At 73.0% G+C, this 53,448-nt stretch carries 54 protein-coding genes and 1 tRNA gene (2 of these 55 running past the window's edge); 30 read left to right on the forward strand and 25 right to left on the reverse strand.

The window, feature by feature from the left end; translation table 11 throughout:
- The 3 genes in view from AC07F3_RS03175 to AC07F3_RS03185 are tightly spaced (each overlapping or abutting the next) and all read left to right on the forward strand, a layout consistent with a single transcriptional unit that may run on beyond the window.
- Nucleotides 1–584 carry the end of an MFS transporter gene (locus tag AC07F3_RS03175; RefSeq protein WP_479109904.1) on the forward strand. It extends 1,018 nt beyond the left edge of the window, so the window shows 584 of its 1,602 coding nt (coding positions 1,019–1,602); the start codon falls outside the window, past its left edge; the stop codon is at nucleotides 582–584.
- On the forward strand, nucleotides 581–2,815 hold the full coding sequence (locus tag AC07F3_RS03180; RefSeq protein ID WP_479109906.1) for an MmgE/PrpD family protein: 2,235 nt from the start codon (nucleotides 581–583) through the stop codon (nucleotides 2,813–2,815). The genes AC07F3_RS03175 and AC07F3_RS03180 overlap by 4 nt, the downstream gene beginning before the upstream one ends.
- A complete protein-coding gene (locus AC07F3_RS03185) occupies nucleotides 2,812–3,579 on the forward strand; it encodes an SGNH/GDSL hydrolase family protein (protein ID WP_479109908.1) in 768 nt (255 codons plus the stop codon). Before AC07F3_RS03180 ends, AC07F3_RS03185 begins: the two co-directional genes overlap by 4 nt.
- A 101-nt stretch (nucleotides 3,580–3,680) precedes the next feature.
- On the opposite strand, the gene AC07F3_RS03190 is transcribed toward AC07F3_RS03185, so the two are convergent.
- Genes AC07F3_RS03190 through AC07F3_RS03220 form a run of 7 tightly spaced genes read right to left on the reverse strand, consistent with a single transcriptional unit; the run spans nucleotide 3,681 to nucleotide 10,341 of the window.
- Nucleotides 3,681–4,685, reverse strand: a complete 1,005-nt coding sequence (locus AC07F3_RS03190) for a VlmB-like protein (protein WP_479109909.1) — start codon at nucleotides 4,683–4,685, stop codon at nucleotides 3,681–3,683.
- Nucleotides 4,686–4,690: 5 nt separating this feature from the next.
- Nucleotides 4,691–5,221: a flavin reductase family protein gene (locus AC07F3_RS03195; protein WP_479109911.1), complete on the reverse strand. Its 531-nt coding sequence runs from the start codon at nucleotides 5,219–5,221 to the stop codon at nucleotides 4,691–4,693.
- Nucleotides 5,218–5,709 (reverse strand): hypothetical protein, encoded by a 492-nt coding sequence (locus AC07F3_RS03200; protein ID WP_479109913.1) that lies wholly within the window; start codon nucleotides 5,707–5,709, stop codon nucleotides 5,218–5,220. Before AC07F3_RS03200 ends, AC07F3_RS03195 begins: the two co-directional genes overlap by 4 nt.
- Entirely contained in the window at nucleotides 5,709–6,227 is a 519-nt protein-coding gene (locus tag AC07F3_RS03205; protein ID WP_479109915.1) for a type II toxin-antitoxin system RatA family toxin, read from the reverse strand. Before AC07F3_RS03205 ends, AC07F3_RS03200 begins: the two co-directional genes overlap by 1 nt.
- Nucleotides 6,228–6,234: 7 nt before the next feature.
- Nucleotides 6,235–7,521 carry an aspartate aminotransferase family protein gene (locus tag AC07F3_RS03210; RefSeq protein WP_479109917.1) on the reverse strand — a complete coding sequence of 429 codons (1,287 nt, stop codon included), beginning with the start codon at nucleotides 7,519–7,521 and terminating at the stop codon, nucleotides 6,235–6,237.
- Nucleotides 7,522–7,535: 14 nt separating this feature from the next.
- Nucleotides 7,536–8,669: an acyl-CoA dehydrogenase family protein gene (locus AC07F3_RS03215; RefSeq protein WP_479109919.1), complete on the reverse strand. Its 1,134-nt coding sequence runs from the start codon at nucleotides 8,667–8,669 to the stop codon at nucleotides 7,536–7,538.
- 10 nt (nucleotides 8,670–8,679) lie between these two features.
- A complete protein-coding gene (locus AC07F3_RS03220) occupies nucleotides 8,680–10,341 on the reverse strand; it encodes an aldehyde dehydrogenase family protein (protein WP_479110594.1) in 1,662 nt (553 codons plus the stop codon).
- A gap of 203 nt (nucleotides 10,342–10,544) precedes the next feature.
- On the opposite strand from AC07F3_RS03220, the gene AC07F3_RS03225 reads away from it, so the two are divergent.
- On the forward strand, nucleotides 10,545–11,516 hold the full coding sequence (locus AC07F3_RS03225; protein WP_479110596.1) for a phosphatidylglycerol lysyltransferase domain-containing protein: 972 nt from the start codon (nucleotides 10,545–10,547) through the stop codon (nucleotides 11,514–11,516).
- Between the two features lie 29 nt (nucleotides 11,517–11,545).
- Here AC07F3_RS03225 and AC07F3_RS03230 read toward each other — a convergent pair whose 3' ends face one another.
- The gene (locus tag AC07F3_RS03230; RefSeq protein WP_479109921.1) at nucleotides 11,546–12,313 is read right to left on the reverse strand and encodes an AfsR/SARP family transcriptional regulator; all 768 of its coding nucleotides are present in this window, start codon (nucleotides 12,311–12,313) and stop codon (nucleotides 11,546–11,548) included.
- 921 nt (nucleotides 12,314–13,234) lie between these two features.
- On the opposite strand from AC07F3_RS03230, the gene AC07F3_RS03235 reads away from it, so the two are divergent.
- From AC07F3_RS03235 to acuI, 3 genes are all read left to right on the forward strand, one after another.
- Complete coding sequence (locus tag AC07F3_RS03235; RefSeq protein ID WP_107090748.1) at nucleotides 13,235–13,486, forward strand: hypothetical protein; 252 nt, start codon at nucleotides 13,235–13,237, stop codon at nucleotides 13,484–13,486.
- 783 nt (nucleotides 13,487–14,269) lie between these two features.
- Nucleotides 14,270–16,462 (forward strand): glycoside hydrolase family 31 protein, encoded by a 2,193-nt coding sequence (locus tag AC07F3_RS03240; RefSeq protein ID WP_479110597.1) that lies wholly within the window; start codon nucleotides 14,270–14,272, stop codon nucleotides 16,460–16,462.
- A gap of 133 nt (nucleotides 16,463–16,595) precedes the next feature.
- Nucleotides 16,596–17,582, forward strand: a complete 987-nt coding sequence (gene acuI / locus AC07F3_RS03245) for an acrylyl-CoA reductase (NADPH) (protein ID WP_479109923.1) — start codon at nucleotides 16,596–16,598, stop codon at nucleotides 17,580–17,582.
- A gap of 158 nt (nucleotides 17,583–17,740) precedes the next feature.
- Here acuI and AC07F3_RS03250 read toward each other — a convergent pair whose 3' ends face one another.
- Together AC07F3_RS03250 and AC07F3_RS03255 are read right to left on the reverse strand one after the other, a co-directional pair.
- Complete coding sequence (locus tag AC07F3_RS03250; RefSeq protein ID WP_479109925.1) at nucleotides 17,741–18,643, reverse strand: DMT family transporter; 903 nt, start codon at nucleotides 18,641–18,643, stop codon at nucleotides 17,741–17,743.
- Nucleotides 18,640–19,518, reverse strand: a complete 879-nt coding sequence (locus tag AC07F3_RS03255; RefSeq protein ID WP_479109926.1) for a phosphatase PAP2 family protein — start codon at nucleotides 19,516–19,518, stop codon at nucleotides 18,640–18,642. Before AC07F3_RS03255 ends, AC07F3_RS03250 begins: the two co-directional genes overlap by 4 nt.
- 170 nt (nucleotides 19,519–19,688) lie before the next feature.
- Here AC07F3_RS03255 and AC07F3_RS03260 point away from each other — a divergent pair, with 170 nt between their 5' ends.
- Nucleotides 19,689–20,288: a TetR/AcrR family transcriptional regulator gene (locus AC07F3_RS03260; RefSeq protein ID WP_479109927.1), complete on the forward strand. Its 600-nt coding sequence runs from the start codon at nucleotides 19,689–19,691 to the stop codon at nucleotides 20,286–20,288.
- Nucleotides 20,289–20,348: 60 nt separating this feature from the next.
- Here the strand turns inward: AC07F3_RS03260 and AC07F3_RS03265 are convergent, their stop codons facing one another.
- Nucleotides 20,349–21,128, reverse strand: coding sequence for a DeoR/GlpR family DNA-binding transcription regulator (locus AC07F3_RS03265; protein ID WP_479109928.1), 780 nt, complete (start codon nucleotides 21,126–21,128; stop codon nucleotides 20,349–20,351).
- 153 nt (nucleotides 21,129–21,281) lie between these two features.
- Between AC07F3_RS03265 and AC07F3_RS03270 the strand changes: the two genes are divergently transcribed.
- The 6 genes from AC07F3_RS03270 to AC07F3_RS03295 all read left to right on the forward strand — a co-directional run bounded on the left by AC07F3_RS03270 (nucleotide 21,282) and on the right by AC07F3_RS03295 (nucleotide 27,352).
- A complete protein-coding gene (locus AC07F3_RS03270) occupies nucleotides 21,282–22,166 on the forward strand; it encodes an SIS domain-containing protein (protein ID WP_479109929.1) in 885 nt (294 codons plus the stop codon).
- Nucleotides 22,167–22,220: 54 nt separating this feature from the next.
- Nucleotides 22,221–23,078 (forward strand): class II fructose-bisphosphate aldolase, encoded by an 858-nt coding sequence (locus AC07F3_RS03275; protein WP_479109930.1) that lies wholly within the window; start codon nucleotides 22,221–22,223, stop codon nucleotides 23,076–23,078.
- Between the two features lie 109 nt (nucleotides 23,079–23,187).
- Nucleotides 23,188–24,417 (forward strand): cytochrome P450, encoded by a 1,230-nt coding sequence (locus AC07F3_RS03280; RefSeq protein WP_479109931.1) that lies wholly within the window; start codon nucleotides 23,188–23,190, stop codon nucleotides 24,415–24,417.
- A 138-nt stretch (nucleotides 24,418–24,555) separates the two neighbouring features.
- Nucleotides 24,556–25,311 (forward strand): (Fe-S)-binding protein, encoded by a 756-nt coding sequence (locus AC07F3_RS03285; RefSeq protein WP_479109932.1) that lies wholly within the window; start codon nucleotides 24,556–24,558, stop codon nucleotides 25,309–25,311.
- Complete coding sequence (locus tag AC07F3_RS03290) at nucleotides 25,308–26,726, forward strand: LutB/LldF family L-lactate oxidation iron-sulfur protein (RefSeq protein WP_479109933.1); 1,419 nt, start codon at nucleotides 25,308–25,310, stop codon at nucleotides 26,724–26,726. The genes AC07F3_RS03285 and AC07F3_RS03290 overlap by 4 nt, the downstream gene beginning before the upstream one ends.
- On the forward strand, nucleotides 26,723–27,352 hold the full coding sequence (locus tag AC07F3_RS03295) for a LutC/YkgG family protein (RefSeq protein WP_479109934.1): 630 nt from the start codon (nucleotides 26,723–26,725) through the stop codon (nucleotides 27,350–27,352). The genes AC07F3_RS03290 and AC07F3_RS03295 overlap by 4 nt, the downstream gene beginning before the upstream one ends.
- Here the strand turns inward: AC07F3_RS03295 and AC07F3_RS03300 are convergent.
- Nucleotides 27,342–27,827: a DUF309 domain-containing protein gene (locus tag AC07F3_RS03300; protein ID WP_479109935.1), complete on the reverse strand. Its 486-nt coding sequence runs from the start codon at nucleotides 27,825–27,827 to the stop codon at nucleotides 27,342–27,344. The genes AC07F3_RS03295 and AC07F3_RS03300 overlap by 11 nt on opposite strands.
- 93 nt (nucleotides 27,828–27,920) lie before the next feature.
- On the opposite strand from AC07F3_RS03300, the gene AC07F3_RS03305 reads away from it, so the two are divergent.
- From AC07F3_RS03305 to AC07F3_RS03320, 4 genes are all read left to right on the forward strand, one after another.
- Nucleotides 27,921–27,994 (forward strand) — tRNA-Pro (locus tag AC07F3_RS03305).
- A gap of 361 nt (nucleotides 27,995–28,355) precedes the next feature.
- Nucleotides 28,356–29,420, forward strand: coding sequence for a PucR family transcriptional regulator ligand-binding domain-containing protein (locus AC07F3_RS03310; RefSeq protein ID WP_479109936.1), 1,065 nt, complete (start codon nucleotides 28,356–28,358; stop codon nucleotides 29,418–29,420).
- Between the two features lie 3 nt (nucleotides 29,421–29,423).
- A complete protein-coding gene (locus AC07F3_RS03315) occupies nucleotides 29,424–29,879 on the forward strand; it encodes a PucR family transcriptional regulator (RefSeq protein ID WP_479109937.1) in 456 nt (151 codons plus the stop codon).
- Between the two features lie 111 nt (nucleotides 29,880–29,990).
- Complete coding sequence (locus tag AC07F3_RS03320) at nucleotides 29,991–30,710, forward strand: MgtC/SapB family protein (protein WP_479109938.1); 720 nt, start codon at nucleotides 29,991–29,993, stop codon at nucleotides 30,708–30,710.
- Nucleotides 30,711–30,734: 24 nt separating this feature from the next.
- On the opposite strand, the gene AC07F3_RS03325 is transcribed toward AC07F3_RS03320, so the two are convergent.
- Nucleotides 30,735–31,580 carry a hypothetical protein gene (locus tag AC07F3_RS03325; RefSeq protein WP_479109939.1) on the reverse strand — a complete coding sequence of 282 codons (846 nt, stop codon included), beginning with the start codon at nucleotides 31,578–31,580 and terminating at the stop codon, nucleotides 30,735–30,737.
- A 259-nt stretch (nucleotides 31,581–31,839) separates the two neighbouring features.
- Between AC07F3_RS03325 and AC07F3_RS03330 the strand changes: the two genes are divergently transcribed.
- The gene (locus tag AC07F3_RS03330) at nucleotides 31,840–32,502 is read left to right on the forward strand and encodes a chaplin (RefSeq protein WP_479109941.1); all 663 of its coding nucleotides are present in this window, start codon (nucleotides 31,840–31,842) and stop codon (nucleotides 32,500–32,502) included.
- A 63-nt stretch (nucleotides 32,503–32,565) separates the two neighbouring features.
- Here the strand turns inward: AC07F3_RS03330 and AC07F3_RS03335 are convergent, their stop codons facing one another.
- Complete coding sequence (locus AC07F3_RS03335) at nucleotides 32,566–33,081, reverse strand: hypothetical protein (RefSeq protein WP_479109943.1); 516 nt, start codon at nucleotides 33,079–33,081, stop codon at nucleotides 32,566–32,568.
- A 369-nt stretch (nucleotides 33,082–33,450) separates the two neighbouring features.
- Between AC07F3_RS03335 and AC07F3_RS03340 the strand changes: the two genes are divergently transcribed.
- Nucleotides 33,451–34,314: a TroA family protein gene (locus AC07F3_RS03340; protein ID WP_479109945.1), complete on the forward strand. Its 864-nt coding sequence runs from the start codon at nucleotides 33,451–33,453 to the stop codon at nucleotides 34,312–34,314.
- Between the two features lie 285 nt (nucleotides 34,315–34,599).
- Nucleotides 34,600–35,835: a cytochrome P450 family protein gene (locus tag AC07F3_RS03345; RefSeq protein WP_479109947.1), complete on the forward strand. Its 1,236-nt coding sequence runs from the start codon at nucleotides 34,600–34,602 to the stop codon at nucleotides 35,833–35,835.
- A 1-nt stretch (nucleotide 35,836) separates the two neighbouring features.
- Here AC07F3_RS03345 and AC07F3_RS03350 read toward each other — a convergent pair whose 3' ends face one another.
- Genes AC07F3_RS03350 through AC07F3_RS03360 form a run of 3 tightly spaced genes read right to left on the reverse strand, consistent with a single transcriptional unit; the run spans nucleotide 35,837 to nucleotide 39,428 of the window.
- On the reverse strand, nucleotides 35,837–36,817 hold the full coding sequence (locus AC07F3_RS03350) for a TolB family protein (protein ID WP_479109949.1): 981 nt from the start codon (nucleotides 36,815–36,817) through the stop codon (nucleotides 35,837–35,839).
- A complete protein-coding gene (locus AC07F3_RS03355; protein WP_479109951.1) occupies nucleotides 36,814–38,082 on the reverse strand; it encodes an MFS transporter in 1,269 nt (422 codons plus the stop codon). Before AC07F3_RS03355 ends, AC07F3_RS03350 begins: the two co-directional genes overlap by 4 nt.
- Nucleotides 38,082–39,428: a discoidin domain-containing protein gene (locus tag AC07F3_RS03360; RefSeq protein WP_479109953.1), complete on the reverse strand. Its 1,347-nt coding sequence runs from the start codon at nucleotides 39,426–39,428 to the stop codon at nucleotides 38,082–38,084. The genes AC07F3_RS03355 and AC07F3_RS03360 overlap by 1 nt, the downstream gene beginning before the upstream one ends.
- 368 nt (nucleotides 39,429–39,796) lie before the next feature.
- Here AC07F3_RS03360 and AC07F3_RS03365 point away from each other — a divergent pair, with 368 nt between their 5' ends.
- Entirely contained in the window at nucleotides 39,797–40,621 is an 825-nt protein-coding gene (locus AC07F3_RS03365; RefSeq protein WP_479109955.1) for an SAM-dependent methyltransferase, read from the forward strand.
- A gap of 24 nt (nucleotides 40,622–40,645) precedes the next feature.
- On the opposite strand, the gene AC07F3_RS03370 is transcribed toward AC07F3_RS03365, so the two are convergent.
- The 3 genes from AC07F3_RS03370 to AC07F3_RS03380 form a co-directional block, all read right to left on the reverse strand.
- On the reverse strand, nucleotides 40,646–40,903 hold the full coding sequence (locus tag AC07F3_RS03370) for a hypothetical protein (RefSeq protein ID WP_114039442.1): 258 nt from the start codon (nucleotides 40,901–40,903) through the stop codon (nucleotides 40,646–40,648).
- 98 nt (nucleotides 40,904–41,001) lie between these two features.
- Nucleotides 41,002–41,916 carry an NAD(+)/NADH kinase gene (locus tag AC07F3_RS03375; RefSeq protein WP_479109957.1) on the reverse strand — a complete coding sequence of 305 codons (915 nt, stop codon included), beginning with the start codon at nucleotides 41,914–41,916 and terminating at the stop codon, nucleotides 41,002–41,004.
- Complete coding sequence (locus AC07F3_RS03380) at nucleotides 41,913–42,917, reverse strand: SPFH domain-containing protein (RefSeq protein WP_479109959.1); 1,005 nt, start codon at nucleotides 42,915–42,917, stop codon at nucleotides 41,913–41,915. Before AC07F3_RS03380 ends, AC07F3_RS03375 begins: the two co-directional genes overlap by 4 nt.
- 307 nt (nucleotides 42,918–43,224) lie before the next feature.
- Between AC07F3_RS03380 and AC07F3_RS03385 the strand changes: the two genes are divergently transcribed.
- Entirely contained in the window at nucleotides 43,225–44,460 is a 1,236-nt protein-coding gene (locus tag AC07F3_RS03385) for a polysaccharide deacetylase family protein (RefSeq protein WP_479109961.1), read from the forward strand.
- Between the two features lie 165 nt (nucleotides 44,461–44,625).
- Here AC07F3_RS03385 and AC07F3_RS03390 read toward each other — a convergent pair whose 3' ends face one another.
- Genes AC07F3_RS03390 through AC07F3_RS03400 form a run of 3 tightly spaced genes read right to left on the reverse strand, consistent with a single transcriptional unit; the run spans nucleotide 44,626 to nucleotide 46,546 of the window.
- Nucleotides 44,626–45,294: a phosphatase PAP2 family protein gene (locus AC07F3_RS03390; RefSeq protein WP_479109963.1), complete on the reverse strand. Its 669-nt coding sequence runs from the start codon at nucleotides 45,292–45,294 to the stop codon at nucleotides 44,626–44,628.
- Complete coding sequence (locus tag AC07F3_RS03395; protein WP_479109965.1) at nucleotides 45,291–45,872, reverse strand: phosphatase PAP2 family protein; 582 nt, start codon at nucleotides 45,870–45,872, stop codon at nucleotides 45,291–45,293. Before AC07F3_RS03395 ends, AC07F3_RS03390 begins: the two co-directional genes overlap by 4 nt.
- Nucleotides 45,872–46,546, reverse strand: coding sequence for a DedA family protein (locus AC07F3_RS03400; protein ID WP_479109967.1), 675 nt, complete (start codon nucleotides 46,544–46,546; stop codon nucleotides 45,872–45,874). The genes AC07F3_RS03395 and AC07F3_RS03400 overlap by 1 nt, the downstream gene beginning before the upstream one ends.
- Before the next feature lie 123 nt (nucleotides 46,547–46,669).
- On the opposite strand from AC07F3_RS03400, the gene AC07F3_RS03405 reads away from it, so the two are divergent.
- The 3 genes from AC07F3_RS03405 to AC07F3_RS03415 all read left to right on the forward strand — a co-directional run bounded on the left by AC07F3_RS03405 (nucleotide 46,670) and on the right by AC07F3_RS03415 (nucleotide 48,750).
- A complete protein-coding gene (locus AC07F3_RS03405; RefSeq protein WP_479109969.1) occupies nucleotides 46,670–47,065 on the forward strand; it encodes a BlaI/MecI/CopY family transcriptional regulator in 396 nt (131 codons plus the stop codon).
- On the forward strand, nucleotides 47,062–48,003 hold the full coding sequence (locus tag AC07F3_RS03410; protein WP_479109971.1) for a M48 family metalloprotease: 942 nt from the start codon (nucleotides 47,062–47,064) through the stop codon (nucleotides 48,001–48,003). Before AC07F3_RS03405 ends, AC07F3_RS03410 begins: the two co-directional genes overlap by 4 nt.
- Before the next feature lie 216 nt (nucleotides 48,004–48,219).
- On the forward strand, nucleotides 48,220–48,750 hold the full coding sequence (locus tag AC07F3_RS03415; RefSeq protein WP_479109973.1) for a DoxX family protein: 531 nt from the start codon (nucleotides 48,220–48,222) through the stop codon (nucleotides 48,748–48,750).
- Nucleotides 48,751–48,870: 120 nt separating this feature from the next.
- On the opposite strand, the gene AC07F3_RS03420 is transcribed toward AC07F3_RS03415, so the two are convergent.
- Nucleotides 48,871–49,038: a hypothetical protein gene (locus tag AC07F3_RS03420; protein WP_479109975.1), complete on the reverse strand. Its 168-nt coding sequence runs from the start codon at nucleotides 49,036–49,038 to the stop codon at nucleotides 48,871–48,873.
- A 444-nt stretch (nucleotides 49,039–49,482) separates the two neighbouring features.
- Here AC07F3_RS03420 and panD point away from each other — a divergent pair, with 444 nt between their 5' ends.
- Genes panD through AC07F3_RS03435 form a run of 3 tightly spaced genes read left to right on the forward strand, consistent with a single transcriptional unit; the run spans nucleotide 49,483 to nucleotide 50,951 of the window.
- Nucleotides 49,483–49,911 carry an aspartate 1-decarboxylase gene (gene panD, locus AC07F3_RS03425; RefSeq protein ID WP_479109977.1) on the forward strand — a complete coding sequence of 143 codons (429 nt, stop codon included), beginning with the start codon at nucleotides 49,483–49,485 and terminating at the stop codon, nucleotides 49,909–49,911.
- A 30-nt stretch (nucleotides 49,912–49,941) separates the two neighbouring features.
- On the forward strand, nucleotides 49,942–50,280 hold the full coding sequence (locus AC07F3_RS03430; RefSeq protein WP_479109979.1) for a GNAT family N-acetyltransferase: 339 nt from the start codon (nucleotides 49,942–49,944) through the stop codon (nucleotides 50,278–50,280).
- A 2-nt stretch (nucleotides 50,281–50,282) separates the two neighbouring features.
- On the forward strand, nucleotides 50,283–50,951 hold the full coding sequence (locus AC07F3_RS03435; RefSeq protein WP_479110599.1) for an aspartate/glutamate racemase family protein: 669 nt from the start codon (nucleotides 50,283–50,285) through the stop codon (nucleotides 50,949–50,951).
- A gap of 396 nt (nucleotides 50,952–51,347) precedes the next feature.
- Here the strand turns inward: AC07F3_RS03435 and gndA are convergent, their stop codons facing one another.
- Complete coding sequence (gene gndA, locus AC07F3_RS03440; protein WP_479109981.1) at nucleotides 51,348–52,790, reverse strand: NADP-dependent phosphogluconate dehydrogenase; 1,443 nt, start codon at nucleotides 52,788–52,790, stop codon at nucleotides 51,348–51,350.
- Between the two features lie 230 nt (nucleotides 52,791–53,020).
- On the opposite strand from gndA, the gene AC07F3_RS03445 reads away from it, so the two are divergent.
- Nucleotides 53,021–53,448, forward strand: partial view of a transglycosylase family protein gene (locus AC07F3_RS03445; protein WP_479109983.1) — the 5' portion only. Its footprint extends 742 nt past the window's final position; only the first 428 of its 1,170 coding nucleotides appear in the window; it begins with the start codon at nucleotides 53,021–53,023; its stop codon lies beyond the right edge, outside the window.

Below are 53,448 nucleotides of genomic sequence, written 5' to 3' on the forward strand. Positions count from 1 at the left end.
TCGCCGGATCCGTTCTGTCCGCCGCGGGCCTGTACGGGCTGACCGCGCTGGACGTGGACACCGGCTTCGGCGGCTACTGGTGGGCCCTGGCGCTCCTCGGCATTGGCGTCTCCTTCACCGGCGCGCCCGCCACGGTCGCGCTGCTCGGCTCCGTGCCGTCCGAGCAGGCGGGTACGGCCTCCGGCGTCTCCAACACCTTCCGGCAGGTGGGCGCGGTGTTCGGCGTGGCACTCGCCGGGGCGCTGCTCCTGCGCCATCTGCGGGACGCGCTGCCGGGAGCGCTCTCAGCGGCTCCCCTCCCGCAGCAGGTCCGCGCCCGCGCCTACGAACAGCTCAGCGGCGGCGACCTGTCCCAGGCCGGAACGCTGCCGCCCTCGGTCCGCCGTCCCGTCCTGGACGCCGTGGGTCCCGTGTTCATCGACGGCATGCACCTGGTGACGGAGGTAGCCGCGGCGGGCACGCTCGTCGGCGGCCTGTGCGCCCTGGTCCTCCTGCGCGGCCGAGGCGCCGGCGCCACCCCCGCGTCCGACGCGCAGGCCCGCCAAGAGGCCGCCGAGGCCGCCATCGGCCGGAGTCACCCATGACCGAGCCGTCCCTCCTGACCGAACTGGCCCAGTGGGCAAGCGCGTTGGACGTCACGGACGCCCCGGACCGGGTCGTCGCCCATCTCAGGAGCCAACTGCTCAGCCAGCTGGCCGCCGCCCGCGCCGGGTACGGGCACCCGCTGGGCGCCAGGATCACCCAGGCGCACGGGAGCGCTCTCCAGGACGACCCCGAGCGCGCCGCGCACTCCCTGGCCATGGCCACCATCTGCCTGGACTTCGACGACACCGCCTACGCCGGGCACCTTTCCCACTCGTGCGTCAACGTCCCCCTCGTGTACGCGCGACCGCTCGGCCTCGACGGGCGGCGGCTCGCGACCGCGATCCTGGCGGCCAACGAATGCGCGGCACGCATCACCGCCGCCGCCACGCTGGGACCCTTCCGGGGCCAGACCGCCGGGCACACCCACCTCGCCGGTGCGGTGGCGGGCCGGCTGCGCGCCGAGAGCGCTCTCACGCACACCTGGGTGAACGCGTTCGGCCTCGCCCTCACCACCCCCACCTGGACGCTGCCGCACGGCTTCTTCACCACCGACGCCAAGCTGTACACAGCGGCCGTCCCGGTGCGCATCGGCCTCGGCGCGTGTGACGGCGCCCACGCCGGGCTCGACGGCCCGGCCGACGCCCTGGAACACCCGCAGGGCTTCCTGCGACGGTTCGCGGCGCTGCCCCTGCCGGAGGAAGCGGTCGCTGGTCTCGGCACGCTCTGGTACACGGAAACGCTCTCGTACAAGGTCCATCCCGGCAGTGCCTACCTCAGCGCCGCCATCGACTGCGCGGCCGAACTCCACGCGGATCTGGCTCAGTTGGGGGTAGGGGAAAGCGGCGGGGTCGATGAGGTCGCCGAGGTCGTGGTCGAGGGGTCCCTCTTCACCAGTGGTCTCGACCGGGTCTTCCAGGGCGCGTCGGCGGGTCCTCGCTCCAGCGTCGCCGCCCTGAACTTCTCCGTCCCGTACAACGTGGCGACCGCACTGCTGACCGGGGCCCTGGAACCCGCCGACCTGGCGCCGCCCGAGGTCGACCGGCCCGAGCGCTGGACCCTCGCCGCGAAGGTGCGCACCGCACACGACCCGGCGCTGAGCCGGGCCGCGCTGCTCGCCACGGCGCCCCTGGGCCAGGCCCTGCGGCGTGCCGGGCGGCGAGCCGCGGGGTGGGCCGGGGCGGCGGGGCCGGAAGCCGTCGACGCGTTGCCGCCGCCCTGGCTGGACCCGGCGCCCGATTTCCGCTGGGCGACGAAGGATCTGGGCGCCCGGGTCACCGTGCGGCTGCGCGACGGACGCGAGCTGTGCGCCGAGCGGCGCAGCGCCGTCGGCGCGGCGGGCGGCACGGACGGCCCGGGCCACCAGGAGTTGGCCCGACGCAAGTTCCTGCGCTGCGGCGGAAAGCCGGAGGTCCTCGAACTCGTCGAGAACCTCCTGGAGTTGGGCGCGCGTGACGTGGAGCGCCTCGTCGAGCTGGCGCTGGGGGACCTGGCCGGGGCCGTGCCGAGCCCTGGCGCTCGGGCCGTGCCCCCGACACCACCTGACCGTGAGGGGAGCGCGCGCGGGGAGTCCGGGGCGGGGATGCGAGGGCGTGCCGAGCCGGGGGCCGGAGCGGCCACGCGTTCCGGACCCGGGCCAAAGGGGTCGGGGGTGGGGCGGGAACAGTCCTCGGCGCCGTTCACCGAGACGCTGTGGGACACCGTGCGGCTGGAGTCGGCGTACGACGGGCTGTTCCGTGCGATGGCCTACCGGCTCGACGCCGACAGCCACCACGGCGCTGATGTCGGCGCGGCAGCAGGGGCCGGTGAGAGCAGGGAGGCCTGCGAGGCCGAGGAGCACGGGCGCGAGATCGACCGAACGCTCGCTCATCTCGCGCTCAGCGACCGTCTTTTGGCGACTGTCGCGCGGCAGGTGCTCGACGGGGCCGCGTCGCCCGTGCTGGACAATGCGGCCGCCACGGATCCCGTGGCGCTCGACGCGCTCGTCGCGGCGGCCGACCGTGCCGTCCTGGTCGAGCTGGTGCGCCGCAACGCGGCCGAGCTCGTCGGCCTCCTCGCGCGCACACCGGCCCGGTGCCGGACCGCCGACGTACGGGTGCGGCTCGTGAACGGAGCAGGAAAGGAGCTGTTCAGCGGCTCGGTCCCCTGGGGCGAGGTCGTCCGCCTGCGGGCCGAGGAGCAGCTGCCGGGGCACGCGGCACGGATCAACTCGCCAAGTCAGTACGCGAGGTGAGCGAGGAGCGAGAAGCGGCCACGGAGGGCGACGGCGATGCGCCGGACCTCGATCCGGAAGACCGCGACCCGTACGGCCATGAACCACGCCGTCCCGGTCCGCGCGGCCTGCGACCGGGCGAGGCCGAGGGGCCGCTGTCGGCGCTGCCCTGGCGGCGGGCCGTGGTGTTCGGTGGCTGCGAAGCGGGACCGGTGGCGCATGCCGGGGCCCGTGACCACCGCGTCGAGCCGTGGCCCGATCGGGTCGCCTGTGCTCTTCGGCAGGCGGGGCGCGGTGAACTCGCCTGTCTGTCCCTGCGGGCCCGGCGCGACCTCGTTCTGTCCGAAGTGAGGTCCCGGCAACTGGCCCAGGCCCTGGCCTTCGAGGCGGACCTCGCGGTACTCGCCTGCGGCGGTCCAGAGCTACGGGCCCGGATCTTCGACCCGGACGTGGTCGAGTCGGAACTCAGCCGGATCCTGGCCTCGTTGAAGGGGGCCACCTGTCGTGACGCCGTCGTGGTCAGCCCCTTCGACTGGTCGAGCTCCGGCCAGGTGGCACAGGCTCAGCGCGACCGGATCCGCACACGGCAGCTCCTGCTCGTGGAACGCGTAGCGGTGGTGGCGCTCCGGCATGGCGCTCTGCACGTCGACCTGATGGCCCAGCAGAGGGGCATCGACGGTGCGCGCCTGTGGAGTTCAGAACCCGGCCGTCTCAACGGCCGGGGGCACGCCTTCGCCGCCGCGGCGGTCGTACGGGCCCTGGCCGAGCAGGCGCGGTCACGCTGAAGGCCGGTCCGCCCGCGGTGTGGCGGAGGCCGCCGTCCCCTCCGGTACGGCGGCCTCCGCACCGGTGCCGTCCAGACGCGCCGGGAGCGACCGGTCGGTGCTCACAGGGCGTCCGCGAGGCCCATGTACTCCAGACGGCGGCGCTGCATGGCGTCCGCCCAGCCGAGCGCGGTCGTCATCCGCTCCTCGACATCGGTGTCCACCAGGCGGCGGCCCGGCCAGATCTCGTAGTCGCCGACCAGCTCCGCGTGCTTGCGCAGTCCCTCTTGGAACAGCGACTCACGCCGGGCGATCATGTCCGTGGCGGGCAGTGAGCCCCACAACTCGCGTCCCGCGGCGATCAGTTCGAGCAGGCGCGGTGTGTCCTGCGGGTGGTTCAGGAGATGCTCGCGGGCGATCGAGCTGCCCACCGTGAGGTGGCGGATCTCGTCGATGGCGGCGCCCCGCTCGATGTCGGCGGCCGCCGGGTCGAAGATCCGCCACTTGCGCTCGCTGAGCTCCGCCGCGGGCGCGAGCACCCCCTCGACCAGGATGGTCAGGACGACCACGCCCCCGATGAAGTCGCCCTCGTCGCGCAGCACGCGCAGTCCGAGCTCCTCCAGCGGGGTGAGCACGGCATCGCGGTCCGGTCCGGCCAGCCTCTCCACGGTTGGCCCCAGGTCGTGCTCGGCCACCCCCAGCGAGGTCAGATGGGTCCGGAAGACCATTGAATGCCGTGCCTCGTCCAGGAGTTGGGTGGCGTAGAACTCCATGCTGTCGACATCGGGCGCCAGGGCCACCAGCTGGGAGATCGCGCGGGTCGCCTTCTCCTCGGCGATCGAGCGGAACGCCAGCTCCTGGGTCAGCGCGTCGTTGAGCGGCCCCGGCTCACTGGTCACCGCCAGCGGGCGTACGTCGGCCGCGTGCCCCAGCTCCTGGCCGCGCAGGGTGCCCTGCGGGACGGCACGCAGCCAGTACCGCAGGTTGCAGTCCGCGGCGCTCAGTTCCAGACGCGTCGCCCCGTCCACCAGGGACGGGGCGCGTTCCCAGTCGGCCTCGGCGGGAAACGCGGCGAGAGCGCTCTCAGCGGCCGCGGTCGGGGTCTCGTCCGCCCTGGTCTCGGTCATGGGCCTCAGCTCCTGGTCTCGGTCATCGGGCCAACTCCTGGTGTCGGACATCGCGTTCGGCCTCCGTCGGTGGTGAGCAGGGGAGTGCCGCTGCCCGAGTACGAGGCGAGCACCCGGGCGATGAGCAGTTCGTGGTCGCCGACCGGTACGCTCCGCTCGATCCGGCACTCCAGGCGCCCCACCGTGCCCGCGAGCAGCGGCACGCCGTCGGCCGTGTACGGCTCCCACGCCGCCGCGACCTCGGGGCCGAACAGGGCCGGCCCCTCACCGCGGTCGCGCCGGGCGAAGTACCGCGCCAGCGGCTCCTGTTGGGCCGCGAGGCCGTTGACGACGAACCGGCCCGCGGCGATGAGGGCGCCCAGACCCCGGCTGCCCCGGCGCAGTGCCACCGAGACCATCGGGGGCCGGACCGAGGCCACGGACAGCGTGCTGACCGTGACCCCGTGCGCCCGTTCCGCCACCCCGCACGTCAGCACCGACACCCCCGAAACGAAACGCCAGCCCGCGCGGGCGGACACGGCCCCCGGCGCCGTCATGACGACCTCGCGTCGAGCCGTCGGGCGAGCCGCTCCCGGTCCGCGGTTCTGGCCGCGTATTCGCCGCTGAAGCGCTGGTACGCGGGGTGTGCCACGGGCTCGAAGCTCACGCCGAACGGCTTCAGGAAGTTCCCGAAGATCGCGCGGTCGCCGAACAGGTGGAGGGGCAGGGCGAGCAGCGCCCACTCGGCGCCGAACAGCCACATCCACGCCAGGGCCACCAGTGTCTGCGTGGCCAGGCTGTGCATCACGTTGTACAGCACGTAATACACGTGCGGGATACGGCCGTTCGGGCTGCGGCGGTGGGCGAGCGCGCCGGGGAGGTAGCCCACCAGGTCGATGTACACGAACAGGCCGGCCGCCACCGTCCACCGCACCTCGCCGAGGTGGGCGAAGAAGAACCCGGCGGCGACGCCGAGCCCGACCGCGTACTCCAGGCGGGCGAGCCGGTAGGTCACCGGAGTCTCGAAGAGGTTCCGGGCGTCCATCAGGCGGCCGCCCCCGGCAGGTCCCGAGGGGGCGCGCCGGCGGTGGCCCGGGCGACCGCGTGCGCCACCGGTTCGTCGCCGACCACATGGGCCCGCGCGAAGAGGCTGGTGACGACCACGCCGATGGTCTCCTTGAGCACCCGGGCCGCGACCGGGTCGAGGATTCCCGCGAGGCTCGGTATGCCGAAGTCGAACTCGGCGGCGAAGTGCACCAGGCAGTCCTCGCCGTCCTCGGTCACCGACCACGTACCGGCGAACTCGGCGAAGTCGCCTTCGAGTTGGCGGAAGACGATGCGCAGCCGAGCCTCGTCGAAGCGGTCGGTCTCGGTCCAGCGCAGAATGCCGTTGCGGAAGTACACCTCCCAGTCGCTGCGTTCCTCGGACTCGCCGACCTCATGGACCGTCACGGACCGTACGACGGGGGCGAGTTCGGGGTAGCGGGCGTAGTCCTTGATGCGTTGGTAGGCCGTGCCGGGGCAGACCGCCTCGACGCGGACGGTCAGTTGCGTACTGCGCATGGGTGTCTCAGCCACTTTCACGGGTCGGTGTGGAGCGAGCGGCCTGGGCCCGGCAGGCCCGGTCCACCGCCTCGTACAGGAAGTCCAGGTCGCCGCGGGTCAGGACCGCGGGCGGGGTGAGCCGCAGGACCAGATGGGAGTTGAGGGAGTGGTTGGCGATGACGCCGTGCTGGATCAGCTCGATCAGCAGCTCGCCCGCCGGGCCCGGTTCCGCGAACTCGATGCCCAGCAGCAGCCCGCGCCCGCGCACCTCCCGCACGGCCGGCCCGTAGTGGCCGCGCACGATGCGGCCCACCACCCGAAGGATCTCGTCGCCCAGCACCCGCGCCCGCCCGACCAGGTTGTCCTCGCGCAGGGCCGCGATCGCTCCGCGCGCGGCGGCCATCGCGAGCGGAGCGCCGGAGAACGTCGAGGTGTGCAGATACGGGTCGCGGTCGAAGGCCTCGAAGGCCTCCGGGGTCGCGAGCACCGCGGACACCGGCACCACGCCGCCGCTGAGGCCCTTGCCGACGAGCAGCAGATCGGGGCGCACGCCCTCGGGACCGCAGCCCCACCAGGTGCCGAGCCGTCCGAGACCGGTCTGGATCTCGTCGACGGCGAGCAGCGCGCCGTACTCCCGGCACAGGCTCTCCACCGTGCCCAGATAGCCGGGCGGCGGAATGACGACGCCCGCCTCGCCCTGCACCGGTTCGACGAAGACACACGCCTCGCCCGGGCACGCGGCGAGCTCCTTGCGCAGCGCCTCCGCATCGCCGTACGGCACATGGGTGGCCAGGGGCAGCAGCGGGCGGAACGGGTCCTGGAAGACGTCCTTGCCGGTGAGGCTGAGCGCTCCCATCGTCTTGCCGTGGTAGCCGTCCGCCATCGAGATCAGCCGGGTCCTGCCACGGGTGCGGGCCACCTTGATCGCGGCCTCCACCGCTTCGGCGCCCGAGCCCGCGAAGTGCACCCGCTCGAGGCCGGGCGGGGCCACCGCCACCAGGGCCTCGGCGGCGAGTGCCGCCTGGGGCTCCAGGAACAGGCGGGTCGCCACCGGGTGGTGCTCCAGCTGTTCGCGCACGTGGCGCAGCACCGTGGGGTGTTTCGCGCCGGTGAGGAAGACGCCGTAACCACCGCAGTTGAGGAACCTGCGTCCCTCGGCCGTGGTGACCCAGGCCCCCTCGGAGGCCACCTCCACGTGCCCGCCGAACATCTCGCCGAGCGTCGCCCGGCCCTTGCTGAGCCGGGCCCGGTACAGGTTCCCGAGTGCTTCGCGGCCGGGCAGTTCCCCGGCCGGTGGTGTCGTGACCGTCATGGTGTTCACCTCCTTCAGGACAGCCGCAGCGGGCGGCCGTCGACGTGGTCGAGGAAGGGCGCGGCGAAGCTCGCCCGGGACGGCGGGTGGAAGGAGAGCCCGTGCGAGACCGCCGCGAGATAGGCCACGTCGGAGGAGCCGGCGAACGCCATGCCGCCGAGCATCTCGACCGCGAGCCGCACGGCCCGGCCGAGGGCGTCCTGGGCCGCGTACCGGGCGACCAGCGTCTTGGCGAGCGCCTCGTTCGCGTGCCGGCGGTCCCCGAGCATCCGCGCCACGCCCTCCAGGAGCAGTGCGGCGCTCTCGTACGTCGTGAACAATTCGGCGCGGTCGGAGATGCTGCCCCGGCCACCGGCATGGGCCCGGTCGACCAGGGCGCCCGCCATGCCCAGGTACGAGGCCGAGATCAGCAGCTCGAACCAGATGAAGCCGACCGTCTGGAGCTCGTCCAGCTCGCCCGCTTCCCCCAACTCGGGCCGCACGACGAGCTGTTCGTCGACGAACGCGTCGGTCAGGCGCACCTCCTCGCTCTCGGCGCCCGCGAGGGCCCAGCTCTTCCAGAACGGGTGGACGGTGAGGCCCGGCGTGGCGCGCGGCACGAGGAGCACCGCCATCTCGGTGCCGGAGTCGGTGGGCAGGGCCACGGACGCGGTGAGCAGGTCCATGGAGTGCGCCAGGCTGCACGGCTTCTTGGAGCCGCTGACGAGATAGCCGCCGTCGGCCTTGGTCGCGGTCATCGTCGGCGACAGGATGCCCTGGCCCGGCCGTCCCTCGGCGAAGCCGGAGGAGACCAGGAGTCGCTGCTCGGCGATGCCTTCGAGCAGTGCCCACTCCATGCCGGTGCTCTGGATGCTGTCGGCGAGCGTGAACAGGGTGGCCACCGAGAAGTGGTGCATGGTGGTGCCCACGGCCAGCGACGGCGAGAGCGCCGCGATGGCCCGCACCACGGAGAGCGCTTCCATCGGCGTGGCACCGGCCCCCTGGTACGCCTCCGGGATCACCAGGGCCGGGCCGCCGCACGCCTTGAAGTGTGCGATGGCCGGGCTGCCCGGCGCCTCCAGTTCGGCCATCGGGACGTCGGCCAGCTTGCCGAGCAGTCCGGGCAGGAAGGCCTCGCAGACCTCGGCGGCTCGTTGGGTCGAACGCATCGGGCCCTCCTCAGGCCGCACTGCTGTCGGTGCCGAACACGGCGTCGCGCGGCCGGATGCCGCCGGGTGCCACGCTCACGCCCTGCACATGCGTGGTGCGCAGCATCGGGTAGTTGGCCTCGCCGAACACGCCCCCGGTCAGGCCGGTGCCGCCGTGCGAGGGCAGATAGGGCAGGAAGCCGATGTGCGAGTCGTTGACCTTGAGCAGGCCGCCCTCGGTGACCCGGGCCACGAACCGGTCGACGACCGCGCGGTCGCGGGCCCACAGCGAGTTGCGCAGGCCGTACCAGTTGGTGTTCACGAAGTCGATGAACGACGCCAACAGCGCCTCGTCCGGGGCGGGTTCGGCCACGATGACCGGGAGCAGCGGGAAGAGCGTCTCGTGCCGCACCGCCTGCACCCGCCGTGCCTGTGCGAGCCCGTCCACCCGGACCACCGTCGGCTCCAGGAAGATGCCGTTGGCGTCGCGGGCCCCGTCGAGCTGCATGGCGTGGCCGCCGCAGACCAGTTCGGCGCCGTGGGCCAGGGCGTCGTCGAGGCACGCGAAGAACTTCTCGTTGCGCAGCACCGGGGTCAGCAGCACCCCCTCGTCGGCGGCGCGGCCGGGCCTGATCCGCTGCGCCTGGCGGGCCAGTTCGGCCACCAGGGCGTCGGCGACCTCGGGGTGGGCGACCACCTGGTTGGGGATCATGCACAGCTGGCCCGAGCCGTAGAAGCCCTCGGTCAGCGCCTCGGCGGCGAGTTCGACATCGGCGTCCTTCCAGACCGTCACGATGTCGTTGCCGGCGAGTTCGAGGATCGGCTTCTTTCCGGCGGCGATGCACCGCTCCTGGAACCGCAGACCGCTCTCGCTGGCGCCGAAGTACATGATGTCGTCGACGTGCTCACTGGCCAGCCAGGTGTTCAGCATCGGCCCCGGGTCGCCGCACACCACGCCGAGCGTGCCGGGCGGCGCGCCGACCTCGTCGAGGACGGGGGCGACCAGTTCCTGGAGCGCGTACATCACGCCGAGCGGGCCACTGCGCGGCGCCCGCACCACCAGGGCGTTGCCCGCGAAGATCGCGTACACGCCGAGCAGGGCGCTGGCCATCGGCGCGTTCTGCGGCGGGTTGAGGCAGACCACCCCGTCGGGCCGGCGCCGTACGGAGATCTCGCGCACCCCGTGCCGGAACTCCTGGATCATCTGGGAGTGGTAGAAGGCGATCGACTCCGGGCTCCAGCACTGGAGCATCCCGGACACCTCCCAGCGGGCGAGCGCCAGCGGATGCCCCTCCTGGACGAGCACCTCGATGATCTCGTCGGTGCGCTCGGCGATCCGCTCGCGCAGCCGGGTGCAGACCTCGTCGAGGCGTATGTCCAAGGGCATCGCGCCCCACTCGGCGGCGGCGCCCGAGGCGGCTGAGAGCGCTTCCTCGACCGTGGCGGCGGAGGCCTTGGCCACGCGGGCGACGACGGACTCGGGCAGCGGCCCGATCGGCGTCCAGCCCTTCTCCAGCTTCCGCTTGAGCGTGAGACTGCTGAACGCGTCGTCGAGCAGGGCCGCCGCATCCACGACGTACACCCACTCCTCACCCGGCACGCTCCGGCCCGCCACGTACGAACCGTAGGAACGCGCTCCCCGGGCGAGCAGCACGTCGTCGGGATGGAGCAGTGCACGCGATTTCGCTGATATTCCGGTCACGCAAGGCCCCCGTTTACGTCCGCCCCGTGGTGCGCGGCGGAAATTGCCTGAATGTTTCGCAGTAAATTTTCCAGGGCGGCCTGAGACGCACCTGAGACGGCGCTGAGACGGCCGCGTCAGGGAATTCGACGGGGCGCGGTGCGAGGATTCGCGGGACCAGGGGAGGAGCATCGATGACCGGTCATGTCCTTGCCATGGACAGCGTGCTGAGGGAACTGCGGGACCACGCGGACCATCCCAGCGCGTTTCTGGCGATGAACGCGGGAAACGAGTACTTCACCGTGCCCGGGAGGGCGGGTGTGATCGCCTATCGGAGTGCCGGGCGGTATCTGATGCAGTTCGGCGGGGTCTTCGCGCCGGAGCATGTGCGAGAGGAACTCCTGCGTGATTTCCTCGACTTCGCGCGGGCACGCCGCGCCACCGTCGCGGCCGTCCAGTTGCAGAGCGAGGACGTCGCCCTCTACGCGCGCTGTGGATTCACTGTGAACCAGGTCGGCGCCTCGTACTCCCTGCGCCTTTCCGAATTCGGGCTCACAGGCTCGCGTTTCGTGAAACTGCGCAACAAGGTCTCGCGGGCGCGCCGCAGCGGACTCACCGTGTCCGAGGAGCCGTACGAGGAGGTCGTCGACGCGGTGCGGGCCATCGACCGGCAGTGGCTGCGGGGCAAGGGGCGGCACGTCAAGGAGATCGAGTTCCTCGTGGGCCAGCTGGGCGGTCCGGGGCAGGCCCACCGCAGGCTGTTCACCGGGCGGATCGGGGGCGAACCGGTCGCCTACATCTCGTACTCGCCCGCCTTCGGCCGGCGCCCCGGGCTGCTGCACGACCTCAGCCGCCGCGTGCCGCAGGCCGTCCCGGGCCTCCTGGAGACGATCAACCTGACCGCCGTGGAGACCTTCCGCGCGGAGGGTGCCGCGTGGCTGCACCTCGGCTTCACCCCGTTCACCGGCCTCGCGCCCGAGCACGAGGCCCCGTCGGCCAGTCGGCCCACGGCCTGGTTCCTGCGACAGCTCGCCGCCCACGGCGAGAAGGTGTACCCCGCCGCGAGCCAGCTGGCGTACAAACAGAAATGGGCGCCACAGCTGGTCCTGCCCGAGTACCTGGCCTTCCAGGGGAGGGCCCGGGCAGGCGCCATCTGGCAGCTGTTGCGGGTCACCAACTCTCTGTGAAGCGACGGGTGTTGTGCTCGTCGCACGGCTCAGCGACCGGCAGGCACGGGCTCCTGGCGCAGGATGCCCTGGAACCTGGCGCGGAGCGCCTCGCCCGGCTCCAGACCCAGATGGTGCGAGAGCCGCTGGCGGGTGCGGTGGTAGGCGTCCAGCGCCTCTGCCTGGCGTCCCGAGCGGTACAGCGCGGTGATGAGCTGTTCGCAGAACCGCTCCCGCAAGGGGTACTGGGCGTGCAACTGCTGGAGTTCCGTGATGACTTCGCGGTGCAGCCCCCGGGTGAGCTCGGCGTCGAAGAGGTGCTCGTACGCGGTGAGCCGGATCTCGGTGAGCCGGGTGTACGCCATGCGGCTGATCAGCCCCTGCCCGGCGTCGAGCAGGGCGGGCCCGCGCCACAGCGAGAGCGCGTCGGTCAGCAGCCGCACCACCCGGTCGGGGTCACCGGAGCCCACCGACGTCGCCTCGCGTACCAGCGACTCGAACAGGGTGGCATCCACGTCGCGCTCGGGGAGCGCCAAGGCGTAGCCGAAGCTGGACGTGCGGACGAGTTCCCGCAGACCGTCGTGGCCCGTGCGGGATTCGATGACGCGGCGGAGCCGGGCCACATGGCCCTGAAGGGAGTTCTCGGCATTGCGAGGGAGATCCTCTCCCCACAGCTCGTCGATGAGGTCGTTGCGTGATACGGGACGGTTGGGCGATAGGGCGAGTGCCGCCACGAGCGCCCTGAGCTTTTCACCGGGTACCTTGAACGTGATGTGTCCATCGGTCAATTCAAGGGGCCCGAGCAGGCGAACTTTCAACGTGCTTCCCCCGTGCTGCGTGCAGAAAAAGAGGAATCCACGGCTGCGGGGCCGTGCGGCCCGGCGGGTGGATCAGATGTGCCCGGCGAATCGGCCGGGCCGCGGATCAGCGGAATGATCGACGTTCTTCGGCGTCGATCTCTCGCCCATCGCTCCCAAGAGCAGTGCTCTACCCCCGTAGAGAACATGGAGAAAGAGTATTTCGCCCTGCTATCCGGGTCAACGTACCAGCGGTCAAAGGGGAGTTGACACCGAAACGTCGGCTGTCGCGCGGTGATCCGGGAAACGGGGGAGCGTCGCAGGTGACGGGCGTCCGCGCGCAATCGTCCGGCGGGCGCCTGTGAGGGGGCTCACGCAGAGGTGTGGCGCGGTCGTGACCGGGAGGGAACACCGTAACGGGGGGAGCGATTACGATCCGGGCTCATGAGCACCTCGGATCAAGAGCAAGCGGTGGACGCGGCACCGGAAGCGCGTGGGGCCGCCGACGCGGCGGAAGGGGCGGTACCGAAGCAGGCCACGAACCCGCCCACGGCGAAGGGGCTTTCACGGCCCCGGGGCACCGAGTCCGCCGCCGACGCAGGCACCGTGAGTGCGGCCGGGCGTGCCGAGGGCGTGGCTGACACCGGCGCAGGGAGCGCCGAGGGTGCGACTGACACCGGCGCTGGGTCTGCCCCCGCGACTTCCGAGAGCGCGAACTCCCCCGAGGCTGCTCCCGCCGGGCCCACCAAGCCCACCAAGCCCACCGGGCCCACCAAGCCCGCAGGCCACCTTGATGATGCGCCTGCCACCGCGCCCACCGGGCCCACCGCGCCCGCAAGTCACGCCGATGATGCGCCTGCGACCGAACCCGCCAAGCCCACTGAGCCCGCCGAGGCCGCCGACGTCTCCGCGGAGCCCGTCGACGCGGGGGAGCGGCGGGGCATGGCTCCCCGGCAGGCGCGGCGCATCCGGATGGTGGCCGCGGGCGTGCTCATGGCGGCGATGGGGGTGATCCTCGTCGTGCGCCTGGCGACCCGCTCCTCCGTCCTCGTGGTCGGGGTGTACGGGCTGGCCCTGATCCTGTGCGGTGTCGTGATCGAGCTGAGCCGCAACGGGCGTACCCGGCTGGGGTCCTGGCTCCTCGTCGTGGGTCTCGCCGCGGCGCTCGGCATGGACTGGTTCGTCCTGCCGTGACGGCGTACGCGCGCTCCTGACCGGAGGCGCGTTCGGCCCTGAGACGTGAACCCAGCCCCGCCGCCCGGCGCAGCCGACAGGTGGCGGGGCTGCGTGGCGTGCGCGCGCCGGGGGTCGGGCGGGGCGGCCACTCTCCACTTGCCCCGCCCGGCATCGACATCACTGCGGAAGTCCGGGTTCCCCCTGCCTCAAGCGTTGACATGTCCCCGCCTCACGGTGAATCTTGATGCTCGAAACTCCACTGTTCCAAGCATGAACGCGCACGCCGCGCCCGGCTGTTGCTCGGTACGAACGGAGAACGAACCCTTGCGGACCCCCTGGCATCGCTCCCATCCGCCCCGAAGGCCCGCCGTCGCCGTGTTCTCGGCGCTCGCGCTCGGCCTCACCGTGCTGACCGTCCCGGCCGCCCACGCCGAGGCCGCGGCCCCGCCCGGCGGCGTCCTGGACAGCGGCACGAAGTCCCTCACCTGGCAGAGCCCGGTCTACGAGAAGGGCACCGTCGGCTCACCCGACAAGTGCCCGCCGCCCGCGCAGGACCCGGCGGGCGCGGTGTGCGCCCGCTTCGACCTGACGGTGCACCCACCGGCCGGAGAGTGGGACGACAACCCGGAGGGCGGTGTGCCCGTCTCCATCCAATGGGCCACCCCCACCGACGACTTCGACCTGTACATCTACGACGACGCCGGGAAGCAGGTGGCCTCCAGCGCGGGCACCGCCGACCCCGAGGCGACCGTCATCCCGAAGGCGTCGGGGACGTACCACGTGGTCGTCGTGCCCTACGACGTGCACCACAACTCCTTCACGGGCACCGCGTACCTGCCCGAGCCGACCGACGCGGGCGGCCTCACCGCGTTCGGCGGCAAGGACGGGACGTACGACATCGCCGCCGGCGCGCTCAAGGCCCGGGTGGACTTCCTCGCCGACGACACGCTGCGGCTGCGGGCCGCCCCGGACGGCACGTTCACCGACCCGCCCGGCAGCCACATGATCCAGACCGAGCCCAAGCCGCAGAAGAACACCAAGTCCTTCGACGCGGGCGCCTATTACGGGATCCGCGGCAAGGACGTCGTCCTGCGCGTCTACAAGAAGCCGCTCCGCTTCGCCCTGTACAAGGGCGACAACAAGCGCGCGATCTGGTCGGAGGCCGACCCGCTGCGCTGGACCTCCGGCGGCATGCGGCAGAGCCTGACGCGCGGCGCCGACGAGCAGTTCTTCGGCGGCGGCGAGCAGAACGGCAGCTTCTCGCACCGCGGCCAGGTCATGAACGTGGGCAACAACACCAACTGGAACGAGGGCGGCTGGAACAACTCCCAGCCCTTCTACATCTCCTCCGCCGGATACGGGGTGTTCCGCAACACCTTCACTCCCGGCGTGTACGACTTCGGGCCGCGGGTGCGCACCGGCCAGCAGGAACGGCGCCTGGACGCCTACTACTTCACCGGCGACGTGAAGTCGGTCATCGGCAAGTACACCTCGCTGGTGGGCAAGCCGTTCATGCCGCCCGTCTACGGGCTCGAACCGGGCGACTCCGACTGCTACCTGCACAACGCCAACCGGGGTGAGCGGCACACCCTGGACGCGCTCAAGGTCGCCGACGGCTACACCCAGAACCAGATGCCGCTCGGCTGGATGCTCGTCAACGACGGCTACGGCTGCGGCTACGAGAACCTCGCCGAGACCGGCAAGGGCCTTCAGGCCCACAACGCCCAGCTGGGACTGTGGACCCAGGACGGCCTCGACAAGCTCGCCGACCAGGTCAAGGCGGGCCAGCGGGTGGCGAAGCTGGACGTGGCCTGGGTCGGCAACGGCTACGGCTTCGCCCTGAACGCCTGCGACCAGGCGAAGGCGGGCATCGAGAACAACAGCGACGCGCGCGGCTTCGTGTGGCTGCCCGTCTCGTGGGCCGGAGCACAGCGCTGCGGCGTCCTGTGGAGCGGCGACCAGAAGCTCAGCTGGGACTACCTGCGCTGGCAGATCCCCACCTACGCGGGGGCCACGCTGTCCGGCATCGCGTACAACACGGGTGACGTCGGCAGCATCTTCGGCCACGATCCCAAGATGTACACCCGCGACCTCCAGTGGAAGGCGTTCCTGCCCGCCATCATGACGATGGACGGCTGGGCCAAGGACCTCACCACCGGCAAGGCCGCCGATCAGCAGCCCTGGCTGGACGGCGAGCCGTACGCCTCCATCAACCGCAAGTACCTCCAGCTCAAGGAGCGGTTGATCCCGTACATGTACGGGCTCTCCAAGGAGGCCACGAAGACCGGCGTCGGCGCGGTCCGCCCGCTCTCCCTGGAGTACCCGGACGACCCCGACACCCTGGGTGCGAACGCCAAGTACGAGTTCCTGGCCGGGCCGGACTTCCTCGTCGCCCCCGTCTACAGCGACACCAGCGTCCGCGACGGCATCTACCTGCCCAAGGGCACCTGGACCGACTACTGGACGGGCCGGACCTACCAGGGTCCGACGACCATCGACCACTACGCGGCCCCGCTCGACACGCTCCCGCTGTTCGTGAAGGGCGGCTCGATCGTGCCGATGTGGCCCCGGAACACGACGTCCTGGCAGACCCGGGACAAGGGCGAGCTGGACTACGACGTCTATCCCCGCCTCGGCACGTCCTCCTACACGCTGTACGAGGACGACGGTGTGACCCGGCAGTTCACCCAGGGCGCCTCGGCCACCCAGCGGGTCCAGGTCACCTCGGCCGGGCGCGCCTCGGTCCTCAACGTCGGTCCCAGTGTGGGCAGGTACCAGGGCAAGCCGTCCGCCCGCTCCTACCGGTTCACCGTTCACTCCGCGTCGGCTCCCACCGTCGTCGCCCTCGGCGGGAACCGGCTGCACCGCTACGGCTCCGCGGCGGAGCTGGCCGCCGCGCGCACGGGCTGGTACGTCGATCCCGCGACCGGCGTGACGGAGGTGAGGACACCGGCGCAGTCGACCGGCCACGGCTTCTCCGTCGAGATCGCGTGACCTGACGCCCGCCACCGGGTCGGGGGCCGTACCGTGAGCCGTCCGGTACGGCCCCTCCGCGCGCCCGCGGAGAAGGCTGGGGCAAGATCGACGCACGGCTGAACAGGCACCCGAACGCCAGGAGATCGATTCGATGTCATTCCGCGCCATCCGTGTCACCCAGGACGAGCAGGGCCACCGGGCCGACACCGTCACGCTGGAGGAGAGCGAGCTCCACGAGGGCGATGTGACCGTCGCCGTGGACTACTCGACCGTCAACTACAAGGACGGCCTCGCCCTCGCCCACGGCAAGGGCATCGTGCGCACGTATCCGCTGGTGCCCGGCATCGACCTCGCGGGCACCGTCGAGTCGTCCGGGCACGCCTCGTTCGCGCCCGGCGACAAGGTGGTGCTCAACGGCTACGGCGTCGGCGAGCAGCACGACGGCGGATTCGCTCAGAAGGCGCGGGTCAGCGGCGACTGGCTGGTCCCGCTGCCCGAGGGCCTCACCACCCGGCAGGCGGCGGCGATCGGCACCGCCGGCTACACCGCGATGCTCAGCGTGCTCGCCCTGGAGGACGCGGGCGTCACCCCGGACAGCGGCGACGTCCTCGTCACCGGCGCCGCGGGCGGAGTCGGCTCGGTCGCCGTGGCGCTCCTCGCCGGGCTCGGCCACCGGGTGCTCGCCTCGACCGGACGCCCCGCCGAGAGCGACTACCTGCGCGAACTCGGCGCCGCCGAGATCATCGACCGGGCCGAACTCTCCGGTCCCGGCCGCCCGCTCGGCAAGGAGCGCTGGGCCGCGGCGGTCGACTCGGTCGGCAGCCACACCCTGGTCAACGCCCTCGCGAGCACCCGCTACGGCGGCACGGTCACCAGCTGCGGCCTGGCCCAGGGGATCGACCTGCCGGGCACCGTGCTGCCGTTCATCCTGCGCGGCGTGACCCTGGTGGGCATCGACTCCGTGCAGGCCCCGATGGAGCGGCGCGTGCGGGCCTACGAGCGGCTCGCCCGCGATCTGGACCTGACGCTGCTGGAGAAGATGACCACGCAGGTGCGCCTGGACGAGGTGCCCGCCGTCGCCGAGCGCATCCTCGCCGGTCAGGTCCGGGGCCGCACGGTCGTGGACGTCAACGCGTGAGGCCGGGCCGGGGGTCCGGCCTTCGATGAGGGGGCCGACGGTCCTGCACTCGGGTGTGCGGGGTCCCGTCGGCGGCCCTGCGGCGGACTTCCCGTGCCCCCGGGCACACCCCTCGCCGTCTTCGAACGCGATCGCGCTCGGTCTCCGAGGCGGTGGCCTCAGACGGTGATCCGGACCACCGGCTCGGGGGCGGGGAGTTCGGTCGGCAGGGGGGCGGGGAGGTCGGCGGGGGTGGCGCCGGTCAGCATGATCACTCCGCGGGCCGCGACGCCTCCCGACGCGGCCGCGATCAGCCAGCCGAGCGGGCCGCCGTGGAAGCTCTCGCCGAGCAGCGCGACCCCGATGACGGCGGCCGCCGCCGGGTTGGCGAGGTTCACCACGGCCAGCGGGGCGGCGAGGCCGCCGCGGTAGGCCGCCTGCGAGAGCAGCAGGCCGCCGACCGCGAAGGTCGCGACGAGCACCGCGAGCAGGGTGGTCTGCCACCAGGCGAGCGGGCCCCCGGGCAGTTCGCGGGCCAGCGAGGCGGTGACCGTCTGGGTCAGCGCGGACGCCACGCCCGAGGCGACGCCGGACGCGGTGGCGTGGCCGAGGCCGCCGCCGCGTGCGGAGTGCGCTCCGGCCCGTACGAGGAAGGCGAGCAGCAGCGCGGTGGCCGCGGCGATGGCGAGCGCCTCGCTCAGGCTGAGCGCGTCGCCGGGGGCGGCGGGGCCGGTGACGGCGATCAGGCCGGTGAGTCCGGCCAGCGTCCAGGCCGCGCCGCGCCACTCGCGCCGGGTGACGCGGCGCCGCTCGTAGTACGCGGAGAGCGGGAGGGCAGCGACCAGGGTGAGCGCGCCGAGCGGCTGGACCAGGGTCAGCGGGCCGTAGTGCAGCGCGGCCACGTGCATGAGCGCGCCGGCCGCGTTCAGGCCGACCGCCCACCACCACAGCGGGCGGGTGAGCAACCGCCCGATCCCGCCGCCGCCCTGGGCGGCGAGCCGGGACTGGCCGACGGCGGCCAGCGCGTAACCCGCGGCCGAGGCGAGCGAGAGCACGATGGCGAGCAGCGCGGATTCGTTCATCGCACGGCCTCGGAGAGCTCGGGCGCGGGGGTGCGCGTGGGAGCGGACGCCTGCGGGGACGCGAGAGCGGCCTCGGACGCGGGCCGCGACGCCGACCGGAGCGGCTTGGATGCCGCAGGCAACCTTGTGGGCCGCTGGGGCGCGGGCACGAAGTAGAGCACCGCGCCGAGCACCGCGGTGGCCACGATCGCGTCCAGCCAGTAGTGGTTGGCGGTGCCGACGACCACGAACAGGGTGAGCGCCGGGTGCAGCAGCCACAGCCAGCGCCAGCGGCCGCGGGTCGCCATGATCAGCCCGATGGCGACCATCAGCGCCCAGCCGAAGTGCAGCGAGGGCATCGCGGCGAACTGGTTCGCCATGGCGTCGTTGTCCGGTGTCGCCGCGTACACGGAGGGCCCGTAGACCTGGGCGGTGTCGACGAGGCCCGCGGCGGTGAGCATGCGGGGCGGGGCGAGCGGGACCGTGATGTGCAGCACCAGGGCCGCCGCCGTGAGCCCGGCCAGAACGCGGCGGGACCAGAGGTAGTGGGCCGGGCGGCGCAGGTACAGGTAGACCAGGAAGGCCACCGTGGCCGGGAAGTGCACGGTCGCGTAGAAGGTGTTGGCGGCCTTGACGAGGGTGTCGCCGTGCAGCAGCAGGTGCTGGACCGAGCCCTCGCCGGGCAGGTGCAGGGCGCGCTCCCAGCTCCACACGCGGTCGGCGTTGTCGAAGGCGCTCGCCTCGTGCCCGTTCGCCAGCTGTCGGCCGAACTTGTAGACGAGGAAGAGCGCGGTCACGAGCAGCAGCTCGCGCACCAGGGGCGGCCGGGAAGCGGTCGTCTCCGGTCCGGTGGGGCGGGTCTGGCGACGCGCCCCCGTGGTTATACCGGCAAACATTCTCCGGCCCCTTAGAACCTGGATCGATACGTGGAAGAAACACAAGCAAACGTAGGAAGGCTAGATCGAAACTCATCGAGACGCAAACGTCTCGATACGTTTGCGTCTCGATTGAGCGGAGCCTACTCTCGTACGTGCAGGAGCACCGCTTGTTTTCTTCGGAGGGAACGATGTCGACGCAGGCCGCCACGGCCGCTGCCCGCCGCAGCAAGATCAGCCCCGAGCGTGAGCTGGAGCTGTACGCCGCCGTGTTGGACCTGCTGAGAGAGGGCGGCTACGACTCCGTGACGATGGAGGGGGTCGCCGCGCGGACCAAGTGCGGCAAGGCCACCCTGTACCGCCAGTGGAAGAACAAGCCGCTGCTCGTCACGGCGGCGCTCGGACGCAGCCGCTGCTCCTTCTTCTCCGGCATCGACACCGGCACGCTCGCCGGGGACCTGCGCGAGGCGGCCCGGGCGGTCGGCCGCCGGGAAGGACCCGACACCGCGCTGATGGAAGCCGTCGGCCAGGCCTACATCAAGCACCCCGACCTGCGTGAGGCGCTGCGCGAGACCGTTCTGAACCCCGAGATCGCCGCGCTCGACGCGATGCTGAGGCGCGGGGTCGAGCGCGGCGAGGTGGCGGCGGACAACCCGGCCATCGGCTACGTCGCCCCCATGGTCATGGGCATGCTGCGCGTCGAGCGGCTCTTCGAGGAGCGCTTCCAGGGCGGGGACACGCTGCTCGGCCTGATGGAGTCGGTCATCTTCCCGGCGCTGCGGATCGGCTGACCCGACCCCTCAACCCGCCAGTGGCGCAGGCCCGTTGAGGGCCAGGCATGGCCCGGCGGCTCAGACCGCCAGGACCGTCACCCCGGCCTCGGTGAAGCGGGCGGCGGTCTCCGGTGAGACGCCCGTGTCGGTGACCAGGGTGCCCACCTGGGCCGTCGCGCAGATCCGCGCGAACGTCCGCTTGCCGAGCTTCGTGGAGTCCGCCGCCACCACCACGCGCTCGGCCCGCTCGCAGAGCAGCCGGTTGATCCCGGCCTCGTCCTCGTCGTGCGCCGAAGCGCCGTGCGTCACGTCGAACGCGCCGACGCCCAGCACCGCCACGTCCATGGTGATCTGGTTGAGCACCCCGCCCGCGAGCGGCCCGGTGAGCTCGTACGACTGGGGGCGGGCCACCCCGCCGGTCACCACGATCTTGAACTGCGGCCGCACCGCGAGCTCGTTCGCGATGTTGAGCGCGTTCGTCACGATCGTCAACGCCGGTGATCCGGTGGCCAGTTCGGGCCGCACGGCCAGGGCGCGGGCGACCTCCGTGGTGGTGGTGCCGCCGGTCAGGCCGACCGCCTCACCGGGGGCCACCAGATCCGCCACGGCCTTCGCGATGCGCTGCTTCTCCGAGGCCTGGCGCGCCGTCTTGTAGCGCAGGGGCAGCTCGTAGGAGACGCCGTGCACGAGCGCGCCGCCCCGGGTGCGCACCAGCATCTGCTGCTCGGCGAGCTGGTCGAAGTCCCGGCGGATCGTCGCGGCCGACACCCCGAGCGCCGCCGCCGCCTCGTCGACGTCGAGACGGCCCTGTTCCACGAGCAGTTCGAGGAGCGCCTGCCAGCGGGCGTCACGGGACATCCGCGCCCTCCGTTCTTCGTACCGGTAACCGTCCGTAATGACCTTAGCGCACGCCCGAATGCTTGATTGTGCTCGAAATCTAGCTATCTTTTGCAGAAACAAGCATGCGCTGTGAGCGGCGGACGCGTCAGATCCAGAGGGTGGGAGCCCGGCATGAGCCATGTCGAGAACGAACTGAACAGCCAGCCCGAATGCTGGAAGCGAGCGGCCGACCTGGCCCTCCAGCACAAGGACGCCCTGCCCGCCCCCGGCGAACGCGTCGCCGTGGTCGGCTGCGGCACCTCCTTCTTCATGGCGCAGGCCGTCGCCGCCCTGCGCGAGAGCGCCGGCCTCGGCGAGACCGACGCCTTCGCCGCCTCCGAGTTCCCCGCCTCCCGCGCCTACGACCGGGTCGTCGCGCTGACCCGCTCCGGCACCACCACCGAGGTGCTCGACCTGCTCGCCCAGGTGCGCGGCCGCACCCGTACGACCGCGATCACGGCCGACCCCACCACCCCGGTGATGGAGGCCGCCGACGACATCGTGGTGCTCGACTTCGCGGACGAGGAGTCGGTCGTCCAGACCCGCTTCGCCACCACCGCGTTCACCCTGCTGCGCGCCCACCTCGGGCTGCACACCGAGCAGGCCGTCACCGACGCCCGCACCGCGCTCGCCGAGCCCCTGCCCGAAGGCCTCGTGGAATCCACCCAGTTCAGCTTCCTCGGCCGGGGCTGGACCAACGGCCTCGCCCAGGAAGCCGCCCTCAAGATGCGCGAGGCTTCGCTGTCCTGGACCGAGGCCTACCCGGCGATGGAGTACCGCCACGGCCCCATCAGCATCTCCACCACCACGACCGCCACCTGGATGTTCGGCGAAGCCCCCGAGGGCCTCGCCGAGCAGGTGGCCGCCACCGGCGCCCGGTGGATCGAGGGCCGCCTCGAACCGCTCGCCGAACTCGTCCGCGCCCAGCGCCTGGCCGTCGCCGTCGCGGCCGCCCGGGGGCTCGACCCGGACCGGCCGCGCCACCTCACCCGCTCGGTCATCCTCGACGGCGCCTGAGGCGGAACGGCGCGTGACACCGAACCACGGGACACAGGTGAAGGGGAAGCACTGATGCCACTCGCACGGACCGGCACACTCGTCGCCGAGGCCGCCGTCAAACGCCGCGCCGTCGCGGCCTTCAACATCATCACGCTCGAACACGCCGAGGCCGTCATCGCCGGCGCCGAGGCCGCCAGGTCGCCCGTCGTCCTCCAGGTCAGCGAGAACGCGGTCAAGTTCCGCTACGGCCGGGTCCTGCCGCTCGCCCGCGCCGCCGCGGCGGCCGCCGAAGCCGCCTCCGTGCCCGTCGCCCTCCACCTCGACCACGTCAAGCAGGACGAACTCCTGCGCCAGGCCGCCGACGCCGGATTCAGCTCCGCCATGTACGACGCCGCCCATCTGCCGTACGAGGAGAACCTGGCCGCGACGCGGGCCGCGGCCGACTGGGCGCACACCCAAGGCCTGTGGATCGAGGCCGAGTTGGGCGAGGTCGGCGGCAAGGACGGCAAGGCCCCGCTGGACGCCCACGCGCCCGGCGCGCGCACCGACCCCGGCCAGGCGCGGCAGTTCGTCGCCGAGTCCGGCGTCGACGCGCTCGCCGTCGCCATCGGCAGCACCCACGCCATGACCTCGCGCACCGCCGAACTGGACCACGCCCTCCTTGCCCGCCTGGACGACGCGCTGAGGGTGCCGCTGGTCCTGCACGGCTCCTCCGGCGTCCCGGACGACGCGCTGGCGGCCGTGGTGGCCGGAGGCATCGCCAAGGTCAACATCGGCACCGCGCTCAACATCGCCATGACCGACGCGATCCGCGCCTACCTCGCCGCCCACCCCGAGGCGGTCGACGCCCGCACCTATCTGACGGTGGGCCGCCAGGCGATGGCGGCGACCGTCACCCGCCTCATCGGAGTGCTGGACCGGACCGCCTGAGGCGCACGCCCCCGCCGCCGGGCCCGTCCACGGCCCCGGCGGCGAAAGCGCCACGTTCTGCCCGCCCGGCGCTCTTCCGATGTGGCCGGACGTCGTAGACGATGGGCCTGTGGACAGGCATGAGCACGCTCGGCTCGACGCGCTGCAGCGCGACCCCTATCCGCACTATGCGCGGGCCCGGCACGCCGAAGGCCTGACCTTCGTGCCGGAGCTCGACGCCTGGCTGGTGGCCCGGGACGCGGACGTACGCGAAGTCCTGCGCCGCCCGGAGGCGTTCTCCTCCGCCAACTCCCTGCGCCCCGACGTCCTGCCGGGGCCCGCGGTGCTCGCCGAGATGGGCCGGGGCTTCGGCGGCCGGCCGGTCGTGGTGAGCTCCGACGGAGCCCTGCACCAGCGGCTGCGCGCCCCGATCGTGCACGGCCTCTCGCCCACCCGCGTCACCGCGGTCGTGCCGTACGCCGTGGACCGGGCCTCGGCGCTGATCGACGGCTTCGCCGAGCGCGGCTCGGCCGACCTCATGGCCGAGTTCGCCCTCAAGCTGCCCGGGCAGGTGATCGGACGCCTGGTGGGCCTGGACCCGTCGGACGTCCCGCTCGTCGTGCACGGCGGCCACCAGGCCGAACAACTGCTGTTCCGGCCGCTGCCGGAGGAGGTCCAACTCGCCGCGGCCCGCGACGTCGTGGAGATGCAGCACCTCCTGGACCGCTACGTACGGGAGCGCCACGCCCACCCGCGGGACGACCTGTTCACCACGCTGATCAGCGCGCTCGCCCCCGGCGGCGAGTCGCCCGCCACCGAGCTCACGCTGGACGAGCGCCACGAGATGGTGGCCCATCTCCAGAACTTCCTGCTCGCCGGGCACCTCACCACCAGCGCCCTGATCGGCTCGACGGTGCTGCACCTGATGCACCACCCCACCCAGTGGGAACTGCTCTGCGAGAAGCCCGAGTTGATCCCGGCCGCCGTCGAGGAGGCCGCCCGCTACGACAGCCCGATCCAGGGCTTCCGACGCATCACGACCCGCCCGGTCGTGCTCTCCGGCACCGAACTGCCCACCGGCGCGGTGGTGTTCGTGGCGTACGGATCCGCCAACCGCGACCCCAGCCGTCACGAACGGCCCGACGTCTTCGACATCACCCGCCCGCCGACCCGCCACCTGGCCTTCGGGTACGGGGTGCACGGCTGTCCGGGATCGTCGCTGGCCCGCGAGCAGCTCCGGATCACCCTGGAACTGCTGACCGCGCGGCTGCCGGGGATGCGCCTGGCCGAGGACAGACCCGTCGTCATGCGCCCGACGATGATCCACCGCTCACCGGAGGAGCTTCACCTGGTGTGGTGAGATCCTCAACTCGGCTTAGAGACACGCCAGTTGTCCGATGTATCGGCACTCCGGTCGCGGCCGAACGCCCGATTGGTGAGGTAATCTCCGCTGATCCCGGTCCTACCGTCGGCTCCGCTCGCGGCATATCCTCCGACCATGCGAGTCGCACTCTTCGTCACCTGCGTCAACGACGCGGTGTACCCGGCCACCGGCATCGCGACGGTGAAGCTGCTCGAACGGCTGGGGGTCGAGGTCGCGTTCCCGGCGGGGCAGACCTGCTGCGGACAGCCGCAGTTCAACACCGGCTACCGGCACGAGACCGAGCCCCTGGTCCGCCGGATGGGACGGGTCTTCGAGGGCTACGACCACATCGTGACCCCCTCGGGATCCTGCGCGGCGATGGTCCGCGAGCAGTACCCGCGCATCGCCCGCAAGGCGGCCGCCGAAGGCCGGGGCGCCGAGCTCGGCGAGGCCGCCGCGTCGCTGGCACCCCGCATGTACGAGCTGACCGAGTTCCTCGTCGACGTGCTGGGGGTGACCGACGTCGGCGCCTGGTTCCCGCACACCGTCACCTACCACCCCTCCTGCCACGGCCTGCGCTCGCTCGGCCTGGGCGACCGGCCGCGACGGCTCCTCGAGGCCGTCAAGGGCCTGGAGCTGCGCGAGCTGCCCGGCGCCGAGGAGTGCTGCGGCTTCGGCGGCACCTTCGCGGTCAAGAACCCCGACGTCTCGGCGGCCATGGGCGCCGACAAGGTGCGCAACGCCCTCTCCACCGGAGCCGGCGTGCTGTGCGGCGCCGACAACTCGTGCCTGATGCACATCGGCGGCATCCTCCACCGGCAGGACGCCCCGCTGCGGGCCCTCCACATCGCCGAGATCCTGCTCAGCACGGAAGCGGAGCCCCACGTATGAGCGGCACCTTCGTCGGCATGCCCGCGTTCCCGAAGGCGGCCCGCGACGCCGTCCACGACACCACGCTGCGCGGCAACCTGCGCCACGCCACCCACACCATCCGGGACAAGCGCGCCAAGGCGGTCGCGGAACTCGCCGACTGGCAGCAGCTGCGCGAGGCGGGCAAACGGATCAAGGACCACACGCTCCGCCACCTCGACCGCCACCTCCTCCGGCTGGAGGAGGCGGTCACCGCGGCCGGGGGCACCGTGCACTGGGCCGCCGACGCGGACGAGGCCAACCGGATCGTCACCGCTCTGGTCAAGGCGACCGGGGAGAGCGAGGTCGTCAAGGTCAAGTCGATGGCCACCCAGGAGATCGGCCTCAACGAGGCGCTCGCCGCCGAGGGCATCCACGCCTACGAGACCGACCTCGCGGAGCTCATCGTCCAGCTCGGCGACGACCGGCCCTCGCACATCCTCGTCCCGGCGATCCACCGCAACCGGGGCGAGATCCGCGACATCTTCCGGGAGCGGATGGGGAGTTGGGGCAGGCCGGCCCCGGACGGGCTCACCGACACGCCCGCCGACCTCGCCGAGGCGGCCCGGCTCCACCTGCGCGAGAAGTTCCTGCGGGCCAGGGTCGGGATCTCGGGCGCCAACTTCATGGTCGCCGAGACCGGCACCCTGGTCGTCTTCGAGTCCGAGGGCAACGGCCGCATGTGCCTGACCCTTCCCGACACCCTGATCTCGGTCGTCGGCATCGAGAAGGTGGTCCCGACCTGGCAGGACCTGGAGGTGTTCCTCCAGACGCTGCCGCGGTCCTCGACGGCCGAGCGGATGAACCCGTACACGAGCATGTGGACCGGCACCGTCGAAGGCGACGGGCCGCGGGACTTCCACCTCGTGCTCCTCGACAACGGCCGCACCGCAGCGCTGTCCGACGAGGTGGGCCGCCAGGCCCTGCGCTGCATCCGCTGCTCCGCCTGTCTCAACGTGTGCCCCGTGTACGAACGGGCGGGGGGCCACGCCTACGGCTCGGTCTACCCGGGCCCCATCGGCGCCATCCTCACGCCCCAACTCCGGGGCACCACGAGCGAGATCGACGCGTCGCTGCCGTACGCGTCCTCGTTGTGCGGCGCCTGCTACGAGGTCTGTCCCGTCGCCATCGACATCCCGGAGGTCCTGGTCCACCTCCGCGAGAAGGTCGCCGACCAGGGCGGCCCGGGCCACCGTCTGGAGAAGGCGGCGATGAAGGCGGCCAGTTGGGCCATGGACCGTCCGCGGATCATGGCGGCGGGGGAGCGGGCCGCGGCGCGCACCCGCGCCCTGCACCCGAAGCGGCCGCCGGGCGCCACGGCCTGGACCGACAGCCGTGACCTGCCCGAACTCCCCGAGGAACCCTTCCGCGACTGGTGGAGGAAGAACCGCTCATGAGCTCACGCGACGCGATCCTGGCCCGGGTGCGGGCCGCCGTCGGCGACGCCCCGGTGGCCCCCGCCGTCCTGCGCGACTACCTGACGAGCCACACCCCCGACGACCCGGCGGCCGTCCTCGACCTGCTGCACGAGAACCTCGCCGACTACCGCGCGCTCGTGCACCGTACGGACGCGGCCGGGGTGGGCGCCCTCGTCGCCGAACTGCTCGCCGCGCGGGGAGCCCGGAGCGTGCTGGTGCCCGACGGGCTGCCGCCGCGGTGGACGGCGGCCGCCTCCTGCGAGCGGGTCGAGGACGCCGCCGGGTCGACGGCGGCCCAGCTCGACGCCGTCGACAGCGTCGTCACCGGCTGCGCGCTCGCCATCGCCGAGACCGGCACCCTCGTCCTGGACGGGGGGCCGGGCCAGGGGCGCCGCCGCGTCACCCTCGTCCCCGACCACCACATCTGCGTCGTACGCGTCCCGGACCAGGTCGTCGCCTCCGTCCCGCAGGCCATGCGGCGGCTCGACCCGCGCCGCCCGCTGACCTGGATCTCGGGCCCCTCGGCCACCAGCGACATCGAACTCGACCGGGTGGAGGGCGTCCACGGCCCGCGCACCCTCGAAGTGGTCCTGCTCAGCGGGTGATCCGGGGTGCCTCGGCCGCCGCGTCCACCGGGCCGGGCAGCCGGCCCGCCAGCTCCTGGGCCCACCGGGCGAGGCCGTCCAGGTCGATCCCGTACGTCGGCACGCCGTCGCGCGCCGCGTACCGGGCGAGCGAGCCGGTGCCGCGCTCCAGGAGCGAGGCCCCGCCCTTCGCGTTGCCGCGCGCGGCGTGCGTCAGGCCCACCGCCAGCTGCGCCAACCCCCGCCACAGCGGCTCCTCCTGGGCCGGACCCGCCTTCCAGGCGTCCTCGAACACCTCGTGCGCGTGGAACGGCATGCCCGCGTCCAGCAGACGCTGGGCCTCCCGCACCGTCTCCCCGGGCGACCTCGTCACGCCCTCCGGCTGACGGGCCACCCCCTCGGCGCCGTAGGGCAACGGCCGGCCGAGCCCGTCCCGGGGCCGGGCGTTACGGGCCCGCCCCTCGTCGTCACGATCGCGGTGCGCTGAACTGTCCATGCGGCGATTGTCCCCCGTTCCTGCCGCGGTCCCGGAGTGCGGTATGGTTCTCGTGCACGAACGGCCGGGGGAAACCCCAGGTCAGACGGGCACCGGGACGTGGCGCAGCTTGGTAGCGCACTTGACTGGGGGTCAAGGGGTCGCAGGTTCAAATCCTGTCGTCCCGACTCGAAGGAGTCGTGGCCCAAAGGCCGCATCGGAAATCTTCCGATGCGGCCTTTCGGCGTTCCGGGGGCGCTCCGGAGGCCTGGTCATCGAGGAACCCCCGCCGCGCGGGGCGCAGTTCACCGCGCGGCGCGGTCGCGCACTCGACCGCGGCGCCCCACGGGACGAGTGAACCATGCGGCCCGGGGCGGATGTGACTGGTGCGTCACACGGAAAACCACCAGCGCGAGGCGGCCTTCCTGGAGGATCAAACAAGAGGTGTATCGGCCATACCGCCTTGCATCTACGATGCAGAAACTCATGTTCACCTGGTGAATGCGAGAACCGGTCCACTGGCCCGGCACCCGCACCAAGGAGCCCCTCATGCACGTCGAAGACCTCCTGCGTCTCGAATCGCTCGACCTGGAACTGCTCTGGGGCGGGGAACAGCAGCTCGTCCGGGAGATCACCGGCGTGACCGCCACCGACCTGGAGGACCCCACCCGCTTCCTGCGGCCGGGCGAGGTCGTCCTGAGCGGCCTGGTGTGGTGGAGCCCCGGCAACGGGACCGAGAAGGTCAGCCGTTTCGTCTCGGCGCTCGCCACGGCCGGGGCGGCGGCGCTCCTGGCCGGCGAGGAGACCCACGGCGGCGTGCCCGACGAGCTGACCCGCTCGTGCCGTGAGAACGGCATCGCCCTGCTCGCCGTCCCCTCGCGCACCAACTTCCGTGCCATCACCGAGGCCGTCTACCTGCGCCAGTGGGGAGACCTCAGCAGGCGCCCCACCTCCCACCGCTACGCCCTGCCCGAGAACGTCCGCAGCGAACTGAGCGACCTCGTCCGCGCGGGCGCGGAGCCCGAAGTCCTGCTCGACCGCGCGCTCGCCCACCTCGGGGCGCCCGACTGCTACGTACTGACCCCGACGGGGCGCACCGTGGCCCGCACCCCGAAGGCCCCCGCGCTCCCCGCGCGGCGGGCCCGTGAGCTGCTGCGCCGCGCGCCCGACGGCCTCACCCTGCGGATCGACACCGACAGTTCGCCCTACGACGGCTGGCACCTGCACCTCGTCGACGCGACGGCCGTGCCACCGCGCCTGCTGCACGAGACGGCGGACGTGTTCGCCGACCACCGGTACGGCCGGGACCGGACGAGGGACGAGACCCGCAGGCGGGCCGGCGAACTGGTCCGCCTCATCGACGCGCCGGGCGCCGATTCCGCCGCGCTGCGCGGTGCGCTCGCGGCCTGCGGACTGGCCCACGAGGGCCCGTACCGCGTCGTCATCGCCGCCACGGACGCCGAGGCGGACCAGGGGGCGGCGGCCGACGCGCTCGCCGAGGTGCTGCGCCACACGCCCGGCCGGCCGTTCGCCCTGGGGCGGCTGCCGCACGGAGAGGCCGTGGCCGTTGTGCGGGCCGGGCCCGAACTTCCCGACGAGATACGGGAGTTGTAGTCCGTGGCGCACGGCTGCGCGCCGCACGTGCCGCTCCACGGCGGTGTCGGCGCCCAGGTCGCCACCGCGGACGGGCTCAACTCCAGCCTGACCGGCGGCCGTTATGCCCTCGCCGCGGCGCGTTCGCGTGTCCCCGGGGGAGCGGGGCTGGGCTCGGTGGAGGAGCTGACCACTCTGGAGGGGCTGCTCGCGGGCATACCCGCCGACGTCCGCGCCGCCTACCACGACCGGGTCCTCGGCCCTCTGGCCGACGACGGCAACGCCTCCTCCCAGATGCTCCGCGAGACCCTGGAGTGCTTCCTCGCCCACAACGGCTCCTGGGCGCGCACCGCCGAGGCCCTGCACCTGCACGTCAACACGGTCCACTACCGCGTCCAGCGCATCGAGGTCCTCACCGGACGCGACCTCTCCCGCCTGGAGCACAAGCTGGATCTGTACGCCGCGCTGCGCTGCCGCTGACGGCCCCGGGCCGGGGGCACCCGCACGGGCGCGGCGTCATGGAATGTGGCTCTATGGGTAGGGAGAGCCTGTTCGTGCGGTTGGCGTGGCCTGAGCGGGAAGGGGCAGGGGATGCAGTCGTGGGCGGCCGGAGTGCTGGAGCCGAGCGGGCAGGGCTGGCTCCAGGCGGGCGAGTTCGGCCTGGCGTTCCTGCTCTCGGCGGCCATCGGCCTGGAGCGGGAGATCCGGCAGAAGGCCGCCGGGCTGCGGACCTACACCACGGTCGGGGTCGGGGCGGCCCTGTTCACCCTGGTCAGCAAGTACGGCTTCACCGACGTCCTGAGCGCCGGGACGGTCGAGCTCGACCCGTCCCGGGTGACGGCGCAGATCGTGTCGGGGGTCGGCTTCATCGGGGCCGGGGTCATCTTCGTGCACCGCGGGTCGGTCCAGGGACTCACCACGGCGGCGACGATCTGGCTGACGGCGGCCGTGGGCGCGGCCGCCGCCGCGGGGCTGCCGCTGCTCTCGGTCCTGGCGACGGCCGCGTACTTCGTCGTCGCCTACGCGGTGCGTCCCCTCGTCCACCGGCTGCCCGCGATGCGGTCCGTGGCGACGACCTTCCGGATCACCTACGAACAGCGGCCCGGGCTCGTGCGGGAGGTCATGGAGCAGTGCGAGCGTGCCGGGTTCACCGTCGCGGGGCTGCAGATGCTCAGGGCGGGCGGCGTCGGGGACACGGCGGAGGTCCTGGTCTCCGCGGTCGGTCGCGGCGACCTGGGCGCCCTCACCGCGCGGTTCGCGGACGTCGCGGGAGTGGTGGCCTGCAACCGGGAGGGCGACCAGGACGAGTGAGGTCGGCCGGGACCCCGAGGCGTCTCAGGCCGGGCGCTCGACGGCGGCCGCCCGTGCCTTTCCGGGCCCACGGGTCGCGAGGAGGCCCAGGAGCACGGCGAAGGTGATCGCGACGATGTGCTCCCGGCCCGCCAGATTCGGTTTCTCGAAGGAGCGGATCACGGTCGGGGTGACGGCGAACAGGAACAGCACGGGCGCCCGCTTGACCGTGGCGATGTGCGCGAACAGGCCGACCACCGCCGCGGACGCCCCGGTGTCGATGACATGGGCCGCCTCCGGCGGGAGCCCCCACCACCGGGGCCCCACGGCGATCATGACGCGGGCGCTGAGCGTGCCCGCGAGCGAGACGGCGTAGGCGACCACCAGCGTCCGGGTGCGGCCGAGCACCAGCTGGGCCAGCGCGAACCCGATGAACAGCACGGGGATGCCGGGCAGGGCGGGCAGGTCGCGGGCCGGGACGAACAGCGAGAGCGGTGTGCGGAGCAGCACGAGCGGGAGCGGGATGTCGCCCCGGACGTGCGAGGTGAGCCGCACCAGCGTCGCCCCGGTGTGGTACTGGTCGACGGCGTGCAGCGAGAGGACCGCCGCCGAGGCGACGATCGCGACGAGGATGCCCGACAGGCCGCGCCGCGCGAGCGCGCGCACGGGCCGCACCACGATGGAGCGGAACTCGCGGAGCAGGTTGCGCCCGAGGAAACGTACGAAGCGCTTGAGGCTGCGTTCGGCTGGGCCGACCGGCCGGGCCACCGGTGCGGCGACGGGGCGCAGCACTTCCACGGCGGCCGGTTCCGGCCGCGCCGCCCGCACCCGGGCTTCCGTGTCCCCGCGCACCATCAACTCCCAGACCCGCTCCGGCCAGGGACTCCCCACCGACCTCCGCTCGATCTTGCCATGGGGCGCACTCGGGTCGGGGCCCGCCCCCGGGACCCATTCGACCAGGTGTGCGGCGCCTTGTCGCGCACGTATATATGGGTGCTTACCCCCATGAAACTGACAGATCTGACTCAAATCGATAATCAGGCCACTCGATGGGGTGAAAGGCGTATTAGGCATAACCCCTCCAGCCCCTCCCGCGTTGATGGCGGTGCGGGCGAGTGGCCCGCGCCGAACTCCGGAAGGCAGGAAACCAATGAGACGGGTCGCCATGAAAGGCCTGGTCACGGCGGTGGCCACGGGCGGTGTGCTGGTCGCGGCCGGCTACGCCTACGCGGACTCCAGCGCCGACGGCAAGGCTGACTCCTCCCCGGGCGTGCTGGCGGGCAACGCCGTGCAGCTTCCGGTGAACGTCCCGGTCAACGTGTGCGGAAACACCGTCGACGTGCTCGGGCTGCTCAACCCCAGCGCGGGCAACACCTGCGCCAACCGCCCGGGCGGGCACCACGGCGCCAAGGGCGGACCCGTGCACGGCGACACCGGCGGAGCCACCGCGACCGGACGCGGAAAGGATTCGCCCGGTGTGGTCTCGGGCAACGGCCTCCAGCTCCCCGTCGACCTCCCCGTCAACATCTCCGGGAACTCGGTCAGTGTCGTCGGCGTGCTGAACCCGGCCGTCGGCAACACCGCGACCAACGGGTCCACGCCGGTCCGCCACCACCCCGCCACGCCGCCCGCCTCGCACCCGGCGCCCGCACCGGCTCCGGCCGCCCCCGCGACCCCTGTGCTGCCCGTGCCGCGGGCGGCCGCCCTGGCCCACACCGGCGCCGACGGGATGGGCCTGGCCGTACCCGCCTCCGCCGCCCTGCTCCTGAGCGGCGGAATCCTCTACCGCAGGTTCCGCGGCGCCACGCGGTAGCGCGCGCGAAGGAGTCGTGGCCCCGGCGCGGATGCCGGGGTCACGTCCATGCCACGGCACGGCTCAGCCGTGCGGGGGCGGGCACGCGACCCGGATCTCCGGACTCGTGTAGGTGTCGCTCGCCGAGTGGAGGCCGCCGCCGTACTCGTAGTAGAGGTACGAGGAGAAGCTCAGGGTCCGCCCGCACGCGGAGTCCGGGGCGACGCGGTAGGTCAGCGTCACCGTGCGGCTCGCGCCGGGGGCCAGCGGAACCGCGTAGTCGAGGCCCAGCCTGGCCGTGTCCGTGCAGGGGTCACCCGCCGCGTCACATGCCACCAGGGTGTACTTGAGGTCGCCCTGCCGGGCGGTCTCCCAGGTCGGCTGGATCGACTGGTAGACGAACCGGATGCCGGTCGCCTGGGTGTTGGTGAGCGTCATCGTCAGGTCCACGGTGGAGCCGGGGACGACCGCGTCCGTGTCGGTGGCGAACGCGAGGTCGGCCGTGTCGGCGTTCGCCGGGACGTCCACGCTGAACAACAGGGCGCCGACGCACGACAGGACCGCGGCGAGGCCGAGACCTACGAGGCGTGTCGTGTTCATGAGCTCGCAGAGTAGAAGCCGCCGCGCCTCCCGTCGCCCCTTTCCGCACAGCACAGCGGGCGGACGGCTCGAAACGCCCGGTACTCGTGGGTAGGGCGGGACGCGTCCCGTTCGGGCGGGTCCGCCCAGTACAGCCCGAGGATCGCGGGGCCCGGCGCCCGACCGCGCGCCGGTCGGCCCCCCTCCGCGAAGGCGCCGCGGAAACGGCGCACTCCGTACTGGCGCCGCTCTCCCCAAGTGAGCTGAGGTTGAGGGCAGTTGGCGGCACGGAGCGGGAACCGGCTTGGCGCCGCGGCGCGTTGGGCAGTCAAGCGTGGGTACGGCTTCGCACGAGCCGACAGCGCGAGCGCATAGGGGGCGGAAGGCGTCATGGAGCAGACGGCCTGGCGATTCTCGGACGACCGCGGACAGGTGTCGACGGCGGCCGCGCCCCCGTCCCGCGTGGTGGCCTACATCCAGGCCGGGGCCACCCTGGAGGACCTGGGGGTCCGGCCGGTGGCGGTGTTCGGGTCCTTTCACGACGGCGCGGACCCCGACCCGGCCAAGTCGGGCGCGCTGGAGCCGGACGAGGTCGGCTATCTGGGAGCGGGAGGCGACCTCGGCGTGGAGGCGCTGCTCGCCCCCGGTCCGGACCTCGTCGTCGCCGTCAGCTACGGCGGCGGCCAGGTGTACGGCCTCGATCCCGAGACGGCCAAGCACCTGGAGGAGCGGGTCCCGGTCGCGGTGCTCGACGTGGGTCAGGCCCGCACGCTCGCGCGCGTACGGCTCCGGTTCGCCGATCTGGCACGGTCGTTGGGGGCCCCGCCCGAGGACGGGACGGCCCTGACCGCGGCCGAGGACCGCCTGCGTGCGGCGTCCGCGCGCGCACCGCGGACGCGCGTCCTCGCGCTCTCCCCGGCGGGCCCGGACGAGGTCCACCTGGCGCGCCCCCAGGCCTGGCCGCAGCTGCGGGACCTCGCGGAGCACGGCGCGGATCTGATCGAACCGGGGGAGGGGGCGGGCGCCAGCTGGCGCACGACGGGGTGGGCGACCGCGGCCGGACTGCGCCCCGCCATGGTCCTCGTGGACGTCCGGTCCAACGCCGCCCCGCTCGAAGCCCTGCGGTCCGACGCGTCATGGCGGGCCCTGGAGGGCGCGGCCCGCGTCGTGCCCTGGAACCCGGAGTCCCCGTGCAGCGCCCGCGCCCACGCGGCCTTCCTCGCACAGGTCGCCGACGCGCTGGAAGGAGTGTGAGCACGCGGTGTCCGGGCGCCCCGGGGGCGTCCATCGGGCGATGGTGCCGAGCCGGTCAACAGCCGGGTGGGCCACACCGGTTGACCCCTCCGCAGCCCGGATGCCCTGGAGGCGCCCATCGGGCGGGGATGTCGAGTCGGTCAACAGCCATGTGGGCGATACCGGTTGAGCCGCTCAGTAAGTCCGGGCGACCCGGAGGCGCGCCACCGGGCAAGGGCGCCGAGCCGGTCAACAGCCGTGTGGGCCAGACTGGTTGACCCCTTACGCAGTCAGGAGAGCCAGACGATGACCACCCTGCCCAGCCGCGTGCCCCTCGACCCCTTCGGGTCGGACATAGCCGCCGAGAGCGCCCGCCTGCGCGCTCTCGGCCCGATCGTCGCGATCACCTTGCCCGGCGGCATCCCCGCCTGGGCGCCCACCCGCTACGACACCCTCAGGACACTGATCCTCGACCACCGCATCAGCAAGGACCCGCGCCGGCACTGGGCGCTGTGGCCCGAGCTGGACCAGCACCCCGACTGGGGCTGGATCCTGGGCTGGGTCGGTGTGATCAACATGCTCTCCAGCTACGGGCCCGACCACACCCGGCTGCGCAGGCTCGTCGCCCCCAGCTTCACCGCCCGGCGCACCGAGGCGATGCGGAGCCGGGTCGAGGCCATCACCGCCGAACTCCTCGACGGGCTCGCCGAAGCCGCCGCCTCCGGTGGTCCCGTCGACCTCAAGGCGGGGTACGCCCACCCGCTCCCGATGCGGCTCATCTGCGAACTCTGCGGTGTTCCCGACCACTTGACGTCGGCGACCGGCCGGCTGATCGCCGCCATCATGGACACCTCCGACCCCAGCCCCCGGCACGCCGCCTTCGTGCAGGAGCAGATCGCCACCGTCCTCCCGGCCCTCGTCGCGTACAAGACCGAGCGACCCGGCGACGACATGACGACCGAGCTGATCAAGGTGCGCAACGAGGACGGCGACCGGCTCAGCGCCGACGAACTGGTCCACACGCTGCTCCTGGTCATCGGCGCCGGGTTCGAGACCACCGTCAACCTCATCGGCAATGCCGTCGTCGCGCTCCTGAGCGATCCCGGCCAGCTCGCGGCCGTCCGCTCGGGGGCCACGACCTGGGGCGCCGCCGTCGACGAGACGCTCCGGGTGCACCCCTCGATCGCCAACCTGCCGCTGCGGTTCGCGGTCAGCGACGTCACGGTCGACGGCGTGACCATCCCGGCGGGCGACGCGATCGTCACCAGCTACGCGGCCGCGGGTCTCGACCCGGCGCGCTACGGTGCCCGGGCGGACGCCTTCGACGCGGCCCGCGGCGCCGACGACCACCTCGCCTTCGGCGTCGGCGTGCACCGCTGCATCGGCGCGCCGCTGGCGCGGATGGAGGCCCTCACCGCCCTCCCGGCCCTCTTCGACCGCTTCCCCGGGATACAACTGACGGTCAAACCCGAGGAGTTGAGTCAGGTGCCGTCCTTCATCGCGCTCGGCTGGCAGGACATCCCGGTGCACCTCGGAACGTAGCTCAGCGCACCGCGACGGGTGACGAGGCGCCCTCGGCGGTCAGCCGGGAAGGGCCGCTGCCGTCGGCCGGGACACTCCACACGTCGCTCGCGCGCCCCTGGCCGCCGGGCAGCGCGTAGGCGATCGTGCCGTCGTCGAGCCAGGCCGCCTGGTCGTCGACGCTCCGCCGCTCGGCGAGGGGGCGTTCGCGCAGCGTCACGAGGTCGAGGACGTACAGCCGCCAGGGTGCGCCGGGGCCGTCCGAGACCCTCTTCTTGAAGGCGACGCGGGTGTTGTCGGGGGAGAGCGAGGGGCATTCCGCGTTCTCCCGCAGGGTCTTGGCCGACCAGGCCGCCATGTCGCCCTCCACGAGATAGGTGCGTCCCTCGGTCGAGACGGTCGCGTAGAAACGGTTGTCGTCCCGGGCGAACGTCACGCCCCAGTAGTTGACGTCGGGCGCGTGGTAGCGCGCTCCGCCGAGCGTGAGGGGGATCTCCTCCATCGACTTGATCAGGTAGCCGGACCGCAGGTCCAGGATCGAGGTACGCGTGGAGAAGGCGGTGGTGGCGTACGAGTCGCCGACCGCGAACACGGTCCACGAGAGCATCCGCCCCGAGGCCGACACCCGGGCCCGGCTGGGGATGCCGGGCACCGCGATCCGGCGCACCTCGCGCAACCGCCGGTCCAGGATCAGGGCGTACGCGTGCGGCGGCACCCCGGGCTCCCGGCGCAGGCACACGGCGGTGTCCCCGGCGGCGTAGAACCGTTCGCACTCCGGGCCGCCGCCCGTGCGGGCACCCCCCGGTGCGCCGAGGGGCCGACGGGCGATGCGTCCGGTGGCGGTGTCGCGGAAGTAGAGGCCCGGCCCTTCCAGGGTGAACGAGCCGTCCGCGGCGGCCGGTTGGGGTCCCCGGTGCGCCGCGTGCAGGACGTAGCCCAGCGACCCCGTGGCGAGCAGCAGAACGGCGACGACCACGACGGCGAGTTTCGCGCGGGGTTTCATGCGGTGGGCCCTTCTGGATCGGGGAGCGTCGAGGTGCCCGGCAGCAGCGCCCAGCCGGCCGTCAGGGACAGGCACAGGGCGCCGGCCGCCACCCACAGCGCGGGGCGCGGTCCCCACACCGTCCAGGCGGCGCCGAAGCCCGCCGTGCCCAGGAGCCGGGTCAGCGCCTGGGCGGTCTGGAGCAGGGCGAGACCGCCGGCCCGGCCGCCCTCGGGGAGCGTGGGGGCGGCCAGCGCCATGAGGACGCCGTCGGTCGCCGCGTAGAAGACGCCGAGGAGGATCAGCACGGGCAGCACCAGAGCCGGGGCGGGCCCGCCGGCCGGGACGAGCAGCAGCGCGTACACGCCGAGCAGTGCGGCATGGCCGTACAGGAACGGCCATGCGCGCCCGACGCGGTCGGCGACGCGGCCCGCGGGGATCGCGAGCAGCAGGTACGCCGCCGCGGAGCCGAGCGGAAGCAGCGGGAACCAGCCGGCCGGGATGCCGAGGCCGCGCTGAAGAAGCAGATAGACGAAGGAGTCCCCGACGGTCGCGGCGCCGAGCAGGGCCGCGGCGTACAGGACGCGGCGGAAGGGCGCGGCGCGCAGGGCGGCAAAGGCCTTGTGCCCACGCCCGGTTCGGGGGCGGGTCACGGCGGCGTCGGCCGGGACGTACAGGACGAGCAGGAGGACGCCGAGCAGGCCCGTGCAGAAGCTGACCACGAACACCGCGTCGTAGGCGTCCGCCGTCGCCCACAGCAGGGCGAACGCGGCGAGCGGGCCGAGCAGCGCGCCCGTGGTGTCCATCGCGCGGTGCACGCCGAAGGCCCGGCCGAGCAGGTGCGGCGGGCTGCTCAGGGCGATGAGCGCGTCGCGGGGCGCGGTGCGGATGCCCTTGCCCACGCGGTCCACGGCGAGCGCCGCCGCGATCTGACCGGTGGCGCCGCCCGCGAGGAGCAGTCCGAGGCGGGAGCAGGCGGAGAGGGCGTAGCCGAGCCCGGCGACGCGTTTGTGCCGTCCGCCGCGGTCGGCGGCGTGCCCGCCCAGGAGGCGTACGACGGCGGCCGCGCCGTTGAACAGGCCGTCCAGGAAGCCGAATTGGAGGGGCGAGAGGCCGAGGCCCACGACCAGGTAGAGCGGCAGCACGGCCGTGACCATCTCCGAGGAGACGTCGGTGACGAGGCTGACCGCCCCGAGTGCGAGAACGGTGGCGGGGACGCGCCGCCCGGGTCCGCCGGCGGCGGACGCAGGCGGCGCGTCCCGGCGACCGGTGGTCGCCAGGTACATCAGTGGCAGGTGTAGTTCGGCGCGGAATCCTTGACCTGGCCGTCGACGCCGACGTAACTCCAGGAGAATCCCTTGTCGTTGAGGTCGAGCTTCAGCACGCCGTACTGGCCGCTGATCCGCTTCTGGCTGTTGGGCTGGACCTGTTCGATGGGGTACGGCTCCGCGCCGCCCATGCCGCCGACGATCTCCACGATGCCGTCGGCGGTCGCCTTCCCGTCCGGGTTCTGCGGGGCGAACCGCTCGTAGTGGTGGTCGTGGCCGTTGAGGACGAGGTCGGCGCCCGCGCCGTACAGGATCTTCCACACGGGCTTGCTGACCGGGTCGTTGCCGTGGCCGCCGGAGGAGTACAGCGGGTGGTGCCAGTAGGCGGCGACGCAGCCCTTGTTGTTGCGGGCGAGGTCCGCCTTGAGCCAGTCGATCTGCGCGGCCTGGTCGAAGGAGTTGGAGTCCAGGGCGATGAAGTGCCAGTTGCCCTCGTCGTAGCTGTAGTAGCTCTTGCCCTGCGGATAGGCGAGGGAGCCGAAGTAGTCCCGGTAGCCGGACAGGGTGCCCGCCGGGTCGTACGTCTCGTGGTTGCCGGGCACGGGGTGCGTCTTCGCCTTGAAGACGCCCCAGGTCTTGTCGTAGTACGTGCGGAAGTCCGCCAGGCGGGCGTCGTCGTACTGGTTGTCGCCCATCGTCAGATAGAACCGCGGGTCGATCTTCTGGGCCAGAGCAGCGGTCTTGGGGTGGGCGCAGTCGCGGTCGGCCGCGGTGCACCGGGCGGCGATGTCACCGGCGGCGACCACGGTGAAGGCCCCGGTCGGCGGGGTGGTGCCGGAAAGGCTGCCGTACACCTCGAAGCTGTACAGCGAGTAGCCGTAGGAGGTGCCGCGGGCCGTGCCGTACACCCGTACGTAGCGTCCCTTGCCGGACAGGCCCGGCCAGTCGTCGGTGCCGCCGTTTCCGGCGGTCTCGGTGGCGAGCGGGGTCCAGGTGGCGCCGTCGGCGGATATCTCGACGCGGTAGGCCTTGGCGTATGCCGCTTCCCAGGTGAGCACGGTGCGGGTGACGTCGGCGGTGGCGCCGAGGTCGACCTGGATCCACTGCGGATCCGTGCCCTCGGCGCTCGCCCAGCGGGTGGTGGCGGAGGCGTCGACCGCGTTCCGCGGGCCGAGGGCGGAGCTCTCGGACGAGGAGGCGGTGGCGGGCCGGTCGCGGGAGATGAGGGGATCGGCGGCGGCCCCCGCCCGGTCCGGCCAGGTGAGCAGCAGACCGGCGACGAGGACGAGGACGGCGACGAGCGCGAGCCCCACGGTGGGGCGGCGCGGTGCCAAGAAGGGCGGAGCGGAGGCGGTCAGGCGCATACCTGGACTCCCTGCCTGGGGGGTGGCGAGAGCTGGACACCGGTGCGCGCGGCGCCGCACCCCCGCCCTTGGGACCGGGCAGGGGGCAACGTCGCGGCGGCCGGATCAGAGCTCTCGCTGAGCGCGTCATGCCCACGGGGGAGTTCGGGCACCGCGCCAAGCCGCCGGGCGCGATCGTATAGGACAGGAAGGTTTCCTACCAGTCCCTCAACCGGCTTGCGCGGCAAGGGACATGGGGCGTCCGGGGCATCGTCGGGCGGTGGCCTCCCGGGACGGGGGTGCGTCGCGGCACGTTCTCTGTGACAGGTCGCAACGCGAATGCCTAGATTGGCCGTTGACGCAGCGCCGTACCTCCAGGAGACACACCCGTGACCGAGAATCCCGCCCCCTCGTCGACGCCCGACCATGTGCGCGACCGCATCAACACCGCACAGCCGCACACCGCCCGGATCTGGAACTACTGGCTCGGCGGCAAGGACAACTACCCCGTCGACCGCGAGGTCGGCGACCAGATCCGCTCGCTGCACCCGGGCATCGGAGACTACGCGCTGGCCGACCGGCTCTTCCTCGGGCGGGCCGTGCGCCACCTGGTGGCCGACCGGGGGGTGCGCCAGTTCCTCGACGTCGGCACCGGGCTGCCGACCGCCGACAACACCCACGAGGTGGCCCAGCGTCTCGCGCCCGACGCCCGGATCGTGTACGTCGACAACGACCCGCTGGTCCTCGCCCACGCCCGCGCCCTGCTGACCAGCACCCCCGAGGGCCGGACCGACTACCTCGACGCCGACCTGCGCGACACCGCGACCATCCTGGAACACGCGGCCAAGACGCTCGACCTGAGCAAGCCGGTGGCCCTCATGCTGCTCGGCGTCGTCATCTTCATCCCGGACGAGGCCGAGGCCCGCGGGCTCGTCCGGGACCTGATGAAGGAGCTCGCGCCGGGCAGCCACCTCGTGCTCTCGCACACCATCACCAGCCCGGCCATGCCCGATGTCGACGCCGCGGTGGCGTTCTGGAACGAGCACGGGACGCCGAAGCTGACCCAGCGCACCCCGGAGCGGGTGGCCGCGTTCTTCGAGGGGCTCGACCTGCTCGAACCGGGTGTGGTGTCGTGCTCGCGCTGGCGCCCGGAGGCGGGCGACACGCTCCCGGACGAGGTGGCGATGTACGGCGGCGTCGGCCGCAAGCGCTGACCCGGCGGCCCGCGACCGCTCCCCTCACGGGCGGGGCTCCTCGCGGCCCGGCGCCCCGCCCGTGTGCAGACTGCCGACGAGCGCGAACAGCGCGGCCTCGTTTCCCGCGAGGCCCGCTCGCGCCAGCGCCTCGTCCGCCTCGGCGATGACGCCTTCCAGGGCGAGCGGGCCCTGCGGGCGGTCCGAGGGCGAGTCGAGGGCCGCGCGCACGGTGCTCAGCAGGCGCAGATACGCCTGGGCGGCGGAGCGTTCATGGGACGTCATCACGGCGGTGGCGGTCATCGGCAGCCTTCCCTCGGCAGTACGGGCTCACCGTTCACGATGCCGTACGCCACTGACAATCGGCCGTCACGGCCCGCTGACGCGCGGCCCGGCGTCGCTCAACCCACCAGTCGCAGGGCCGTGTCCGCGACGCCGAGGCTCACGGACTGACCCCAGGTCAGCTCCAGCGCGTCGCCCTCCATGCCGTCCCCGAACGCGACCAGGCGATCGGACTCGACGGTGACCCGCAGCCGCTGCGCACGGCCCAACTCCCCGTCCACCAGCGAGGTGCCGGTCACGGGGGAGGGCCACGCCTCGCGCACGAACCACACCAGCCGGGCGTCGGCCGGGGCCGGCAGCGCCGGGGCCGGCAGCGCCGGGGCCGCCGCGCGCTGCTCCCACAGCGAGCGCAGCCAGCCCGTGGCGCCCGTGCCCGTGCCCACCAGGACGCCCGAGGAGGCCTGGGCCTCACCGGTGGCGGCCGGGTCGTCGGGGCCGATGCGGTAGCGGGCCGTCTGGTGGCCCGGCGCGCCGAGGTAGATCTCGTTGAGCGCGAGCAGGCGCTGGCGGTCGTCGGTGCGCGCCTCCACCATGGTGAGCTCCTCGACCCCGCAGCCGTGCGAGACGGCAGCGGGCAGCAGTGATGCCGCGGCGGACGCCCGGTGGCGTACCAGCACGCCCGCGTTGCGGCCCGGCTCCGGGTCGATGCCGATGACGGGCTGCCCCGACAGGTACTTGGCGGCGTTGGCCACCAGTCCGTCCTGGCCGACCACCACGATCACGTCCTCCGCGGCGAACAGGAAGCGGTCGAGGTCGGCGCGCTCGACCCGGGCCTGGCGCCACTGCGAGGGCACGGCCGCCGCCACGTCGGCCAGCGCCCGCAGCGCCCGGCGGTGCCGCTCGGCCACCTCGCGGATCGAGCGGCCCCGCGAGGACAGGAAGAAGTCGGCCTGACCGTGCGTGCCGTGCCGGGCCAGCAACTCCTCGTACTCCGAGGTGCGGTGGACCAGCACCGCGCGCGGGGCGAGGCTCACGGCCGTTCCCCGCGGCCGAGCCGGTCCAGCAGCGCGGTGAGCACGTCGGGGGAGAGGGTGAGGCTGTCGATCCTGGGGAGGTTCTCGGCCAGCCGGGTCGCGGCCAGCGCGTGCAGGGTGGCCGCGTCGGTGTCGTCGTGCGCCCTCAGCCAGGCCGCCTGCGCCCCGGCCCGTGCCTCGCCCGCGGCGCGGGCGGCCTCCGCCTCGGCCTGGGCGAGGCGCACGGTGCGGGCTGCCTCCGCCTCGGTGCGGACCGCGTCGGCCGCGGCCGCCTCCTCCGCCTCGCGGCGGGCGTTGGTGCCGTGCTGCTCGACCAACTGCTCCTCGCGCCGGGCCAGTTCGATGCGGCTGGCGAGTTCGTTCTCGGCGATGGTGCGCTCCCGCTCGACGGCCACCGCCCGCCGTTCGTAGGTCGCCCGGTCCGCCTCCTGCTGGATCCGTTCGCGTGCCGGAGTCCGCAGCGCGCGCTCCACCTCCGGCTCGGGGCGGATCGCGACGACCCGTACCGCCACCACCTCGATGCCGATCGCGGGCAGCCGGGGTTCGGCCGCGAGCCCGGCCGCGACGCGCTCCCGTACGGCCGCGACTCCGTCGGCCAGGGCGGCGGAGAGCGCGGTGCGCGCGAGCACGTCGAGGGCGTGCTGCTGGGCCGTCTCCGTCAGCAGCGTCGAGAGCTGCTCCAGCGGGTCGCCGCGCCAGATCCCGGTGTCGGGGTCGATGGAGAAGTCGAGCCGGTCGGCCGCGGTGCCCGGCTCGCTGATCCGGTACGTCACGGTGGCCTGCACGGTGACGTCCTGGAAGTCGGCGGTGCGGGCGTGGAAGGCCATGGCCAGTTCCCGGTCGTTGACCGGCACTTCGGACAGGGCGGCGCTGAGCGGCCGGAACCAGAAGCTCAACCCCACGCCGTCGTGGGCCGGGCGGCCGTTCCGGTGGTGCCGGACGTACGAGGTGGGCGCGGAGCGCAGATGACGCCGCCCGAAGCGCCTGGTGATGTCGGCCATGAGGAGACCCCTTCCTTTTCGTCAGTAGGACGATAGGGGCCCGGCTGCTTATCGTCAAGATGACGTGAACGGCGGGAAGGGTGGCTGGTCCGGCGTGAGTTGGAGTGGGTAGGGGGCGGTCGTGGACATGGTGTCGTTCAAGCCAACTTTGGGCGGTTCTTCGACGGAGGGTTGACCGTCGATTACGCCTGGTGACCAAGGGGCCGTTGTGGCAGGGCGGGCGGCTCAATGTTGGGGGATATCGGGTTATTTCATGACTCTCCGGTCTACACATCAGGGGTCCGTGCGATGAGTGACGGGAGCAGGTATGCGGGACATCAGTCGAAGGGGATTGCTGGGAGCGGGACTTGGAGCGGTCGCCGCGGCTGGGCTCGCCGGGTGCGGCTCGGCAGGGGGTGACGGCACGGGCGGACCGAGTCGGCCGGTGGCCGGACAGGGCCCGGTGAAACCGGGAAAACCGCAGGCCAGGCTGATTGGTGACGGTTCGACCGCGGACACCGGCAAGCAGCCGAACCAGCCCGAGAAGCCCGTTCCGCTCGAACCGGGCGAGACCCCGCCGCAGTTCGTGATCTTCTCCTGGGACGGTGCGGGCGAGGTCGGCAACGGGCTCTTCCCGCGCTTCCTCGAAGTGGCCAGGAACCACGGTGCGGGGATGACGTTCTTCCTCTCCGGCCTGTACCTGCTCCCCGAGTCGAAGAAGGGCCTGTACCGCCCGCCGAACAATCCCGTCGGCGCCTCCGACATCGGCTACCTCTCCGACGCCCACCTCAAGGAGACGCTGAAGTACACCCGCCAGGCCTGGTCGGAGGGCCACGAGATCGGCACCCATTTCAACGGGCACTTCTGCGGCGGCTCGGGATCGGTGGCCAACTGGACCCCCTCCCAGTGGCACAGCGAGATCGACCAGGCCGTCTCCTTCGTCACCGAATGGCGCACCAACACCGGCTGGAAGGACGAGGACCCGCTGCCGTTCGACTACCGCAGGGAGCTCGTCGGCGGCCGCACGCCCTGCCTGCTCGGCCAGGAGCACCTGCTGCCCACCGCGAAGGAGCGGGGCTGGCGCTACGACGCCTCCTCGCCGGGCGGCCGTCAGATGTGGCCGGAGAAGCGCCACGGGGTCTGGGACCTTCCCCTGCAGGGCATCCCGTTCCCCGGGCACTCCTTCGAGGTCCTGTCGATGGACTACAACATCCTCGCCAACCAGTCGAAGAACAGCACCAAGGGCATGCCCTCGCGCTATCCCGGCTGGCGCTCCCAGGCCACCGCCGCCTACCTGGCGGGCTTCAAGCGCGCGTACGAGACCAACCGCGCGCCCTTCTACATCGGCAACCACTTCGAGGAGTGGAACGGCGGCATCTACATGGACGCCGTCGAGGAGGCGCTGAAGGGGATGGCGGGCAAGCGGGACGTACGTCTGGTGTCGTTCCGCCAGTTCGTGGACTGGCTCGACGTGCAGGATCCCAAGGTCCTCGACCGGCTGCGCGCCCTGGAAGTGGGTCAGGCGCCCCCGGGCGGCTGGAACGCCTACTTCAAGGCCGCCTGATCCGCACAGCGGGACTCGGCCGGCGCCGACCGCTGCCGCGGAATGCGCGGGGCGGGCCGCCGAGCACCCCGTGAACGCGGGCCCGCCCGGCGCGAGTTCGCGCACCACGGTCAAGTGGCGCGTACATCGACGGCGTTGGGAGCTCGCCGGGAGGCGCCGACCGCTTCAGTCCTGCGGCGTGGGCCCGGGGCCGGGTGCCCGCACGGCGCGTACGAGAGGTCGCGTCGCGAGGAGCGCGAGACAGAGCCAGAGGGCCGCGAACAGCCAGCCGCCCAGCACGTCGCTCGCCCAGTGGACCCCGAGGTAGACGCGGGAGAGCCCGACCGCGGCGGCCCAGAGCAGCAGCAGCGCGACCGTGAAGCGGGCGCTGGAGAGGCGGGCGCGGGTCAGTACCGCCCAGACGAGGAGCCCGGCGGTGAGGGCGCTCGTGGCGGAGTGCCCGGAGGGGAAGGAGTGGCCGGACGCCGTGGTCGCCCAGTCGACGACGGCCGGGCGCGGGCGGGCCACCAGCGTCATCAGGCCGTATCGCAGCGCCTGGCCGACGAGGAGGACCGCGAGCGCTCCGCCCGCCGCGAACCAGCGCTCCCGGGCGGTGCGGCCCGCGATCAGGCCCGCGACCACGGCCAGGACGTAGGGCGGGACGCCGGTGCCGGTCGCCGTGACCGCCCGGGCGCAGGCCACGGCGACCGGCGGGCGGTGATCGAGGGGCCAGCGGTGCAGGGCCCGGTCGCCGGGCAGCGGCGCCCCGTGCCGCGCGGCGACGAACACCGTGAGCAGCCCGAGGAGCAGAAGCAGCACGCAGGCCGCCGTGCCCGTGCGCCGGGCCGAAGTCATCGAGCGGTCACCAGCGGCCGCAGCCGGGTGTCACCGAGCCGTTCCACGAAGGGCGCGGCCCTGCGCGCCGCGGGCACGAGGACGACCGCCACGGCCGCGCCCACCAGCAGGCCGATCACCACGTCGTGCGGGTAGTGCGCGCCGATCCAGACCCGGGAGGCGCCCATCAGGAGCGCGGCGGGGACCGCGACCGCGCCGAGCGCCCGGTCGGTGAGGAGGACCGCGACGGCGGCCGCGGCGGCGATCGCCGCGTGATTGCTGGGGAACGACCAGTCGCCGAGCGGCGGGCAGGCCTCGACGGTCAGGGTGTGCAGGGTCTGACACGGGCGCTGCTCGTGGACGATCATCTTGAGGACGTCGTTCACCACGTACGCGGCGACCACGACGAGCGGCGCCGCAAGGGCCGTCGTGGTGCGGGCGATGCCGAGCGGGCGGGCCCGCCACCAGGCCAGCACCATCAGCACCGCGAACAGCCCGAGCCCGTAGTCCGACCAGACGGAGATCAGCGTGTCCAGCGGGCCGGGCGCGCGGTGCGCCAGGTCGGTGACCCAGGTGTAGAGGCCGTCGTCGACGTGCATCAGCGGACGTCCTCGGAGGCCGTACGGGCGCGGCGGGCGCGCAGGATCTCCAGGGCGACCGGGGTGAGCGAGACGGCCACGACCAACGCGACGAGCGGCAGCAGATAGCGGTCGATGTTGGGCACGGACGAGCCGAGCGCGTAGCCGCCGAGCACCAGCGCGCAGGTCCACACGAGCCCGCCGACGACCTGCCACAGGGCGAACACCCGGGCCGGCACGCCGAGGGCGCCCGCCAGGGGGTTGAGCACGGTGCGGACGATGGGCACGAAGCGCGCGAGGACGATCGCCTTCGCATGCCCGTACTTGGCGAGCAGTTCCTCGGCGCGGGCCGCGCCCTCGTGCAGTTTGCGGGACTTGCTGCGGGCCAGCAGGGCCCGGCCGCCGCGACGGCCGATCCAGTACCCCACCTGGGCGCCGAGCAGCGCGCCGGCCACCGAGCAGACGAGGACCTGGGGCAGCGAGAGCGACACGGGCCCGTTGCCGCCGGGCACGCACAGCAGGCCCGCGGTGAAGAGCAGCGAATCGCCCGGCAGGAGGAAGCCCACGAGCAGACCGGTCTCCGCGAAGAGCACCACGGCGATGCCCAGGGCGCCGAACGCGGACAGCAGCGAGCCCGCGTCGAGGACGTTCACGGCCTGTGGGGCCGCGGCTGCGAACAGGGGTGCGACAGCCATGTCAGTGGGCCCTCCCATAATGGTGGTCGGGCCGCTCGTCCTGCGGATGCGCGCGGCCCGGCTGACTACAGTGATGTAGACGGTCTACAGCACTGTAGACGAATGAAGCGGGAGGAGTGTTCCATGACAGCCACGGGAGACGTCGGGCACGGGGACGCGCGACGCCCCGCGGGTGAACTGGAAGCCGGTGTCCTCGCCGCGCTCTGGGCCGCCGGAGCACCGCTGACCCCCGGCGAGGTCCAGGCCGAGCTCGGCGGCCGACTGGCCCGCACCACCGTGACCACGATCCTGACCCGCCTGCACGACAAGGGCGCGGTCACCCGCCAGCGCGCCGGGCGCGGCTACGCATATACCCCTACGGAGGACGCGCCGGGCCTGACCGCCCGCCGCATGCACACCGAGCTGGCGAAGGAGGAGGACCGCTCCACCGTCCTCGCCCGGTTCGTCTCCCAGCTCAGCGACGAGGACGAGCAGCTCCTGCGCTCCCTCCTGGAGGACTCGGGGGGCGACGGGCGATGATCTTCTCGGTGTGGATCCCGCTCCTGGTGCCGTTTCTGGCGGTGCCCGCGGCGCGCAGGCTCGCCGACGCGCTGCCGCCCCGGCCCGCCGCCTGGCTGCTCGCCACCGCGGCCACCGGTCTGGCCGCGTGCTCCACCGCGGCGCTGGGCCTGATCGCGCTGGCCGGTGCGCTCCGGCTGCCCTTCTTCGCCTCGCTGGAGAACCTCACTGCCCCGCTGGAGGCGCTCCCGGCCTGGCTCGCCATACCCGCCGCGGCCGTCGCGGCCGTACTGGTCGCGGTGTCGGGGGCCGCCCTGGTCCGCACCGCCCGCCGCCACCTCGCCGAACTGCGCGCCGCCCGCGGCCGGTTGAGGCCCGACGGCGGCGAGCTCGCCGTCCTGCGCGACCCCCATCCGGACGCGTACGCACTGCCCGGCCGACCGGGACGCATCGTCGTCACCACCGGCATGCTGCGCGCCCTCGCCCCCGCCGAGCGGGAGGCCCTGTTCGCCCACGAGCGGGCCCACCTCGTCGGCCGCCACCACCTGTTCCTCGCCGCCGCCGAACTCGCCGCGCACTGCCACCCGTCCCTGCGCTCGCTGCGCGCGCCGCTCGCCTTCGCGCTGGAGCGGTCCGCCGACGAGTACGCCGCGGGAGCGGTGGGCGACCGCAAGCTCGCCGCCCGCGCGATCGGCCGGGCAGCGCTCGCCGCCCGCGCCGCCGCGCCCGGCCCGGCCCGCCCGCGCGCCGTGCTCGCCGCCGCTGCCGGTCCGGTACCGCGCAGGGTCGCGGCCCTGCTCGACCGCCGCCCCGCGGCCCGGCTGCCCCGCTCACGCGGCGCCCGCCTGATAGCGGCCGTTCTCCTGGGCTGCCTGTGTGCCTCGGCCGCCTCGGCGATCGAGGCCGCGGCCGATCTGCACGGAGGCATCGAGATAGCCCAGGGAGAGGCGGGCCGCTGAGGGTGGCGGGCCCCGGCCGCTACGACCGGGCGTGACGGATCGGGCATCCCCGCGAGGGGGCGGAGCGTGCACCTGCCCGCCTGCGGGAGGAGACCCTCCCCGAATGGGGCTCCGCCGGGCTCCGTGACCCGTACGGCCCAGCAACGCTGCGGGTCGGAGCCGTCCGCCCCGGAGAGTGGATCCCGAGCCCATCGCCCCCACGCTCCGGGAGTAGCCATGACCTGCCTCAGCCGACGCGACCTCGGCCTGCTCGTGCTGCGCGCCGGCACCGGAGCGGTACTGATGGCGCACGGCGCCCAGAAGCTCTTCGGCTGTTTCGGCGGCGGCGGGCTAGAAGGCACCGCCGTCGCCATGGAACACATGGGCTTCAAGCCCGGCAAGCAGAGTGCGATCGCCGCCGGGCTCGGCGAGATGGGCGGCGGCGCCCTGCTCACCATCGGCCTGGCCACCCCGGCCGCCGGAGCGGCCGCGGCCGGGGCCATGGCCGGCGCGGTCTCCGTCCACGCGCCGGCCGGCTTCTTCGCCCAGGGCGGCGGCTTCGAGTACCCGGCCTTCCTCGGCTTCACCGCGGCGGCGATCGGCCTCGCCGGCGCCGGGCGCTACTCCCTCGACCACGCCACGGACCACGTACTCGACCAGCCCTGGACCGTGGCCCTCGCCTTCCTAGGCAGCGCCGTGGCGGCGGCCGCCGTGGTCGGACGCCGGGCCAAGGACCAGGCCGAGTCGGAGGTCGAGACGTTCGACTGAGGCGCCCCGCACCGGCGTCCCGCGGCCCGCGCTCGGCCCCGACGGGCCGATGCCCCGCGTCTTCGGAGCAGGCCCGGCCCGCTCGCCCGCCGTCGGACGAGCCGTTTGCGGCATCGGCGGTCACGAACGTTTCAGGAACCTCAGAAAGAACGCCGCGAACACCGGGACGATCCCGACGTTCACCATCAGCCGCTCCCACGGATGGTGCCTGAAGAAGAGGACGTCCACGCCGACCACGACGGCCACCAGCGCGAACACATACAGCGCGACGACTGCCTGTCTTCCCATACCTCTTTTGTACAACGCGCGGTCGCGACGGGATTCGGCCACGACACTGCGGGCCACGTCGAAGCCACCGGCTCCCGACGCGGGGACCGTGCCGTGGGCCCCGCTCGTGATCGCGCATGTGCACCACCCTCGGGGGTCCGGCCGTCGTGTCCGGTGTTTCCCTGACCGCGAGTTGGCGGAGAAGGCACCGCAGTGACGGTGATCACGGCGATGCCGCGACGCACGTTGCGTACGCTGGCACCGGCGTCACGGTGGGGAGCGAAGAGGGCCGGACCGGTCCTCGCGATCCGGTCCGACACCGAGTCGTAGGAGTCGGCGCGTGGTCGACGGGGGTCCCGGGAGGTCTCGGGTCCCTGGCCGGACGCGCGCCTGCGCCGTAAACTATGGAAACCGCACTTGACCTGCGTGAATGCAGGCAGGGAGCCTAGATCCAGGAGTACCTCGATGCAGCGCACCATGTTCAAGTCCAAGATCCACCGAGCGACCGTGACCCAGGCCGACCTCCACTACGTGGGTTCGGTCACCGTGGACGCCGAGCTGATGGAGGCGGCCGACCTGCTCCCCGGCGAGCTGGTCCACATCGTCGACATCGACAACGGCAACCGCCTGGAGACGTACGTCATCGAGGGCGAGCGGGGGTCCGGGGTCATCGGCATCAACGGCGCCGCCGCCCACCTCGTGCACCCCGGCGACCTGGTGATCCTCATCAGCTACGCCCAGGTCGACGACGCCGAGGCGCGCGCCCTGAAGCCGAGCGTGGTGCACGTGGACGCGGCCAACCGGATCGTCGAGCTCGGCAGCGACGCCTCGGCGCCCGTCCCCGGCAGCGACCAGCGGCGCAGCCCGCACGCCAGGATTCCCGTCCAGAGCTGAACCGGCCACCACCGAAGAGGGCCCCGCACCATGGCAGAGATCCGCGACGACCGTTCCCAGGGGCTGCTCACGGCGTTCGAGGGCGGTGAACCGGGCGGTCGCATCGTCTACTTCACGCTCGACGGTCAGCAGGCCGCACTGGCGGCGGTGCACACCGTCGTGGAGCGCGCCCACGAGCGCCGGGGCATCGCGGGCGCTCTGGTACGGGAGTTCTACGCCATGGCGGCGCGCGAGGGAGTGCCGGTCGTCCCGCTCTGCCCGTACGCCGCGCAGTGGGCCGAACGCCACCCGGACGAGGCGCCCGCCGCCCCGGCCGCACTGGTCGAGGCCGCCCGCGCCCGGGTCGCCGCGGACCCGGAGCTCTGGTGACCCTGCTCGCGCTGCTGCACACCTCGCCGGTCCACGTTCCGGTCTTCGACGCCCTGCGGGACCAGGAGGCCCCGGGCCTCGAACTGCGCCACCTGGTTGACGAGCAACTCCTCGGCCGGGCGCGGGAGTCGGGGCCCCAGGCCGTGGCCGGAGCCGTCACGGCGGTCCTCGCGGAAGCGGTGGCCCGGGGTGCGGACGCCGTCCTGTGCACCTGCTCCACGATCGGCGGCGTCGCCGAAGCGGCCTCGGCCGCGCTCGGCGTGCCGGTACTCAGGGTGGACCGGCCGATGGCCGCGGAAGCGGTGGCCCACGGCCCCCGGATCGCCGTGGTCGCGGCGGTCGAGTCCACCCTTGGACCCACGGTCGAGCTGATCCGCGAAGAGGCCGGGCGGCCCCTGGCCGTGCGCACGGTCGTGGCCGAGGGCGCCTGGCCGCACTTCGAATCGGGCGACACGGAGGCGTACCTGGCGGCCGTCGCCGCGACGGTGGACGCGCTGACGGACGTGGACGTCGTCGTGCTGGCGCAGGCCTCGATGGCCCCCGCCGCCGCGCGGACGTCGATCGGCGTCCCGGTGCTCTCCAGCCCCCGCGCCGGACTGCGGGCGGCGGCGGCCGTGGTGGACGGCGGCGCGGGCCGATCCGGGCGGGGCGGCGCGACCCGGACGGGTTGAACCAGCGGGCGCCGGGAAGGCGCGCGAGTGAAGCTGGACGCAGACCCCGAGGAGGCTCGCCATGACCGTCCCGCATCCCGACCCCAGCCCGCCCTGGCCCACACCGCTGCCCGACCCCGAACCGGGGCCGCTGCCCGGACCTGGCCCGGGTCCCGATCCCACCCCGCCGGGGCCCGGACCTGGCCCCGGTCCCGACCCCGAGCCGCCGAGCCCGGGGCCCGATCCGAGGCCGCCGCAGCCGGGCCCCGACCCGGACCTCCCGGATCCCGTGCCGCAGCCGCCCGGCCCGGACCCCGTACCGGGCCCGCCGGAGCCCAAGCCGGCGGGCTGACCGCGGGCGGCCCGCCGGACCCACCAGGGGCGCCCCGAGCCAACCGGCCGACCGCGCCCCGCGGGTCAGCCCGCGCTCACCTCGGAGCGGTCGCCGCCCCACAGCGTGTGGAACGAGCCCTCCCGGTCCGTGCGCCGGTAGGTGTGCGCGCCGAAGAAGTCACGCTGGCCCTGGGTGAGCGCCGCCGGGAGGCGTTCGGCGCGCAGCGCGTCGTAGTACGCGAGCGCCGCCGAGAACCCGGGGACCGGCACGCCCTGGCGGGTCGCCGCCACGACGACCGCGCGCCAGTCGTCCTGCGCCGCCCCGATCTCGTCGCCGAACCGCTTGTCCGAGAGCAGGCTCGGCAGGTCGGGCTGTGCGTCGAAGGCGCCGCGGATCCGGTCGAGGAACGCGGCCCGGATGATGCAGCCCGCCCGCCAGATCGCGGCCACCGCGCCCGGGTCGACGTCCCAGTCGTAGGCCTCGCTGCCCGCCTGGATCTGGTGGAAGCCCTGCGTGTACGACACGATCTTCGACGCGTACAGCGCCTGCTCGACCTGCGCGGCGAAGGCCGCGGCCTCGTCCTCGCCCAGCGGTGTGGCGGCCGGACCGGTCAGGGAGCGGGCGGCCTCGCGCAGTTCGGCGTGGCCGGACAGGGAACGGGCGAACACGGCCTCGGCGATGCCCGACACGGGGACCCCGAGGTCGAGCGCGATCTGCACCGTCCAGCGCCCGGTGCCCTTCTGCTCGGCCTGGTCCTGGACCACGTCGACGAACGGCTTGCCGGTCGACTCGTCGACATGCGCGAGCACCTCGGCGGTGATCTCGATCAGATAGGAGTCGAGACGGCCGGTGTTCCAGCCCCGGAACGTCTCGGCGATCTTGGCAGGGGAGTAGCCCGCGACCGCACGCAGCAGGTGGTACGCCTCCGCGATGAGCTGCATGTCGGCGTACTCGATGCCGTTGTGCACCATCTTCACGAAGTGGCCTGCGGCGTCCGGGCCGACGTGGGTGACGCACGGGGCGCCGTCCGGTGCCTTGGCGGCGATCCGCTCCAGGAGGGGGCCGAGCGACGCGTACGACTCGGCCGAGCCGCCCGGCATGATGCTCGGTCCGTGCAAGGCGCCCTCCTCGCCGCCCGAGATGCCGACGCCCACGAAGTGGATGCCGCGCTCGCGCAGCTCGCGCTCGCGCCTGCGGGTGTCCTCGAAGTGGGCGTTGCCACCGTCGATGATGACGTCGCCCTGCTCCAGGAGCGGGGCGAACTCCTTGATCACCGCGTCCGTCGGCTCACCCGCCTTCACCATGATGACGAGGCGGCGCGGGCGCTCCAGGGCGGCCACGAAATCCTCGGGCGACTCGGCCGCGACGAAGCTGCCCTCGGTGCCGAACTCCTCGACCAGGGCGCGGGTCCTGGCGGCCGTCCGGTTGTGGACGGCGACCGTGAAACCGTTGCGCGCGAAGTTGCGGGCGAGGTTGCGGCCCATGACCGCGAGTCCGGTGACGCCGATCTGGGCTGTTCCACTCATGCGTGTGCTCCTGGATCCTCGGGGTTCGCGGCGCCACGAGCGGCCCTTGCGGCGCGCGGTTGACGCCCACCCTACGGAACGCCGCACGTCATCCGGCACGGTCCTGGTGCCCGACACGGCCGACGAAGGTCCCGGCCCCGCTGAGGCTCGTCCTCCGCTTGTCCGACCCCTTGTCATGAGCAGTTCGCAGCCCCTACTTTGGCGGCTCTTGGAGCCTTCGAGGGGGACTCATGGCCTTACGCGGCCGGCACCGCCGGTATCAGCCGAGCCGGATCAACCGGGCGTCCCTGACGGTCACGGCCGGCGGGGCGGGCATCGCCCTCCCGCTGATCGGCGCGAGCACCGCGGACGCCGCGTCCGTCGACGTGTGGAACAAGGTCGCGGCCTGCGAGTCGACCAACAACTGGCACATCAACACCGGCAACGGCTATTACGGCGGCCTCCAGTTCAGCCAGTCCACCTGGGAGGCGTACGGCGGCCGCCACTACGCGGCGCGCGCGGACCTGGCCACCCGCGACCAGCAGATCGCGATCGCCGAGAAGGTGCTCAAGGGGCAGGGCCCCGGCGCCTGGCCGGTCTGCTCGGGCGAGGCGGGACTCACCCGGGGCGGCACCGCGCCGCAGCTGACCACCACGTCCGAGCGCCGGACCGAGATCAA

This window comes from Streptomyces sp. NPDC045846, assembly GCF_056431605.1.

What these genes read in the sequence shown, in the direction of transcription:
- AC07F3_RS03180 (WP_479109906.1), top strand. Translation starts at nt 581, where the DNA reads ATGACCGAGCCGTCCCTCCTGACCGAACTGGCCCAGTGGGCAAGCGCG.
- AC07F3_RS03190 (WP_479109909.1), bottom strand. Translation starts at nt 4,685, where the DNA reads ATGACCGAGACCAGGGCGGACGAGACCCCGACCGCGGCCGCTGAGAGC.
- AC07F3_RS03195 (WP_479109911.1), bottom strand. Translation starts at nt 5,221, where the DNA reads ATGACGGCGCCGGGGGCCGTGTCCGCCCGCGCGGGCTGGCGTTTCGTT.
- AC07F3_RS03200 (WP_479109913.1), bottom strand. Translation starts at nt 5,709, where the DNA reads ATGGACGCCCGGAACCTCTTCGAGACTCCGGTGACCTACCGGCTCGCC.
- AC07F3_RS03205 (WP_479109915.1), bottom strand. Translation starts at nt 6,227, where the DNA reads ATGCGCAGTACGCAACTGACCGTCCGCGTCGAGGCGGTCTGCCCCGGC.
- AC07F3_RS03210 (WP_479109917.1), bottom strand. Translation starts at nt 7,521, where the DNA reads ATGACGGTCACGACACCACCGGCCGGGGAACTGCCCGGCCGCGAAGCA.
- AC07F3_RS03215 (WP_479109919.1), bottom strand. Translation starts at nt 8,669, where the DNA reads ATGCGTTCGACCCAACGAGCCGCCGAGGTCTGCGAGGCCTTCCTGCCC.
- AC07F3_RS03225 (WP_479110596.1), top strand. Translation starts at nt 10,545, where the DNA reads ATGGACAGCGTGCTGAGGGAACTGCGGGACCACGCGGACCATCCCAGC.
- AC07F3_RS03235 (WP_107090748.1), top strand. Translation starts at nt 13,235, where the DNA reads ATGGCTCCCCGGCAGGCGCGGCGCATCCGGATGGTGGCCGCGGGCGTG.
- acuI (WP_479109923.1), top strand. Translation starts at nt 16,596, where the DNA reads ATGTCATTCCGCGCCATCCGTGTCACCCAGGACGAGCAGGGCCACCGG.
- AC07F3_RS03250 (WP_479109925.1), bottom strand. Translation starts at nt 18,643, where the DNA reads ATGAACGAATCCGCGCTGCTCGCCATCGTGCTCTCGCTCGCCTCGGCC.
- AC07F3_RS03255 (WP_479109926.1), bottom strand. Translation starts at nt 19,518, where the DNA reads ATGTTTGCCGGTATAACCACGGGGGCGCGTCGCCAGACCCGCCCCACC.
- AC07F3_RS03260 (WP_479109927.1), top strand. Translation starts at nt 19,689, where the DNA reads ATGTCGACGCAGGCCGCCACGGCCGCTGCCCGCCGCAGCAAGATCAGC.
- AC07F3_RS03265 (WP_479109928.1), bottom strand. Translation starts at nt 21,128, where the DNA reads ATGTCCCGTGACGCCCGCTGGCAGGCGCTCCTCGAACTGCTCGTGGAA.
- AC07F3_RS03270 (WP_479109929.1), top strand. Translation starts at nt 21,282, where the DNA reads ATGAGCCATGTCGAGAACGAACTGAACAGCCAGCCCGAATGCTGGAAG.
- AC07F3_RS03275 (WP_479109930.1), top strand. Translation starts at nt 22,221, where the DNA reads ATGCCACTCGCACGGACCGGCACACTCGTCGCCGAGGCCGCCGTCAAA.
- AC07F3_RS03285 (WP_479109932.1), top strand. Translation starts at nt 24,556, where the DNA reads ATGCGAGTCGCACTCTTCGTCACCTGCGTCAACGACGCGGTGTACCCG.
- AC07F3_RS03290 (WP_479109933.1), top strand. Translation starts at nt 25,308, where the DNA reads ATGAGCGGCACCTTCGTCGGCATGCCCGCGTTCCCGAAGGCGGCCCGC.
- AC07F3_RS03295 (WP_479109934.1), top strand. Translation starts at nt 26,723, where the DNA reads ATGAGCTCACGCGACGCGATCCTGGCCCGGGTGCGGGCCGCCGTCGGC.
- AC07F3_RS03300 (WP_479109935.1), bottom strand. Translation starts at nt 27,827, where the DNA reads ATGGACAGTTCAGCGCACCGCGATCGTGACGACGAGGGGCGGGCCCGT.
- AC07F3_RS03310 (WP_479109936.1), top strand. Translation starts at nt 28,356, where the DNA reads ATGCACGTCGAAGACCTCCTGCGTCTCGAATCGCTCGACCTGGAACTG.
- AC07F3_RS03320 (WP_479109938.1), top strand. Translation starts at nt 29,991, where the DNA reads ATGCAGTCGTGGGCGGCCGGAGTGCTGGAGCCGAGCGGGCAGGGCTGG.
- AC07F3_RS03330 (WP_479109941.1), top strand. Translation starts at nt 31,840, where the DNA reads ATGAGACGGGTCGCCATGAAAGGCCTGGTCACGGCGGTGGCCACGGGC.
- AC07F3_RS03335 (WP_479109943.1), bottom strand. Translation starts at nt 33,081, where the DNA reads ATGAACACGACACGCCTCGTAGGTCTCGGCCTCGCCGCGGTCCTGTCG.
- AC07F3_RS03340 (WP_479109945.1), top strand. Translation starts at nt 33,451, where the DNA reads ATGGAGCAGACGGCCTGGCGATTCTCGGACGACCGCGGACAGGTGTCG.
- AC07F3_RS03345 (WP_479109947.1), top strand. Translation starts at nt 34,600, where the DNA reads ATGACCACCCTGCCCAGCCGCGTGCCCCTCGACCCCTTCGGGTCGGAC.
- AC07F3_RS03350 (WP_479109949.1), bottom strand. Translation starts at nt 36,817, where the DNA reads ATGAAACCCCGCGCGAAACTCGCCGTCGTGGTCGTCGCCGTTCTGCTG.
- AC07F3_RS03355 (WP_479109951.1), bottom strand. Translation starts at nt 38,082, where the DNA reads ATGTACCTGGCGACCACCGGTCGCCGGGACGCGCCGCCTGCGTCCGCC.
- AC07F3_RS03360 (WP_479109953.1), bottom strand. Translation starts at nt 39,428, where the DNA reads ATGCGCCTGACCGCCTCCGCTCCGCCCTTCTTGGCACCGCGCCGCCCC.
- AC07F3_RS03370 (WP_114039442.1), bottom strand. Translation starts at nt 40,903, where the DNA reads ATGACCGCCACCGCCGTGATGACGTCCCATGAACGCTCCGCCGCCCAG.
- AC07F3_RS03380 (WP_479109959.1), bottom strand. Translation starts at nt 42,917, where the DNA reads ATGGCCGACATCACCAGGCGCTTCGGGCGGCGTCATCTGCGCTCCGCG.
- AC07F3_RS03385 (WP_479109961.1), top strand. Translation starts at nt 43,225, where the DNA reads ATGCGGGACATCAGTCGAAGGGGATTGCTGGGAGCGGGACTTGGAGCG.
- AC07F3_RS03390 (WP_479109963.1), bottom strand. Translation starts at nt 45,294, where the DNA reads ATGACTTCGGCCCGGCGCACGGGCACGGCGGCCTGCGTGCTGCTTCTG.
- AC07F3_RS03395 (WP_479109965.1), bottom strand. Translation starts at nt 45,872, where the DNA reads ATGCACGTCGACGACGGCCTCTACACCTGGGTCACCGACCTGGCGCAC.
- AC07F3_RS03400 (WP_479109967.1), bottom strand. Translation starts at nt 46,546, where the DNA reads ATGGCTGTCGCACCCCTGTTCGCAGCCGCGGCCCCACAGGCCGTGAAC.
- AC07F3_RS03405 (WP_479109969.1), top strand. Translation starts at nt 46,670, where the DNA reads ATGACAGCCACGGGAGACGTCGGGCACGGGGACGCGCGACGCCCCGCG.
- AC07F3_RS03410 (WP_479109971.1), top strand. Translation starts at nt 47,062, where the DNA reads ATGATCTTCTCGGTGTGGATCCCGCTCCTGGTGCCGTTTCTGGCGGTG.
- AC07F3_RS03415 (WP_479109973.1), top strand. Translation starts at nt 48,220, where the DNA reads ATGACCTGCCTCAGCCGACGCGACCTCGGCCTGCTCGTGCTGCGCGCC.
- AC07F3_RS03420 (WP_479109975.1), bottom strand. Translation starts at nt 49,038, where the DNA reads ATGGGAAGACAGGCAGTCGTCGCGCTGTATGTGTTCGCGCTGGTGGCC.
- panD (WP_479109977.1), top strand. Translation starts at nt 49,483, where the DNA reads ATGCAGCGCACCATGTTCAAGTCCAAGATCCACCGAGCGACCGTGACC.
- AC07F3_RS03430 (WP_479109979.1), top strand. Translation starts at nt 49,942, where the DNA reads ATGGCAGAGATCCGCGACGACCGTTCCCAGGGGCTGCTCACGGCGTTC.
- gndA (WP_479109981.1), bottom strand. Translation starts at nt 52,790, where the DNA reads ATGAGTGGAACAGCCCAGATCGGCGTCACCGGACTCGCGGTCATGGGC.